This window comes from Nocardia arthritidis (genome assembly GCF_011801145.1).
In the GTDB taxonomy this organism is placed as follows: Bacteria; Actinomycetota; Actinomycetes; order Mycobacteriales; family Mycobacteriaceae; genus Nocardia; species Nocardia arthritidis_A.
On the sequence record NZ_CP046172.1, the window covers coordinates 2,124,222 to 2,181,274 of the forward strand.

The following is a 57,053-nucleotide window of genomic DNA, read 5'->3' on the forward strand; positions in this document are numbered from 1 at the left end:
CATCGGATTCCGGCCACGGGGGCTGACGTCGATTACCCGGCCGGGTCCGACCGTCGACGACGTTTGCCCAAATCCCTTGCGGGGTCGAGGTATTAGGCGTCACCCGCCGGGCGGCAATCCGGTCATCGCGTGCAGGGTTCGGCCGAGGTTGTCATCGTGGTGTTCTCGGCGGGGGCCGGTTTCGGGCTCGTGTTCCCTTGTCGAGGTGGGGTTCCCAGCCCGGCCGTTACAGGGCGAGCATGGCTGCGGCGACCTGGTCGGCCGCGGTGTGGCGCAGGGCGGTACCCATATCGTCGAGGACGAGCAGTCGCGCACCGGGGATTTCGGCGGCGAGGACCTCGGCGTTGCCGACCGGGAAGAACGGATCGGCGCGACCGTGCACCACGAGGGTTGGCATGTCGAGCTCGCTGAGCCGGTGCCGCCAGCGCGGGGCGCAGTCGATCCGGGAGAAGACCATCCCGAGTTGATTGGCCTGGTGCACCGCTGGATCGTTCGACGACGTCCGGTCCCAGATGCGGGCCGCCGTCGCCAGCGTCTCCTCCGGGTCGTTGCCCATCGGCTCGGCCCCCGAGGCGGCGAACACCGCGACAGCCTCCCGGTCGGTCCAGTCCGGCAGCGGCCGGGAGAACACGGCGCCGATGACCGCGGGGTCGTGGTCCGGCAGGTCCTCGTCGACCGGGCCCGGCGCCACCGGCCGAGTGCCGACGAGGGTCAGTGCGCGGAACACATCCGGGTGGTCCAGCGCGGCGACCTGAGCGACCATTCCGCCGACGCCGACACCACCGAGATGAGCGGTCCCGGCGCCGAGCACCTCGACGAGCGCGGCCGCGTCGGCGACGAGATCCCGCAGGTTGTAGGCCGGATTCTCCGGGTCGAGGGTCGTCGACGCGCCGGAGTCGCGCAGGTCGTAGCGAACCACGCGCCGCCCGCCCGACGCGAGCCGCTCGCACAGCGCGTCGGGCCAGGACAACATCGTCGTGCCGCCGACCAGCAGGATCAGCGGATCATCCGCGCGGCCGAAGCTCTCGATACCGAGATCCACACCATTCGCCCGCACCGAGGTCATCGGTCTCGTCATACCTGGACTCCTGTCTATCGGTATTCCCAGAGATACCGACGACAGATTCACCCGCAAATCATCGGTGCGGCCGAAACCAATTGGTGAATACCATGTGGTCGTCATGGGAGGCGGGCCGTGGACGAACGGTTCTGCGGCCGGGCCGAAATCCGTGCGGCCATGATGACGAGCGTGGCCACCGCGACGACGCCTGCGGCGATTTCGAACGCCAGGTCGGCTCCGGTTCGGTGAAAGAGCCAGTACCCTCCCAAGGTTTCGCCTCCCAGCGCTCCGGCGAAGACCGCGAGCCGGTGCCGATCCTGCCAGCCTTCGCGGGTCGACCATTCTCGAATGAGCAGATAACCGAGCACGCCAATAGCGCACTGCGAGAGCAGGATTGCGGGGATCGGCATGTGTCGCAGCCACGGGTCGGGAATCGAGTTCATCCCGAACCATAGAAGCGCTCCAGCCGCCGCGGCCGGCCCCACCGCCCACGCCGACGGGGCTCGGCCGGCCGCGTGCGCGATCCCATTCGCCCACTTGGTACTCCACCAGCCCAGCAGCGTCAGGACGGCCGCGAACAATGCGACGCCGAGATACCTCGACAGTCCAATTTCGGCATGGACTCCGTAGATTCGCGGCATTGCCACTGTGCGCCAGAACATCCAGGTGAACGCGGCGTCGAAAACGAAGGCGACAGCCGCAACGGAGATGCCGACGCCGCCGAGCCAGGACTCATGGCGGCGGCGGTGAAAAATGGTCTCGGTCAACAGAATCGGCAGTGTCATGCTCCAGATCGAATGCAGGCCGATATTGAATGCGGCGTAGGGCCAGAAGATGCCGAAAGCTACTCCATAGGGATGTCCATTCGGCGGAAATATCTGCGGGGTGAGCCAGGTCGGCTCCAGTAAACCTTCCTCGATGGCGGCGTACACGGCCCCGAGTATCAGCATCGACGGCCAGCCGCCGCCGCGCCGCCGCACGATCTCTCGGATCACCAGCGCCCCTGGGCCATACAGGCCCATCTCCACGGGTAGACCGCCGATGATCGACAACGTTGTCGATCCGGTCAGAATCTCTGGAATCGTCGTCGCGAGCACGGCGAGCACCACCACCGGCCATCCCCGCCATGATCGCAGTCGCTGGTGAAAAGCCTGATGAGACATGGTATTCCGCCCCCTTACCGAAAACCTCAGACCAAAATATCTTAGTCACTGAGATAATTAGAGCCTAAGGTAGATTCGAGGGATGGCGCAAGCGGATACACCCGAACCGGCACAGGCAGGCGAGCTGCTCGGACGCGAGTTCGCCTCGGCCATGGTCAATTTCCACGAACTCGCCGGCCGACTGATGGGGCTCAGCGCGACCGAGCGGAAGTGCATCGACACGCTCCAACGTCTGGGACCGGTGACGGCCGGGACCATTGCCGAGAGCACCGGCCTGACCACCGGAGCGGTCACGGGTCTGGTCGATCGGCTCGAACAGGCCGGTTACGCCCGGCGCGTTCGGGATCCGCTCGATCGCCGCAAAGTGATCGTGGAATTGGTCGCGAACGAGCAGATGGACAACCTGCTCGCCGAGATCTTCCGGCCGTTCATACGAGACATGAACGCGCTCAACGACGGATACAGCGAGGCCGAACTCCGCGTGATCGGCGATTGGGTGCGAAAGACGACAGATGTGCTGATAGCGAACACGCGACGGATCGCCAACCTGAACAACCTATAGCCGCAGAGGCAGGTTCTCGACATCGCGCCTACGGCTTTGGTGGGCGGCGCAAGGTGGACCAGAATCCGCATCGGTGTTCGGCATCGAGGTCCACTGGGTGAATCATGTTGGGGGCCAATGACAGAACGTCGGTCGCCGTGCGGTACTCCGGCCAGTTCGGTGTGCCTGAGCGGTTCGGGTCGCCGGTTCGGGCGAAGCGTGTCCAGTAGTCGATCATGGTGTCCGACAGGCGATTCTGCTCGGTGGATAATGGGGTCGGGAATTCGGGGCTGTCGAAGAGATACGGTATTTCGCCGACGTGCAGTGCGCCGGTCGGGAAGTGCGCCTTGGCCATATCCTTACCCCACGGTGGGTTGGGGTCGGCGAATTCGTATGCGTACGTGGTGGTTTGGGCGGCCAACGCATCGTCGGTCAGGAGTGCGGTGCACCCCCAGGTGTAGTCGGAGAACAACCGCGCGAGCGCCTGGCTGGGGGAGCCGTAATCGGTCAGTGGATATTCCGCCGCGATGCGATCGGCGTCCGCGCCGAAGGCGCTGTCGAGTTGGTTACGGTAGTCGGCGGGTGTGTACACGTGATCGGTGAACGACTCGATGGCCCAGATGAACGTGCTGTGCTCATCGCGGGTGGTGCCGTGAATCACCGGGACCCGATTGAACTTTCCGCTCGCGATCGCCTCGGCCGGTGCGAGCGGGAGCGGTGTGTGCTGTCCGCCGTAGGCCGGGCCGTATCCGGCGCCGTCCGCGGCGGCCAGTATCTTCGCGGCGGGGACGGTGCGCAGGCAGTCCGCCGCATCGGCAGCGGCGCCGCAGCCGAGTTTGTCGGCCAGCTCGCGGCCCTGCTGTTCGGCGGCGGCACGCGGCCGGGCGAACCAGTAGCCGTCGTCGTAGGGCCACTGATTAGTCTCCGAGCACGGACTGCTTTGCACGATGGCGCGCTGGAACAGGCCTGCCGCGGACGGTGAGGCGAGTAGGGAGCAGGTACTGGTCGCCCCGGCGGACTGGCCGAAAAGCGTTACGCTGTCCGGATTTCCGCCGAAGCGGTCGATATTGCGCCGCACCCAGCGCAGTGCGGCCTGCTGATCGAGCAGTCCGTAGTTGCCCGACGCGGCGTCGGCGGTGTCCAGCCCGGGATGCACCAGGTATCCCAGCGCGCCGAACCGGTAGTTCAGGGTCACCACGACCACGCGACCCTTGGTGGCCAGGCGGCGGGCCTGGTAGGGGTCGGCGGAGCCGAAATAGAAACCGCCGCCGTGGATCCAGACCATCACCGGCAGTTTTTCGCCGTCCGCGTGATCGGGTGCGGTGACGTTGAGATACAGGCAATCCTCGGAATCGCTGGCCGGATCGCCCATCGGGCTCGCGTTCTGCACGCAGGGGTGACCGGGCGCGGTGGCGTCGCGAACGTCCCGCCACGGCACGGGCGGAGCCGGTGGGGCCCAGCGCAATCGGCTCACCGGCGGGGCGGCATAGGGAATCCCCTGAAAGGTTCGGTAGCCGTCGGCGGCGGTGCCGCGAACGGGGCCATCCACGATCTGGACGACCGGATGCTCTTGCGCTGCTGGTGTTTTCGAATCTCGTGCAGTGCAGCTGACCAGGCAGGCCGCCGCGAACAACGAGGCAGCGCATAGGCGTGAGTGTTTGCGGATCATCGCTCCCCTTGCATAGTGTATTAGATACACTAACTCGAGCGATGGCACCGTGGTGCCGGAGGAATCAGGGGCAGATGTGGAACGGCAAGTGCCGGACGAACTCTCACGACTGTGGCGGCTGCCGGGCGCCGGGCGTACCGGAAGACCCGCGGAACTCGACGTGGAACGCGTGGTGCGCGCGGCGGTCGCGCTCGCCGACGAGGCGGGTCTGCAAGCCGCGACACTCCCGAAAGTCGCTGAATCCCTTGGTTATTCGACCATGTCGCTGTACCGCCACGTCGGTTCGAAGGATGAACTGCTGACGCTCATGCTGGACGCGGGTGTCGCGAGTCCACCCGATATCCGTACCGGCCCGGCGCATTGGCGCGACGGGTTGCGCGAATGGACCTATGCGTTGCGCGACGTATACGTCGAAAGGCATTGGCTGATAGACGTTCCGGTCTCCGGCCCGCCGTCGGGTCCGAACCAGATCGCCTGGTTCGATGCCGGTCTGAAGGTGCTGCGTGCCGCCCGGCTCGCCAGCAACGCGAAAATCGCGGTGCTGGCGCTGCTCAGCGGCTATGTGCGTCAGATGGTGACGCTCGCCGCCGAACACAATCCCGGACTCGGTCCGGATCCGGCGCGGACCTACCGTACATACGCCGCGAACCTGGCCCGGCTCGTAGACCGGGACCGATTTCCCTATGCCGCAATGCTGTTCGCCGGAAACGCCTTCGAGGCGCCCGAATACGGCACCGAGCCGATCACCGAATTCCACTTCGATTTCGGCCTGAACACGATTCTGCGCGGCATCGCCGAGGACTGATCTCGCTGGGTGGCCGCCCGGTCCGCGCGGCGAACAAATCTATCAACGGGTGATGAAGTCTGTGATCGCAATTGTTGTGGCGCTGGGGTTTCCATCGTTTTGGCGGGGTGCGGCGGTGAGGACGTCCAGATGGGTGTAGCCGATGCCGGTGGCGGCGTCGGGTGGGCGCAGCGGGTGGGAGCCCGGGTTGAGGATCTGGACGATGGGGGTGAGGAGTTGGAGGGTGTCGTTGACGGTGCCGTTGGTGCCGTAGATGTAGACGGCTCGTTTTTCGAAGGGGCCGTTGGGATATGGGACCGGGGTGGTGTCTTTTCTCGGCGTGCCGGGGAAGAAAGCGTCGAAGAAGACGGTGGGGCCCTCGAACAGCTGGCGGGCCAGCGAGTGGATGTCGGTGTGTTCGGTTTGGGGCGTTGAGTAGACGCGGCCGGTGTTGTCGGGTGCGGCGGGTTGGTCGTAGTTATTCCAGGTGTAGAGGGCTTTCGGGTCTGCGGGGGCGACCTTGTCGAAGCCGAGCAGAGATTTCTTCAGCGGCCAGCCGATGAGTGGCAGGGTGATGTCGGTGCCGGGAATGTCGGCCAGTTCCTCGGGCACCCACAGGTACTTCTCGCGTACGGGACCCCCGCCGAAGCTGCCGAAGCTGATGTCGGCCGGGGTGAGCGGCATGGAGTTGTTGTCGAGCAGCGCTCCGAGCATGGCGGTGTTGGTGTAGCGGAAGGACCGGACATCGGGGTCGTTGGTGATCAATTGCAGGTGATCGGCGGCGAGCAGGCCGCGCAGGATCAGCTCCATATTCGGGCTGTGTGGCAGCATTCGCAGCAGCTGTGATTCCTCGTCGGGCTCGAAGTAGGCGGCGATCCCGGCGATGGAGAACAGTGTCATGGCGTCGGGCACCACATTGTCGGGCAGGATGCCCTGGAAGAACGACCTGCCTGCGGTGGCCGGTTGCGTGCCCGGATTATCTTGCGGCCGTGATTGTTTCGAGTCGGCTTGGTCGATGGTGAGTGCGGTGTCGAGTACGACGAAGCCCGCGCATTGGGCGTAGCCGGGGGCGGGATGGTCAGCGCTGCCGAATTCGGTGGCTGCGAAGTAGCTCAGGTTCTCCCCGCCTTGCGAATGTCCGGCGCAGTAGACCTTTTTCGCTCGCTGTTGCGGATCGGGGATCGCCTCGGCGATGGCGGTGTACCAGTCGCGGTTCTGCTGGTCCATGTCATCGGATTTCAGCGCTTCGGTGTCATTGGATGACGGCCAGCCGGGGAAGGTTCGTCCGTCCACCGCTTTGTGGTTGAAGTAGTAGTCGACGGCGACTCGGTAGTCCTTGGCCGCGATGGCGGCATCGAGTCCGGTGCGGTCGTAGTAGCAGGGCGAACGGCGTTGCATGCCCCAGAATTCGACCGCGCGGCTTCGATCGTGGCCGCGCCGCAGTACTTCCGGCGCTAGTGAGTCGAATTGTTCTGGGCCGCTGAACATTCCGGGCATCGCGGTGACGACGGCATCGGCGTCCCCGGATTGCTGCGGGCCGTCGGCGAGCCGGTACCGCAGATAGTCGACGTAATCGCAGCCGGGTGGATGCGGGCCCGCCGCCGCGGGCAGCGGGGAGTACACCTGGACCCAGCTCTTGACCACGCCGGGCCCGGCCTCGCCCAGGGGCTTCTCGATCCGTTGGCCGACCGTCTGATCGGCGTGTGCCGGCGAGACGCCGATCAGCTGGGCCGACAACATGAGCTGACAGGCGGCCATACCGGCCACTACGGGTTTGTGTTTCATCGCCATCGCCTCGGCAAAAGTAGAAAACATGAATGTTTCTCACAAAAGCTAACAGCCGAGGCGTGCCGCGAGCGCTGATTGCTCTGGGGAATAGGGGATTTGGGGAATCAGTCGACACTCGGTGGTGGAATATCCACCAGCAGTAGAGCATTCACCACAGCCAGGATCGTCGGCAGCAGGTCGGGTAACCGCTCGGCGCCGTGCGCCCGGAGCTGGGTGGTCAGTAGGCGGGCGACCGCGCCGACGATCGCCTGGGCCACGGCCTCGGACAGTTCGGCAGGCAGATCGGGGCGCTTGCGCCGCGCCACGGTGACATGCTCGCGCAGTGCGGCGGCCGCCTGCGACAGGTACCGCTCGTACTGATCCTGAATCTCGCCGCCGGCCTGTGGAGCGGCCAGCAAGAACACTCGGGCGAAGGCCGGTCTGCGCGCCAGGGCTTCGCATACGCCCCGCCACCCCGCGGTGATCCTGTCGTCCCGCTCGACGCCGCCCATATCGGTCGCGTCGATGATTTCGACCATCAGATCCTCGAACCCGTGCCGTAGGGCGGCGGCGAAGCAGGCGTCCTTATCGGCGAAATGCTCGTAGAACGTCCGCCGCGACACACCCGCACGGGCGATCACGTCGGCGACCGTGGTGGTCCGGTATCCCTTCTTCGTAACGACTTCGACCACCGCATCGAACATCCGCAGCCGTTGCGACGCCAGCACGGTGTCGCGGTCGAGCTTGTGCGGCCCCTTCGGCAATGCTCGCCGCGCTCGCCCGTCCGGCAAGTTACCCACCAGCCAAACGTACTCGAGCGGCGCGGAGTGTGGCGGTGACCATAATGTTTGGCGGATGGGGGTGGGCTCGGTTAGGGTAGTCGTGCGAGGCGGGGAAGTTCCTGGATCTATAGCTGGGGGCCGAGTTGAGTTCCTCCGCGTCGTCCAAATATTTTCCGAGCCTCGATCATCTCGATCGAGGCTCTTTTCGGTTCCTGCGAGTGCCCGCGTGGAGTTCGAATTCGATACCGAGATAATCGGTCCTGGATCCGGCCGCATCGCGGCCTCCGCCGAGTCATCTGAAGATGTTGTGCAGCAGGGTGTTTCACCATCGAATCGGATTCGCTCAGTGCGGCAAGCGATTCAGGCGTCGACGAAGTCCGATTCGTAGGCGAGGATCACGGCCTGTGTGCGGTCTCGCACACCCAGTTTGGCCAGGATCGCGCTGACATGGGATTTGACGGTTTCGGAACCGAGGTGCAGCTGCGCGGCGATTTCGGCGTTGGACAGTCCTCGGGTCATATGTCGCAGCACGGTTTGCTCGCGCTCGGTGAGCGATGCCCGCTCGAACGTGGTTTGCGCCTGGGTATTGGCGCGTCCGGTCGCGAGGCGGCGCAGCGCCGCCGGGTAAAGCAGTGAATTCCCTTCCGCCACGGTCCGGATGGCGTTTGCTATCTCGGCGGGCCGTGCCCGTTTCAGCAGAAAGCCGTCGGCGCCCGCCCGCAGCGCACCGTAGACGTAGTCGTCGTTTTCGAAAGTCGTGATGATGAGGATCTTGGGCGGGGCGGATATCGCGCGCAGAATCGCCCGCGTGGTTTCGATGCCATCCATCAGCGGCATCCGGACGTCCATGGCGACGACGTCGGGTCGCAGCCGTTTGATCAGCGGCAGCACCGCGACCCCGTCGGCGGCCTCGGCCACCACCTCGATACCGGATTGAGCGTCGAGGATGGCGCGCAGGCCGGAGCGGGCAATGGGTTCGTCGTCGACGAGCAGGACGGTGATCGGCGTCGCGTTCATCGAAGCGGGAGTTCGACGTGCACCTGCCAGCTGTCTCCGAGCGGCCCGAGCCGGGCCAGCCCACCGAGGAGTCCGGCGCGTTCGCGAATGCCGCGCAGGCCGCTGCCGGTGCGTGGTGGGCTCGGTCGTTCGGGTAGCGGGTTGCGCACGCACAGTTCGAGCCGCGCGGCGTCGACCCGCACCGAAACATCAATGGGCCCGGGGCCATAGTGCCGCAACACGTTGGTCAGCGATTCCTGCAGGATGCGATAGCCTTCCCGCGATATCGGGCCGGGGATCGAGTCGACCGCACCCTCGACGGTCACCTCCACCGACGCGCCCGCGGAACGTGCCGAGTCGAAGAGGGCGGCCGAGGAGGCCAGCGTCGGACGCTCGACCACCGGCTGCCCGGCGTCGCGCAGCACCCGCAGCACCCGATCGAGGTCGTCGAGGGCGGCCCGGCCGGTGTCCTCGACGGCACTGAGAGCACGGTCGGTGAACTGGGTATCCGTGGTGGTCCGGGCGGCGCCGGCCTGCAGGACGATCGCGGTCAGGGCGTGACCGATCGAGTCGTGCAGTTCGCTGGCGATGCGATTGTGTTCCAGCAGTTGTTCGGTGCGCGCCTCCAGCATCCGCAACCGTTCGGTCGGTGACGGCCCGAGCAGTCTGCGGGCCGCGACGGTGACGAGTTCGCCGAGTCCCACCACGGTGATCGACAGAATTGCCAGCGGTACCGGGATCAATACCGCCCACCACCAGTGCGATGGCAAGTGGACCAGGGTGTCCCGGGTCGGCGCGGAGCCGACACTGGCACGGATCAGATCCGTGCACAGCCACACGGTGCCGACCCCGACCGCGAGCAACACCGCGCTGCAGGCGAGCCGAATCTCCAACCACCACACCGTGCGCCAGCGGTCCGGCCAGGTGGTCGCGGGCGCGGCCGTGAGGGAGGCGTCGGGTGTGCCGCGGGTGAGCAGCAGCTCGGCCTGGATCCCTTCGGCCAACCGGGTCATGGGCAAGAGGCCGACCGGAATCATCAGCAGCGCAACCACATACGGTCGGCTCGGGTCGATGAACAGCCAGAGCGCCGCGATCGTCAACGGCACACACAGATGTATGCCGCGGGTATAGGTCAGCGGACGGAACAGGGCGAACACCTTCCCATCGTCGCAGTTCGGGTTCGTTCCGGTCCTCCCCCGTCCGGGGGAAGGCAGCGGTGCTCGCGGGGGAGGACTGCCACGCCGTATCCGGCGAGGCTGATGACATGACCACGATCGACAGGTACGTGCGCCTGCTGCTCGCCGTGTTCGTACTCTTCGTTCCGTGCGCTGTGGGGTGCGCGCGGGACGAGGACATTCGCACTGTGCTGCAAGCGATTCCGGGATTGCGCGTCAAGGGTGAACAGACCGCGTCGGGTGGTCGGCTCTTCGAACTCACCTATCGCCAGCCGATCGACCACGACCATCCCGAGCGCGGCGAGTTCGACCAGCGCCTGACGCTGATGTACCGGGCCACCGATCGGCCCATGGTGCTCTACACGAGCGGCTACGACCTGACCTCGAACGTCGCCTTCCGAGCCGAGCCGACCGAACTGGTCGGCGGTAACCAGATCGTCACCGAGCAGCGGTATTTCGGTTCCTCCCGACCAGCCTCCCCGGACTGGACCACGCTCGACATCCGGCAGGCCGCCGCCGATCACCACCGCCTCATCGTGGCATTGCGGCCGATATTCCGGGGTGCGTGGATCTCCGCCGGAGCCAGCAAGGGCGGTATGGCGTCGATCTATCACCGGCGCTTCTATCCCGATGATGTGGTCGGCACCATCGCCTACAGCGCCCCGAACATCCTCGACGACGCGGACCCGACCGCCTACGACCGATTCGTCGCCGAGGTCGGCACGCCTGAATGCCGGGCCGCGATCATTGCGGTCCAGCGTGAAATCCTGTTGCGGCGCAAGGAAATCGATGACCGGCTCACCGACTGGGCCCAACGTTCCGGCTACGCCTTCCAGACAGTCGGCGGCGTAGACCGCGTCGTCGAGTTGGCCACGCTGCAGGTGCCGATGTACTTCTGGATGCACCGCGGCGTGGCCGACTGCGGTGCCATTCCACCCGCCGCGGCAACCACCGAAACGCTCTATACATGGTTGGACGACCTCGTACAGCCGGCGTCCTACACCGATCAGGGCCTCGCGGTCGCACTGCCGTCGTTCTATCAGCTGGGTACGCAGCTCGGCACGGCCCGATACTCCGCACCGGGACTCACCGATCTGCTGCGCTATCCGAACATCCAGGACATGCGCAACTATGTGCCACAAGAGATTCCCCTGCGTTTCGATCCCGACGCGATGCTCGATATCGACCGCTGGGTCCGAAGCGACAGCACCGGGCTGATCTTCGTCTACGGCGCGAACGACCCTACTCGGGCAAAACCTTTCCGCCTCGGTCCCACTCCCCGCGGTGACGCCATCTACCTGGCCCCCGCCGCAAACCATCTCGCTCGCATCGCGAATCTGACAGCTGCCGACCAAGCCGCCGTACTCGCGGCCCTCACCCGCTGGTCGCACGGATCCGGTTCGCATTGATATTCCGGTACGCGTGCGTGGCCCGCGTCAGCGACGCCCGCAGCGTCTCCGCGGCTGCGGCGGGTTCGTGGCGAGAGGTGAGTTGGGCCGTGCCGCAGGGCTTTCCGACCCGCGAGTGTGTCGGGGTGGTGCTCTACGCTCAGGTCCCGCGGGCCGGTTCGATTTCGGCCTGCGTCGACAATCGGGAGGATGGGCTATGAGCGACGTTCGCCGGCAGGTTACGGAATTGTTCTGTACCGCAGCCGAATTGCGCGGTCACACCGCGCAGGTGAGCGCCGATGGTGAGGTGACAGTGTCCGGCCCGACCGGGACCACGGTCTACTACCTGGAGAACTTGGTACGCAAAATCGCCGCCGCGCCGCAGCAGGACTGGGCGGCACTTGTCGCCGACCACCTCGGCACCGCGCTGAGTCACTACGAGGTCGCCGATACCGAACCCCTGGAGGCGATGGAGTTCGCCGAGGTGCGGGCACTGGTGCGCACCCGGCTGTACCCCGACAGGACCCATGACCAAGTCGCGTGCGTCTGCCGACCATTGGCCCCCGGATTGACCCAGCGCGTGGTGCTCGACGGTGTACATACCATCTCGCCGGTGACCTATCAGCTGTTGGCGAGCTGGGATATCGATGAACGCGATCTGTTCGCGCTCGGTGAGCAGAACACGCGTACCGACGGGCCACTGGAGGTCGAGCGAGCCGACTTCCCCGAGGATGCCCCGCCCTGGTTTCTGCTCAAAGGCAACGACTACACCAGCGCGCATGCGCTGTGGCTCGGCGACTATCCCGATGTCATCGGCCGTGCCGGTGCGCTGTTCACCGTTCCCGCCGAACTCAGCATTTACGCCGCCCCGATCGACGATATCGACGTGCTCGAGGCCGGGCAGATCCTCGCCTCGCTCGCGGCGCACCACTTCGCGAACGATCCGTGGCCGACCAGTCCACACCTCTACTGGTGGGATGGCGGCCATATCGAGCTGGCTATCCACGTCCAACCAGCCGGCGAATCTCTCGAGCTGCAACCCACCGACGAGTTCCTGACCCTGCTGAACCAGCTCGCCGTATAGGGGAAGCCGCGGCGATTGTCACCACAACACGTTTCGACAGGTAGAACGAATGAAGCCCCCGACCGTACGTCAGGGGCTTCATGCGGTGCGCCATCAGGGACTCGCGCACGTTTTCAGTACCGCTGGACACTGTGAAAGTGTCCATGTGAGGGAGGTTAGCCCTCGTAGTCTCGGCCGGTCAACTTCTCATGACTGGATACAGGTGACGGCCGGGGGCCTCGGAAGCGCCCGTGTCAAAATCAGCCTAACGACCGCGGTCACGGCCGCCGGTTGGGGCGACTGGGAGTGGGTAGGACTTGTTCATCTGGCGTGGCGACTGGGTGCAGTGAAGGGGTCAGAGGTAGGTGGATTGGTTTGGTAGTCGAACCATCGGTGGCCAGTGAAATTGCTCTACTGACGGCTCCACTTGGTAGGAGCTATCTGGCCGCAGTGCAACTTCCGGAGAACTGATCAGCTGTTGCGTCGGCGATGGGTTCGGGTGGCAGGATCAGCCTCATGAGTCGGACGTGGCTGTCTATTCGGGTCGATCTCATCGGTGGTGGCGGCGAGGAGCTGTGGCCGCGACCGGGCCGGATATTCGCCGCAGCGCGTCGTCACACGTTCGAGCAACTGGCCACGGCGATCGACGACGCATTCGCCCGCTGGGACCGTCACCACCTGCACGAGTTCCAGCTGGACAACGATCTTCGCGTCGCCGAGCCGGACCTGGATTTCGACGAACCCGGCACCGTCCTCGACACACGCAAAACCAAACTGAGCCAGCTCATTCCGGGACAGCAGTTCGTGTATATCTTTGACCTCGGTGATTGCTGGACATATCTGTGTACGGTGGGCGACGAACGCATCGATCCGCTCGAAGCGGTCGGCATCGAGCCCTCGCTGCCCTGCCCATATTGGGGCTGGGGCACGATCCCGGACCAGTACGGCCGATGTTGGGACGAAGACGATTCCGAGACGCCACTGCCACCCGACCCTCAGTTGGCGGACCTACCGGCGCTCTACCCGGGATGGGGAGTCCTCGAACGGTGATCGCCGCGATCACGGTGCGAATGGTTGTAGGTACGCGTGTGATTGAGAGTGGGGGTGGCTGTCGCTGGTGAGGATGAGCCCTGTGATCGGCATCGGCGTGATTTGCAGTAGCGCTGCCGATTGCGGGATGCGGATACGGGCTACCGGGTCGCCGGTGTCGATTGTGCGCAGGTCAGCGGTCAACGCTGTGGCGCTAGGATCGTCGAGCCAATATGCGTGGTAGCTGGCGGTCGACAGGATCGTGCTCCAGCGCCCTGGGACCTGTACACCAAGCCAGGGTCCTGGCGTCGAATCAGCATCGAGGCTTGAGTATTGGATGTGGCTGAATGCGGCGTCGAACCAGCGCACGGGTCGGCCGCAGTCGGCGCATTCCAGCCAGTAGCTGAGCCATGACTGCAGATGATCGAGTTCGCTGGTGCTGGTGACTGTGTCGGGTGTGTTCGTCGGCCGGAGGGTGGTCGCGATGGTCAGTATCGATCGGACGCTGACGGCGGAATTTTGGGTGCTGGCGTAGTAGGCGCTGAATAGAGCGTGGCACCAGCGGTCGTATTGGCTGACGAGCAGGTCTGCAGCGAGTCTGAGGATGCGGTCCAGTTGTTCATGCAGTGTCGAGTCGACCCCATCGTCCACAAGTGGGGTACACAGGGCGAAACATGCGTTCAGCAGCGAGCTGGCGATCCCTGCGCGGATCTGGGGGTGCGCGATGAGGTCTGTGTCAAGGCTGTCGAGTTGAGCGGTGAGATCGACGGTGCGATGGAGATGGGCAAGGACTTCGACACGGTAGGTGGAAAGATTGATTCGCTGCAGATGGTCGCGTCTGTCGAGGTCGGCGAGGGTCGTGTCGATCACCTCGAGTGCTCGCTCGTCTTGGCGTTCCGCGACGAGGGTATTGATCTCGGAGTTGGTGTCGATCGACAGCGCACGAGCGTCGGCGGGGAATTCCGTCGACAAGGCCCGCACGCGCCGTTGTAGATCTCGCAACGGTTCGATGTTCTGGAAAGTGACATGCGACTTGTTCAAGGAGGTGTCGACCCATGCCTGCAGTCCATGGCGGACTAGTTCAGCGTCCCAGTCGCGATCGTCGTTAGCTGCCGCCTGTTCGAGGGCCTCGATCGCGGTTGTGGCGTGGGGAAGAATCTCTTGCTGTGCACGATCGAGGAGGCGCAGTGTTTGGATCAGTTGGGCTGAGGTCTTCGCGATCAGACGGTATTCTCGATTTGGTTGCGCGAGTAGCAGATTCATCTCGAAATTCAGCCAGCGCGCCGCTTCGGTGCTGCGCCCTTGTATATCGAGCAGGTTCGCCTGATTGCCCGCGAGGGTGGCCGCGTATCTGATCGCTTGCTTGTTCCGTCCGGCCCATTCGCCGGCATGGGCGAGCACCGCCAGCGAATGAGGCTGCAGGGTGACCGCCTCAGCGTATCGGTGCGTAATCAGGTAGTAGTCGAGCCAAGAACCGAGGTGGAGCGCCGCACGGTTGATCATTACTCCGATATCGAAGTACGTACGCACGATCCGCTGCACGATCTCGTTAATCTCCACCCGAGACCGCAGTTCGGATGCGATATCCGGGTCCGAGTTCTCTTCGCTGTCCGCCCGCTCGATGAGTGACTCGCTACGGATTCGGCGAATCGCCCGATCGACCGCGGGGAACATCGACTCGTCAGGTACCAGCATCCGATATCCAGATTCCCGTAGCTCTGTTTCGGTCACCACGGCGGCGGTGAACAACAGTGTGGCGGGGATCGAGCGAGACGCCAGTACCGAGCCGACCCCGAGCATGTTGTAGGCGTCAGCGTCCGCGCCGTCACGGGACCGAATCGCCTTGGCCTTCATGCGATCCAGACACATTCCTATCGCTGCCTGCACAGTTCTGGGATATCCGTCATGGTCGAGAGTTTCGTCATTGAGAACGTACGCGTCGATCTTCATCAAGTACTGGTCGACGCCTTCCATAAGAACCGACAACGAACCGAAGTGGGCGGCGACGATCTGGATCACCAGCGGCCAGCCTTCGAATCGCTGAGCGACCGTGTTCAACGCTCGTGTCACGGCGGGGCTGTCGGCCACATTCATATCCAGTCGGGACGACAGCAGCGCCACAGACTCGTCATTCGGCATCGGGGGGACATCTACCGGACGGTAAGCCGTCCAGGCGACCGAGTTGTTCGATGTGATCAGAACATTCACACGACCGACGTGGGGTAGCCAGCCGGCGATGTCATCGGGGTGGTGCGCATTGTCGAAGACGATCAACCACCGGCCCGGGAAGGCCGCGATCGAGGCTCGGAACTGTTCGGCCACGTCTTCCGGCGCTAACTGCGGTTCGAGATCGTGTAAACCGAGCGTTCGCCGCTGCGCCACCACGGACGCAAGCACCGCGGCATCGGATTCGGCATCGATCCAGCACACACGGTCGTACGTATCGGACTCGGTGTGGGCATACATGGCGGCCAGCCGGGTCTTGCCCAACCCGGATCGCCCCAGGAGCGCACATCGGCGCGAGCGCCGTGAACGTACGTTGTCGAACCGCATACGGATCGCGGTCAGTTGCGCTTCCCGGACGATACCGTCTCCGGAGGGCACGTGATGTAGTCCGATCGCAGTTTCATAGGCGCCGACCGCCTCGGCAAGCACATGCGGTGATGTCGCCAGTAACGCGGTGAAAGCCGCCAAGGACACCGATCGAGCAGGGCTACCCTCATTCGTCGGCATTACCGTTTCGATGCCGGCCGCTCGTTCGAAAACCTCTGCAAGAGTGGACTTTTCAATCAGCAGAGCAGCCTTCTCGCCGAGAGCTAACCCGTGTTCCGATCGCCAATCCCGGACGCGCTGTCGAATCCGTCGGCGGATCGTCTGCGCCGTCTCCCCGGTGGCTTGGACATGCCCACGGCGAAGGCGAGCCACCGCCGCCGGATCTCGCGCTAACGCCGCCAAGTCCGCGGATGCGGTTGTCGACGCAGCCACGAGCACACCCAGCTGCGACACGAACTCGTCGTCGGCGAAGTGCTCTGTATCGCGGGCCGCCAGGAGGATGTTGTTCAGCTCGTTGATCTCACGGCCTGGACGTTCGTTCGTGGTGACTACGTACTCGGGGCAGTCGATCGATCCCACGAGCCGGATAAGGATTCGCAGCGCTTTCGCTGCGCTCATCGTGTTGGAGGCAGGGGCAGTCGTGGATTTGACCTGATGCACCGCAACAACACCGCGGTCGGGGTGGCGAATCGCGAAGTCGACCACATCCGGGTCTTCGGCATTGGCGTCCCCACTGTCCTCGATCACGACCTCCGCCCCCGAGGGCCAGTCGTCGGCGATACAGATCAGAAACGCTTCGATGGTGAACAGATACTGATAGAACAATCCCGAAGCGGCGCGGGCTCCCCCGTCCATGCGCAACATGACATCGAAGGTAGTCGATCAGAAGGCCGAGCTCGCGAAATCCGACTGTCAGGCCCGTTCGAATCAGGTGGATAGGAGGAGAATTGGGTGGCAATGAGACGAACGGACAAGTGGGACAGAATGATTGACGCACAAATACTCGCACCGCGACCAGCGGCTCGCCAATGCTATGAGTATGCGGGCGCACTTGCGGGAAGTGATCGCCGGTCTGACCACGACACGGTTACCGGCGAGGACGAGCGCGCACAGTAGCGTCGAGTACATCTGACGAGACGAGCCAGGTGGTCGCCGGGACCCTTCCTCATCCTGCGGACTGGCCTGGCCTACCCCGTGCGGACGGCGGCGAGCATATTGTTATCTCGTGACAGATTCTGTCCCGTGTAGGGTTGCTCCGATTAGGCGGCGAGCGGATGCGGGAGTCCGGTCATAGCGGACAGGGCCTCGGCGACCTCTTGGACACTGGCGCGGATGTAGGTGGCTGTTTGTCCGGTGCGGCTGTCTGGTTCGGTGTGTCCGGCGTAGGCGCGGGCGACGGCGTAGCCGAAGTTGCGCTCCACCCAGGTCAGAGTGGTGTGCCTTGTTTCCGCGGTGATCGTGTGCGTTTGTGTGGTGTTGTGTTTGGCGGGTGGGCCGATCGTTGTGCGGTTTGTGATGCCGTTGGCTGTTGGTGTTGTGATTGGCTTGAAGGGTTTGTGATTGAGATCACTTGGGGTTCTGGGAATTTCGTGTGTTCCTGGTTCGGGGTGAGGGGGCCGAGGTGTGTGTGATGGTGGGGGTGGATTGGTTTGTGTTGTTGAGGTGGCGGTAGATCGTGGCGCGGGTGACGCCGAATTCGGCGGCGATTTGGGCGACGGTGTAGCGGTGTTTGCCGTCTTCATCGGTTTCGTCATACATGTGTTGGGACAGTTCGATTTGGCGTGGGCCGAGTTTGGGTTTCTGGCCGCCGGTGCGGCCGCGGGCTCGGGCGGCGGCGAGTCCGTCGCGGGTGCGTTCGGACATCAGGGCGTGCTCGAATTCGGCGATGGCGCCGAGGATTTGGAAGAACATGCGGCCGATGGTGGTGGAGGTGTCGATGCCTTGGTCGAGCACCAGTAGGTCGACGCCGCGGGCCTGGAGTGTCGCGGCCAGGTGGATGAGGTGTTCCAGTGAGCGTCCGAGCCGGTCGAGTTTGGTGACTACCAGCTGATCGCCGTCGCGGGTGGCCACCAGCAGCGCCTTGTCGAGCTCGGGTCGGCTGGCCAGTGTGCCGGATGCCTTGTCGATGAAGATCTGTTCGCAGCCTGCGGCGGTGAGCGCGTCGTGCTGCGCTTCGGGGCGTTGGTCCGGGGTGGAGACTCGTCCGTAGCCGATCCTCACGCCGGGAGCGTATCGCAAACCCCTATGGTGCGACATTGGCGCGAACACGGTATGTGAGACACCTCGGACCTGCGGAGATGATCGGTGCGTCAGTGTGTCTTGCGAACGTTCATTATCGAGACGGTGTTGTCTCGTCGATTGCTCGATGTGGTGTGTTTCGAGAGGGCGGACGGCCGCTGGTGGGTGCGGTCGTGTTCGGCGTCCTGGGCGAGGGGCGCGGTTGGTTTGGTGGCGGCGCGCAGGTGGAGGATTTCGTCGTGTTGGGCGGCGAGGCGGGCGAGGGCGTGGGTTCGGAAGTCGGTGAGTTCCTCGATGGTCGAATTGGCTTGGGCCAGGTGTGTTTTGAGCTTGTCTATGTCTGCTTTCAACCGTTGGATCTGTGCGGTTTTCGGGTTGGGTGTTTGGCCGGTGTGCTTCAGTTGCTGGAGTCGGTGTTCGAACTCGGTGCGTAGGTGTGTGTAGGGGCGGGTGCCGTAGAAGGCGGTGCGGTCGATGCCGGATTCGAGCGCGAGGGTTTTGATGTCGCAGTTGCCGCCGGGCGGGATCTCGCCGCGCAGCAGCCGGTCCATGGTGGCGCGGATGCGGTTCTCGTTCTGGGTGCGTTGGGCAGCATTGATTCTCACGGCTTTTCCTCGCTGGGTGTTGGTGTTGTTGCGGCGTCGATGTCGGCGATGACGCGCAGGGCGCGGTGGTGGTCGGCTTGCAGGCGGGCGTGTTCGGTGGTGCGGGTTCTGCCGAGCTGGCCGAGGAAGGTTTTGGTGCGTTCGGCGTGTTCGATCCAGACGGGTCGGTGAACCTGGTGGTGGGTGGCCTGCGGGCAGCGGGCGGAGTCACACATGCCGATCAAGGGCCGGTCCGCGGTGGGGGTGTCGGCGAGTTTGAGGCAGAGCGCGCGGGAGGGGTCGGTGAACCAGCAGTAGTTCGCGGCGCCGAGGTGCAGCGTGTTGGCGCGTTTGGATAGCAGGTTGAGGATGTCGCGGTCGTTGCGTTGGATCTTCGGTGCTGCAGCAGGTTCGGTATTGAGTTCGGTGTCGACGGATGTGAAGAACTCGGTAAGGCTGCGGGCTCCGGGCCCGGCGGGCAGGATTCCTTGCTGGTAGTTGTGGAATTCGGCCAGCACGAGTTGCAGGTTGCGGTCGGCTTCGTGCTTGTTGACTTCGGCCAGCAGTTCGGCCTGGGCGCCGCCCGGGCGGGATGCGTAGCCTTCCGTGGTGGCCGTCGCGATGTGCTTGAGGTGTAGTTTCGTGGCGAGAACACCGCCGGGCCGGTAGGCCATTTCCAGTGCGAGAGTTCTTCTGAGCATGCGAAGGGTGACTGGCCCTTCGGGGATCGGGGCGAGCCCGAGACGGACGCCGGCCGGGGAGTTGACCCAGTTCCGGAACCAGGTGTATCTGACCTGGAATGCGAAGCGGGAGAACAGCAATGCCCCTTCGCGGGGATTGTCGTGGAGTTTTTCGGCGAGTTCGACAGCGCGGTAGGCTGGCTCGATGACGACCCATTCGTCGTCGGTGCCGCCGAGAGGCTGGCCTTTGACGATCTTGCTGGCAATGCGGTAGCGCTCGAGGCCGGGGACCGGTGCGGCGATCGGGCGGCGGCAGCCGACACGCAATTCCATCAGCTCGCTGGCCCGCATCCCGGACGTCGCGGCAACAACGATGAGTGCGGCGGTGCGGATGATTCCTACCAGGGCCACGGCCTGTGATCGGTGCAGCGGCAGGGTCCAGGCTGAACTGTTGCCGTTGGCGGTAGGAGCTTCGGCTGCGTCGCGCGCGAATGCTTTCTCGACTCCGACAGCGGCCACCGCGTCGCGCAGCGGTCCGCGCAGCGGGCGCTGCCACCGGCTCCAGAGCTGGGTGTATCCGGCTTGGCGGGCCAAGATCCCGGTGGCGACCGGAAGCACGGGGTCGTCGGTCGACCAGCGGGCAGTGAGTCGGCGGTTGATGTCGTGGTCCTCGAGCATCGGCAGGGGTGTGTTCGTTGCGATGTAATCGGCGAGGACTGTGCGGATGTCGTCGATTGCAGTCGGGCTGCTGTGACAGAGCCCGGGGGCCTTGAGAGACGATAGACGATCGGTTTCTCGGATCTGCTCGTTGAGCTCGATCGCGTGCGGTCCGAGGACCTCCACCAGATGCAGGGCAGCGGCCAGCATCGGCTGCAGCATCTCGCCTGCGATCGGTGGGGTCTTGTTTCCCATTCTGCCGGAAGGCATTTCGGCGACAGCGCTTGCTGTCGCCCCGCCCCAGGGGCGCAGGCTTTCCGAGACCCGGTCGGCGGTGAACAGGTCCCGGTAGTCGATCAAGTCCAGGATGATCTGCGCTGCGGAGCGTCGGATCGCGGGGCTTTGCTCACCGACGACGGTGCCGTCGGCGACGGTGAGGTAGCGGCGGAAGGCCAGATAGGCCTCGCAGGTCGAGGTATCGACCGTCGACAGCATCGTGATTCCCCGACTGGCGAGCCAGTCGAAAAACCTGCTGATTTCGCTCAGTCGCAGGCGGCAACTACGCAGATGCAATGGTGTGCGATAGGCCCGCGGCAAACGGACAACGGCGGGATGTCGTGGGGCGAGCAGCGCCATGATCAGCTCCTTGGCGACCAGGCGCCATCTCAGGTCGATGATCCCCACGAAGGTGAACCGCCTGCTCACCAGTGTCATGTCGACGGGCAGCCCGACAACGTCGGTGAAGTCCCACAAATCGTCCTCGAACACCGGTCTGTGTGCGCCCGCGGGCAGGGCCAGCCCTGCCTGATCACAGACGTCGGTGAGTGCGAAGGGAGAGCGTCCGCTGTCGTCGCGGGGACGCGGTGCGGTCATGGTCATGCGGTGAGTTCCTCCGGGCGCAGCGGGATCTCACTGTCGGTGTCGTGGACGTGAGCGGCTGCCGCGGCGAGTTCGGTGGGGTCGAAACGAGCGAGGATGTCGTCGATGCGGGCGGCGTAAGGACCGAACACCGTCATGAAGTGGGCTGCGGGCATGCAGCGCCACTGGCGAGTGAAAAATGCCTTGAGCCGCAACAGATTCACCGCATGCCGGGGTGCGAACACCGCCAGTGGGCAGAGCAGACAAACCCAAGGCCGAGCCGGACACGGTTTGCCAGCCGGACCGTGCAGCCCGGCCAGCTGGTCCGCGCAAGCGGCGGTGAACACGTCACGGGCGCCGCCAACTAGTTCGGCGATGACAGTATCGTCGAGCTCTATCGACGCCAGTAACTGCGGATAGCCTTCGGCCAGCGCAGCGGTGTCGGCCTCGGTGATCACTGTCGGTGGCTGGGCGCGCCGCAGCAGATCGTGCTGGGCATCTTCGATAATGGTCTCGACGGCTTGCCGCTGCGCCGGGGTAGCTGCGCTCAGATAATGATCGCCTTCGACTGCCGGGGTGTGATTCGGGTCGATTGTGGCCCGTCCGTTGCCGGTCCATGCGCGTTTGTCGCGCATCGCGTGGAAGGTGGTGCGGATTCTGGCCCGATGGATCTTCAACAGTGTGCCGTCGGCACCGACGATTCCGTGCGTCCTGGCCCACCGCTGGCGGGAAACACTTGTCATCCGCGGTGCAGCCAATGCCGCATTGCCGGAGCGAGCCAGGCTCAGCCAGAGCCGCTCTCGCTCTGGCGGCGGGGTAAAGCCGCGCAGTAACGCCGAGTGTGCCAACCACTGTTCGAGCAGCCGCACTGCCCGGCGAGGCAGCGTGAGGCTCTCGGCCGCCGTGCGGCGCTTGAGATACGACAGCAAGACCGACGCATCGCCGGCCCATTCCACGTCGTCGATCCCCAGCCCTTCGATCCCGTCCGGCACGATGCCCGAGTAGATGCCGAACAGTAGCCGGTAGGCGATCGACACATCCAGGTGCGGAAACACCGCCTGAGCCGCCTGGTAGAAAGCAGCTGGCCGATGGTGGTGGAAGAAGTCGTAGGACACCCCGAGCGCGGCGGCGAGGTCCGGTGCGCTGATCGGACCCAACCGTGACAGCAACCAGCAGAAGTTCTCCCATGTCCATCCACCTTCACCGGGATGACGCCCCTGCGAGATCACCGCCAGGGCTCGCCGATGCTCGGCAAAGGAGTCCTCGACCAGCCTCTGACACGCCTCGGTCAGCCGCAGCCAGTCGGCTTCCGGATAGGGCGGAAGCGGGCGCCGATTGGGCTGGATGTTGAAATGCCGACCGGCAGCCAACTCCAGCACACCGTCGCCGAGCCTGCCACCGGCGCGGGCGAAACCCTCCACCAGCGCCCGGGTCAACGCCTCGAGTCGGGCCGGACCGGCCATCCAGAACTGCGCCAGCTGACCACGACGCAGATCGGCGATACCGCCGGTGAACTCCTGCTCGTCCAACGCGCGAACCATCGCCCGCAAAGCGCCCACGTAGCTGTCGACGGTGCTGCCGGTATCGGCGCTGCCGTGCGGATGGATCAACGCCACCAAACCAACGGCCAGATCCCGCACCAACCTCGGGCTCGGCAACCCCGACAGATCGAATTCCGCTGTGCTGCCGTCACTGAACACGCAGTGCAGGCCGAGCGGGTCGTCGATCACCATTGTCCCCATCACAGCTGTTCCTCGTCGAACTCCGCATCGGCTTCCCGTGTGGCAGTGTCCTCGTTGATGAGACCGGTTGCGGTGCCGACAGTTTCGTAGATTTGGCGATAGATCCTGGTGGTGTCCAAGCGTTTTGCGTATTTCTCCGTCGTCAACACGGTCGAATGGCCAAGAAGATCCCGCAGCACCAGCAACGGGTCGGCCTTGGTCAGATAGAACACCAACGCCGCGTCGGTGTCGGTGTCGCGCACCAGCTTCGCCGCCCGCCGGTAGTAGCCGGTCACCAGATACTCCAGGGTTTGCATCGAAAACGTGTGCCGAAGCCGATGTGGGTGAACATGCGGGAACCGTGGTTCGAATCGGGCCCGGATCCGGTCGGCGGTGCGCTCGAACACCGTCGCCCACGCCGTGAACGGGCCGCCATCACCACGCACCGCCAGCAGGCACGACCCGCCCTCCGGCGCCACCAGACGCCGCCGCTCCGCCGCAGTCAGCGACTCCCACGACCGGCGGACACCATTGATCCGGCCACCCCGCGGGCCGGGGTCGGTCACCAACAGTGGTTCACCCCACCGCCGCGGCGGCCGCCAGGCCGACCCCTCCGTGGCCGCGGCGCGGTCGAGCTGCAGATAGTCGTGCAACCCCGCCAGCGCCTCGTAGGAGATCCAGGTGGTACGGAACTTGCGGCCCTTGGTGATTGCGCCCGGCACCGGGAACGGAATCGGGATCGCCGTCGGCGCCGGCGGCAGCGCCGGGATCTCCCACGGCAACAAGTGCGTGAACTCACCCAGCCGCAACCCGGTCGCCAACGCCAGATCCCCGACCGCAGCGTTTCGAGTCATTTCCCGCCCCGAGAATCCGGTGTCCGGGCTGCCGTCGGGCGCCAGGCCCCGCAGGCCCTTGCGGAACAGATCGACGAAGTCCGGTTCCAGATACTTGATCGTCACGTGCGGTTTCGGGGTGCGACGCACCGCCAGGTTCACCCGCACGTCCCGGCCGGTCCCGGCGAAGACTGCCCGCGCGGTCCGATAGGTGAACGGCTCCGCAGTCGCAAAACCTTCCTCGATCGCCCACCGATAAAACAGCGACAAGATACTCATGTGCTGGCCCCACGTGCTCGCCGCGAACCGCGCCCGCACCGGCCCCGCCGCCCGATACTCGGCATACCGGCTCAACCCGGCCTTCAACCGGTCCCGCGAATCGAACAGCCCCACACCATGTTCGACGAGGAACTCCACCCATTCCTTGACCACCCGCGCGTAGTTCTCCCACGAACTCGGCGCCGGCGCCCCACTGGCCGGAAGCAGCCGCAGCCACCGGTTCACCACCGCCGCCGGTCGCGCGGCGGCCGGGCCGTCCTCGAACAGCAGGTCGTCATCGACGATGAACGGCATGCCCTCCGGGATCACCGGCCGGTGCTCGACATCCCAGGACTGCCAGCCCGTAGAAGAGAAGTAACTCATGATCACGAGCGGCCACGGTAGAAACACCACACGACCTAACGCAACGCCCAAACACACTGGCCCCCTGCCCCTTCCGAGGCCAATGCAACACAGGAACTAAGCGGGGACAATGTGGCGGAGCCAGTGGGTGCTGATCTGCTGGCGCCGGACCCATTCCAGGTGCGTACCGATCCGATTCCATAGGGAATCGTAACGGCGGCGCGTGACCACTCGGCCGTCGCGTTGACGGAACAAGGGTTCGGATTCGACGGGGTTGTCACCGTGCCGTTCCGCAATGTGGTGGAGCATGGCGTTCATGAGCGGGCACGACACTGGTTGCCAACGGACCGTTTCGCCCTTCTCACGTAGATAGACGAGGCATTGCTGCGGATCGAGGTCCATCGGCCGTAAGGCCAGAGCTCCAGCTCGCCGGCAGGCGGTTTCGATATGAAGGCGAAGCAACATGGCATCCAGGCATGGGTCGTTTCCGGTTGTCGCCGCGACGTGCACGATTTCTTCGAGTTGGTGGTCGGATATCGCCCGCCTGGTGCTGGCCAGCCTGCGGGGTTTGGGTACTTTTCGCGCGGGGTTGTCATCGCGGCGGATGAGACCGTCTTCTTCGGCGCGCCGGTAGAGATACCGGGCGGCGGCGATGAGGCTCTCGACTGCGCTACGTCCACCGCGCGAGTTGCGACGAACGATTGCCTGCTGTTTGGTCCGTTCGGCGAGTTGCCGGAGTTCGGTAGGGGTTGGCTCAATGATGAGACGCTTGCCCCATGCCGCTTCGATGCGTCGCAGGTACGGGCCGTAGACGCGGAGCGTGGTCGGCGGCATCGTGGCGATGATCGTCGGTATGTAGGTGCTGAAGGTGGGGACGTCGACTGGCGGGGTGGTTTCGACGAGTTGCTGCGGTGTGAGTCCGAGTTTCGCGAGCAACAGCCTGGCGGCCTCGATCTCGGTGGCGGTTGTCATCGGGCACCACCCGTCGATTGCTCGTGCAATGGTGATAATGCCTGCTCTATGAGCCGCATCGGATAAACAAGAAGAAGGTTGCCGCGCACTGACGCTGCGATAAGAACGCGGTTCCCCGGTTCGATCAGGCAGCGATGGCGGCAACATGCGGGTAGAAGCAGATGTCCTCGACCTGTTAGCCGATGGTCACCGTGCTGGTCCTGCCTGATGATGATGGTTCGTCCGACGACTTCGATTGCCAATCTGGACTTGGGTCCCCAGTTCAAGCGGCCGACGGGTCTGCGGTCACTGAGCCGGCCGTTGACGCTGACCGACGCGACGCTGTAGTGGAATTGATCAGCCTGGGCGACGATGTCATCAATTAGGTCCGGCATCGGAAGTCGTGTCGGTAGATCGGAATCTACCGGAGTCGTGGATTGGCTGGCGGACCAGGTCAGTGGTATGGCGGTGCCTTTCGGGTCGCTACTCATTCGCTGTCCTGTTCGAGTGGTGTCTTCTTGCCGGCGACCCACTCGTCGACGTCGGCTTCGTCGAAGAGCAGAGGAGAATTCTGGGCACCGCCCGCTTTCCAGGCCAGGTCGTAGAGTTCGTGGCCTCTGACGCGAAGATGTCGGATGCGGTCGGGGCTGTGTCCGGTTCGGGCCGAGACCTGGTGGATTCGCAGAATTCGTCCGCGAACACGACCAGGGCGGCCTTTGATGGATTCCATATCGCGGCCGAGTCAGGTGAGGTCGGCCTGCGCGGCGAGGGATTGGGCCTCGTGGGAGAACCAGAGTGCCAGCTCCTCTGCGTCGTGCTGGTCTATGCCCTTCTTGAATTCGGCCAGCAAGGTGACGATGACAAAGGCGGGCCGGACCCCTTCGTCGGGGTCCTGAATCATTTCGACCAGAGCGGTCACGGCTTTGAAATCCCCGCGCACCGTGTGAGCGAGCGCGGACATGGCAATCTGTTGTTCGCGGATCGAAGCCGGGTCTTGCTGGACGTGCGCCATGGGAAACACCTCGCAGAGGGCATCCGGCGGGCGTAGCAAGGCTGACCATCAGCCGGTGGGCCGCCGGAGGAAGTGGGTAGACCCGATCCGTGACGGCGAATGTGCCGTAGTCGGCAAGATCGGGAACCGTCGCAAGAACCTGCACAAGTCGACGGCGCTACATCCGGACACGCTGCCAGCGATCGCCGGGAAACCCCGAACGGGGGCGCGGTAGCAATTGTAGACCAGGCGGAATTGCCACTGCAACTATGTGGCTATCGAAATGCCTTGACCGCCTCAGCGTCGTCGCAATCGCGGATCGTCTGGTGACGAGGAGCGGGTACTGCGGTGATGGGCGCGGATCTCGGGGATCTTTCGGCCATTGCGTTCCACCTTTGCGGATGTCGAATTGCTTCGTGGCGTCCCTGGAAGTGCCGATATTTGCTGTACTGCACTATTCCTGTCGTGCGTCTGGTGGAGTTGAGTCGTTTTCTAGACGCGGGGCGATAGTCTGAGGGCGGAGCGGCAGGACGCGCACGCGCTCCATCTCTTCCCGCTGTAGTCGCCTCGCCCACGCCGGTACGGTGACGTTGACAGCAAAGGTCCTTCCCGGGGCCCGCGTTTCGCTCGTATCCCCTGTTCACATGTGCTTCTTTCGTCGTAGGCAGGGTGGCGTGGGCACCCGTGCCGGGAATGGACGAAGCATGCCGAAGAACAGCAGCGCGCGTCGGCGACGCCGCGCTCGCCGCATCGCGGGCGAGGACGGCGTGAAATACGCCGAAGCCCTCCGCCGCGGCGACGAACGTGCCACGCGGGCACGCGAGCTGGCCGAAAAGAACGCACGGTTGCGGCCTGGGAAGATCGAGATCGACGGGGTCGAAAAGTACTGGCGGCGTGACGATGCCGAACAACTGGGCCAGGACGGGATGGCGGATCCGACCCACAAGGATGTCGTGGTCGCGGCGGATGCGCTGTTGCCGAAGGTCCATGCGCTCCAATCGGCCAAGCTGACACCGACGACAGTGGTCGTGCCCTACTGGCAAGGGGTGACCCAGAACGAGTTGAACGAGGAATTCCGCAAGAACATCCAGCAGGTACTCGACGATCTGAAGCGTGTGCGTGAGGACGCGGATCTCGACTGCGTCGAGTGGACAACCGTCGCTGCCGCCTACTACGGGGTAGAAGTGAAGCTGAGCGGGTTACGCCGGATCACCGGTGGGGCGCTGCACGAGTGGCTCGAGTCGGCCGTGGAGTCGGCGGAGTTGCTGTCGATGACGGCCGAAGCCGTCCATAGTCGAGGGTGCCTGCTCGGCGCGGACCGTTCACGTCGCTGGGGCTGGGGGTACTCGGCGTGCAGTGGCGGTGAGGTACGGGTCCGCGTGCGGATCTTCGACGACGACACCACCATCACCGTTCCTGGGTGTCCGCGGCACGCCGCCGAGGAGATCGTCTACTTTGACTACGACGTCGAAGGTGGTTACACCGTTGTCGAGGTCATGGGCGGCACCGACGGCGACCTTGATGTGATCTATGAGCTCGTCGAGGTCGTTCGCGGGGAACGCGCTGTACTACAACGAGAACAGGCGAAGAACAAGTCGGGAGTCAGGATCGCGCCCGAGCCGCCATGGCGGCGCCGCGAGGACCACTGGTGATCATCTGCGGTCAGGTGCTTCAGCGACGTATCGTAGGGCCCTCGAGCAGCGCGGTGACGGGCGTCCTGCACGATGGCCGATTCAGCAACAGGGCTGATGATGCGTCGCTGAGTGGGCGGCGGTGCCGCCACCGTGCTGCGATCCAGAGTTGCAGCGGGGGCGGCATCGCGCGGCGTGCGGCGGTCGAGGTCACCTCCGGCTCGCATGCGCTGCGCGCCGGGATCGACCTTCGCATCGAGGATGGGGTCGGTGTCGTTTTCACCGAACCCGGCCCTCCGATGATTTGGGGTCCCGGTTTTGGTCAGTCGGTTCCAGGTTCGAGTGCGCGGCACTCGGCCGAGGGAAGTTCTGCCTGCAGGGGTGCGGGGAGTTTGGTTCCGGCCTCGCCCAGTTCGCCGATCATCGTGAACACGCCATCAATCATGTCTTGCTGTGACTTCTCCCAGTTGGCCCAGAATTTCAGGCTGTACTCGCGCAGCTTGGCCATCTCCGCCATACCGGTGCGCGCGGCCTTGAGGATGTGTTCCATGCAGGGGCCGAATCCGCCGACGGTGACGAAGTCGTACACCCAGCCGGCCTGGTCCTCGCGGGCCGCGTTCGCCAACGCGAAGCGCTTGCGGCTGATTACATACTGGCGCAACGGAACCGCGACATGGACCGCGACGGTGGTCTCGCACACGAGGACTCCGTCGATCTGCCCGGAGCCTTCGATACCGCGGGGCAGGACTGAACTGACCAGGACACCGATGTCGGCGGAATGGAATTCAACGTCTTCGCCGAGTTTGGTGATCCACTTCGGTTCGAAGCGCTGGGCCTGCTTACACTCCCATACGATGGTCCCGTATTCGCGACCTTTCTCCCGCACCTGCTGCACGACATCGGAGCCACGTTTGCCGCGCGGAATGACGGTCACCTCGTCCTCGGGGAACCTGGAACGTAGTTCGGCAGCGAGAACTTCCTGATAGGCGACGCCTTCCTGCTGCGGACGCGGCCCCATCGAGGACTTACGGTGCGCGTCCTGCAGCTGCTGGGCCAGGCTCTTGTTGTGCTCCTCGAGCTCGCGCAACCGCGTCTGCAGTTTCTGCTCGTTGCTGGCGGTCAATTGAGCGACCCGCTCTTTGATGTACTGCTCGGCGAGTTTGCGTTCGTCACTGCGGACCTCGTCACGCATCCGGTCCTGTTCGATCACCCAGGCATCGCGCTCGAGTTCGAGCTTGCGCCGGTCTTGGCGGACCTTCTTCTCCGCGGCGCGCGCCTGGTCCACCTCGGCCTGCAACACGGTCCGCTCCTCTGCTGCGTGCTCCCGCTCCGACAGCAACTGCACTTGGGCCTGATCGGCGGCGGCCTGCAGCGCCGCGATCTCGGCGGCCGCCTCGGCGCGTGCCTGGGTGATGAGCTCCTGTTCCCGGCCTTCCATCGCGCGAGCCACGTGCGGTGCCGAAAGTTGCTGGATGAACGCTGTTCCCAGATCGTCACCGCAGGACGGACAGGTCGCCGAGGCGATCGCAGTCGATCCGGTGTTGCGCTTGGCCATGAGTTCTCCTTCGTGAAGCCAGTAGGACGGTCGAGGAGTCTCACAGAGATCTCCGACAAACCCACGCAGCCCCAGCTGTTTTCAGCAATCTGAGGGCAATCAGCCTCTTCCGCACCGCAGTCGCCGATGACGGGCGACACAACGACGCAGCGCAACGAATAGCTAGCACTCATGCTCGAATGTCTCTGCGCGGCAGGCAATTCCGGTCAACGAGAGACTCTTAAACATGAATGTTCGGCCGTGAATCATCTGTTCGTCTCAGTTTGGCTGTGTTCTCGATGTCACCTCGGACACATTCAGCGGATTTTGTTTTTGGTTTCGCTTCGCTACATAGCCGCGGTGAGAATCGCTCAATCCGCCTCCCTGGCAACCGATCCGGAAACCGCTCAAACCTCATCGATTGTGCTTCGCCCGTCCGTAGTGTGGCCGTGCAAGCACCACGATTCCGAACTGCGGCAGAGCATGGGGACATTGATCGCGCAGGCCGACGACGACGCGCTGCTGGCGTCGTTTCTTCAGGTTGCTGAGGCGCGATTCGCGCGTCAGAGCGTGGAGGAGTGTGCGGCGCAGCTTGAAATCGATTCGAGTCGGCATCGACGATGCGAACAAGCGGCTGGCGTCGCCGCGGCCGCTCGGGTATGTGCCCGTATACACCGGCCACGAGGTGACCGATCTGCTGACCCGGTTTCTTGCCCAGGCCGACGGTGCCGTCGAGGCCGTGCGTACCGTGGAGGAAGTCACGACCGCCCAGATCGCCGTGCTGCACAGTGGTTTCGGTCGGCATCGCCTTCGAGCGCACCATATTCAGACCAGACGCAACCTTGACGGACAATTCCCGCACGATCGACCTGAGTATCGGATTGCGCAGCCGAGGATCGGATGATTTGTCGGCCAGGCCGAGGGCGAAGAGCACGTCGGGGTGAATATGCAGCCCCGCGACGGCTTGGGTGGACTGCCGGGCAACTGGACGTCACAAGATCCCCGGCCTCCGATCTGTCCAGCCTTATCCTTTGAATTGCGATCCGGCCGACGGAACACCACTGGCGCGAAGTCGAAAGCACTTTCGCGACGACAACGAAGGTGGTCACAATGCACTTGCATATCTCCGCAGGTCCACCGCTTCCGACCGAGGCTGAAGCATTCCTCGACGCTCGACTCGAGGCCGACTCCAAGGCTGCGCACGAGGCAATCAGCGAATCCGCCGATGACGGGATGCGCCAGTTCACCGAAAGGCAAGCCAAGTACATCCTGCTGGACCTTTACAAGCAGGCCCGCGACGACTTCGCCGAGGTTCGGGCCATCTTCGGCGATGTCAATAACAACTCGCCCCAATGGATTGAAGCCCACGAACGCGAGAAAGCTCTGCGTACCGCGCTGTACCTCATCCTCAGCGTCTACCGGCACGAAGCGGACTACAACGGTGATTGGACCAATCACCTGCACCTGCTCCCATGAAGACAGGGGCTATACGAAGGTGACGGTCACGGTGATGGTTCATGTGGTGTAAGAACGACGATGGCCTGGGGGCGTCGTGCGCCGACGAGGGCCGTCCACTCGGTGTCGACTGAAATCCATGGGCGTGAAGGGCTGAACCTGACTCTCAATTCGGCAGTGGAGCCGGTAGCACTGCGGTGCAGCTGCGCGCAGCATCGAGCGATGGCGGCGGCGCTGTCGTCGTCGATCTGGGGATTCTGGTGACTCCATGGCTCGAGTGGGCCTGGACCGAGGCAGATCCAGCGATTGATGAGGCAGGTTCCGAGATCGATGCGCGCGATCGCCTGCGTCGTCGGGCCGGGGTAGCCCGCGAGCGTGACCGAGTCCACATGTGGCGGTGGTGGTGGCTGCAGGGCTGTGATGTCGTGGACGATTCCGCGCACATATCGTTTGCCAGACTCGATGTGGACTTGTGCCACGATGCGCAAGTGCCGGCGGATGAGGCTGAACCGGCCGGGGGTGGTGATGGTACCGACCCAGCGGTCGACCGTCGATGCTCGATCGAACAGGTCGAGGAAGCCGAAGAAGTCGTCGAATCCATCGATGTAGCCGAGGAGTTCGGGCAGGATGTACTGCGACCGGGATAACGGTGCGGGGATCCCCAGTTGCCGTTCCAATACCGAGTTGAGCCGAGCGACTCCGGTCACGGCGTCCCACTCGACGGTGCCGACAGGCCCCCGTAGGGGTGGCTTCTGTGCCGGTGTGCCGGTCCACAGTTGTACGGCGAGAACCGCGCCGGCCGGACCGACAGCGGGAACGATGTGGACGCTCAGCGGGTGGATGCCGGGGATGTCGCGGTATTGCCGTTTCCGGGTGACGAGGCACTGCTGAACGAGGGCGGGGATTGCGGAAGATGCGCGCCTGCTTTGAGCGATACGAGTGCGGTCGAGTTTCCCGAAGGGCTTGAGCTTGTCACCTTCGGCAACAACAACGATTTCGCCGGTGCCGGACAGTGTTTCGGCGAGCACCCAACCAAGGAGGGCGCGCTGGGAAGTCGGCTCGATCGCGCGTGCGGCGGGGTCCTGGTTCGGGGCGGCGGCGAGGCGTCGACGCGGGAGCCGCGCTGGCGACGGGCACTCGGCTGAGGCGCCGGTATGCTGTTCGTCGTTTTCCTGTGGTATCGGTGCGTTGTGGACGACCCGGTTCGGAAGATGCTTGGCCGGAATGGATTCAGCGTGGGTGTGCGGGTTGGTAGTCATCGCGGCTCCTTGGTCCTCTGGGCTTGTCGGAGCCGCTGGTGAGCGGGGGATAGGGCTATGGCGGCTCCGTCGGATGCGACCGAGGTCCACAACGAGTGTGGTCGGGTGGATCGGTCGGCCGGGCCGTAGATGACTGCGGAAGCCATCGGCGGTTCGGCGGCTACATCCGGCGTCGCCTCCAGCTGATGCCGGGAAACCCTCACGGGGAGGGCGCAATTCACTTGTCGATCGGCTGGGCCCTGTGGGTCCGGCCTATCACCCGGCCTGGTGCCGGGTCACGTCGAGCAAGGCTTGTGGTGCGCCGTCGCACGGAACGGCCACGCATAGGACGTCCAGGCGAATCCACGGCTCGTCGTCGCCGAATCGCACTCGGAACGAACACTTTTCGGCGGCAGCTCCACCGAGAAGAGCGGCGCGGCACCGTTCGAGCTCATGACAGTCGTCGGGATGAGTCTGCGGGAGCTCGCATTGCCAACGATCCAATGGCGGCGGACCAAGCGCGATCCACTCATGCACGAGGCCGGTCCGAAGGTCCATCAGTCCTGCGGCGTGGTCGGGCGGAACCGGCATGCTTCGGAGGGCTCCGATATCGAGGGAAGCGGGTGTCGGTGCCTGCATTCCGGTGATGTCGCACACGACGATTCGAACCACCGGGTCGGTTGGCGTCGAGCAGCAACGTGCTGCGATGCACAGGTGTCGACGGATCGGACCCACGCTGGTCGCGGTGCCGATCCAGCGTTGCCCAACCGGCGCGGACATCAACCCCAGCAGGCCGGCGCGATCGTCGCACCCGTCGAGTTGGGTCAATAGTCGCGGCAGGGCACTCGTGCCGGTGATCTCGGGATTCTCAGTCTTCGTGCTGATCTCGCATGCGTGCGCGATGCCGGTACGCGGATCGAGGGACAGTACACCGATCGGCAGCCTGGGCGGGACCGCGGCATCGGCGCGGCCCACCCACAGTTGAACGGCATAGACCTCAGCGAAGGGTCCGATGACAGGCACCCCGACGATCTGCAGCGGAAGCCCAGACGCCAGGCGGACCTGTCTGCGAACGGGGTGTACTGCCGTAAGGACTTGACCGAGGACCTCGTCGAGCTGGGCGGCGACATTCGAGCTGCCCGCGATCTTGGTCCTGTTGGTCCGGCGGAACTGCCGCACGCGGCCGTCTTCGAGGATCACCGAAGGCTTGCCGGACATGGTCTCGATGAGCACCCAGCCCTCGTTCGACGGTGTTTGGTGTGCACCTGAACGGTGTGCTCCGGAGCGCAGTGTTCCAGAAGAGCGAGTCGAGTCGGTGTCTTTGTACGAGGCGGTCATTGGATCTCACCGCCGCCGTGGCCGCGCGAGATCCGTGCCCACCACACGTGATCGGTGTCGTGCACGGGAATGGTGAGCGGGTGGTTGATCAGCCAGTCGCGAGGGTCACCGGGGTAGGCCACGGTCGCCAGGTGCAGGCCCGCCAGGCCGCGCCGCGCCGGAAGGTAGTCGCGGTGGACCACACAGCCCAGGCCGAAGACGCGGCTGTGGGCGCGGGCCAGGGCGTCGTGCTCGGCCGGGGTGGGCAGCAGCCGATAGCCGCCCTTATGGTCGGCCCCGGACAGGAACACCAGCTTGCACGGGTGATCGAGCGCGATACCGTCGACGCCGAGCACGACCGGGCGGCACACGATCGGGCACCAGTAGTGGGCGTTGGCGGTCCCGCCGGTGGTGCAGCCGTCGCACCGGTGCCGGGTGGTGGCCGGATGGGCCGGGTGGATGATGCCCTCGGCGCGGCAGATCGGGCAGATACCTGTTTCACCGCTGTTGCTGTTTCCCTTGGACGGTACGAACATCGCGCGTCACCTCCTTTGTGTCGAGCTATCTTTCGAGACCGGCGGTCCGGGCCGGAAAGGGCGCGGTCCGGACCGCCGGAGCCATTTCAGTTGTCAAGTGGGCGGTCTTGTGCGCCACCAACATCCCGTGACAGCGCGCGAGGCGGGCAGGTGGGTCTCCCGATCGACCGACATCCTTCTCACCTCCTGCTCGAACCGGCTTTGGGTCATTGGACTAGGTGCGCGGACGGCACGGAACGGAGGAATACCCGGACGAAGACCCGGAGAAATGCACGGAGGAAGGGTGTGTCCGCCGCGTTGACCCGGGTGGCGGGTGCGGGCCGTGCCACACTGACCGCCGTGTGGCTCAGGACTCTGTTCACGCGGCGGATCACCGCCCAGCTCGCCCATCCCTCGGGAGTCGCCGGCTTGCTCATCGGCCGAGTGCTCAACCGAGCCAACAGCGGCCCGATCATCGGCACGCTGGCCGCACTCGACGCCGCACCCGGCGCCACGGTCGCGGATGTCGGATTCGGCGGCGGCCTGGGCCTGCGGGTGCTGCTCGATCAGGTCGGCCCGACCGGCGTGGTGTACGGAATCGACCCGGCCCGCGTCGCCGTCACCAACGCTAGGTACCGGTTCCGCCGCGAGATCGCCCAAGGCCGTCTGCGCCTGGAACAGGCCCCGATGTCGCGAATCCCGTTGTCCGACAACAGCCTGGACGGCGTCACCACGGTGAACACCGTCTACTACATCCCCGACGCCGAGCTGACCGAATCGCTGCGCGACCTGGCCCGCGTGCTCCGGCCGGGCGGCCGCCTGGTCGTCGGCCTGGGCGACACCGACCACCTGAACACCCAGCCCTGGCGGGACGGGATGCTGCTGCGCCCGCTGGAGGAGATCACCGCCATGATCACCGCCGCGGGCTTCACGATCACCGACCACCGCCGCGTCGGGCATAGCCATCGCGCGTTCCACGTCTACATCGCCACCCGATAGCGCCCACTCGGCGACGGGCGCTGAGCCGGACCGGACCACGCCGCCACCGAGGCGGCGATTGACCAGTCCGAGGTCCCGGACCGGCACGCCGAGTACGGCTTCGAGGGCCTGGCGGGTCGCTTTGGCCGGCCAGGTGATGACACCGCGCTCGAGCCGCGACACGTAGTCGGCGTCGAGGCCGGTGCGTCGATGCGCGGCCTGCCAGAGGTGTGCGGTCAGCGCCTCGGCCAGTTCGGCCTGGGTCAGCCCCACGGCCAGGCGCGCGGCGACCAGACGCTCATTGGGCGCATAGCCGCGCCGGTGCGGCACCGGATCCGCCTGGACCGGCGGGCAGAGCTGCAAAACACGGGTGGTCAGCGGTGCGGATGCTGGACGGAATTCGTCGAACGTGGCGGTCGTCATTGGAACCTCCCCTGGGTCGTCCCACGGAAGGCGCACGAGTGCACGTCAGCAATTGCTGGGCACATCGCAGCGCCTTTGCGCGGGAAGCACGTCCAGAGGGGCGTACTCCAAAACCTCGGAAGAGGTACGCAGGCGAATCCGCTGCCGGGCCGAGTCACCAAGAGGGCGCTCAACCAAATTGCGTGGCCGCATGGACTCGCGTGAACCCATTATTAGCCGCCAACAATGTGATGTCCAGCACATTTAGAGCAAATGGCTATCCACCTGGGGTGCATGGGCTCGGCCGCGTCGCAGATCGCCGAAAACCCAAGAAACGCGCTGGTCGGGTCTTACTGTCGAACCATGGCAGCGGGGAGGCAAGTGCGATGGTGGCTCGGACTCGGCCTGATCGGGATCGGAGCGGCGGCGCTGGTGGTGGCGGCGCTGTTGCCGACCTATCTGATGCCGCGCCTGACACGGATCCCGAGCGACATCCACACCGAGGCGATCTCGCTGGCCGACAACGCCTCGGTCATCGATGTCGGTGCGGGGCTGGCCGGGCACATGCGCACCGAGACCGGTGTGCCGATCAAGGTCCAGACCCTGGTCGTGTCCGCGCAACCCACCGACGCCGACCGAGTGACGCTGGTAGCCACGACGCGGCTGTTACGCTCCGACCGCGACGGCCCGAACGCAATGGTCACCGCGCGTGCCGAAGCCGTCACCCTCTCGCGCACGACCTCCGAGCCAGTCGACCCGGTCGGGCAGATCAAGCTGGAAGTCGACAAACCGGCAGATCGTGTGTCGCGCAGCGGGTTTCAGTATCACTTCCCGTTCGACACACAGAAGCAGAGCTACCTGTATTTCGATACCACTGCACGGCGAGACATTCCGATCGACTACGTCGACGACGACCGGCACGAGGGTGGTCTGCGGCTGTTACATTTCCGTCAGAGCATCGGCCCGATCAACCTCTATCCCGAGCAGCCGGATATGCAGATGACCCTGCCCGCGTCCTGGTGGGGCCTGCCAGGTGAGCAACAGACCCGATTTGACTTGCACTACAGCAACACTCGCGATATCTGGGTGGAGCCGACGTCCGGGGCGATCGTCGAACAACGTGAGCATGTCCGGCGCTTCTTGGCGCGCACCGTCGATGACCCGCTGGCCGTCACCACCTTGGAAATCCGGACCCGTTTCGACGAGCAATCGCTCGCCGAGGCCGTGCACACCGCCCGCCAGGCCCGCATGCTGATCCGGTGGGGCAACCTGTATGCACCGATTCTGCTGGCAGCCGCGGGGATCGCCATGGTGGCCGCAGGGCTACTGATCCGCTGGCGCGCCACCGAGGTCGACGACCGAGACATCACCGGGGTAGACGATCATCACCCCGATGGTCGGAAACATGTTCCGGTCCAAGACATCTCCGTGGAACACCGCTTGTAGCCAACCGCCACCGCCGCGGCGAACCATCCCCTCACCGGTGACCGGACCCCGCTTCGACTGCTCCAGCCAGCCCGGAATCTTCATCAAAGTAGCCGGATGGATTCCAGGTGTCTGCCCCGTCGAGACACCGTGCCCGAGGGTGGGGACGTAGGAAGTCAACCATTTGATAATCGTTGGCGCGTAAGGGTATGTGTAGTCGCCGACTGCCGCAAAGACACCCGGTGAACCCTCCTCCCCGCGGTCGCGCAAATGCAGCAGTTTGTCGACCAACGCCATTTCGATCAGATCGACATGCATATCGATCGGATCGGCGTCGCCGGTCACATCACGAGCGATGCCACGCACCCGTGGACCCGCGTCGGTTTGCACGCATCGCTGCGACCAGTGCAGCTGGCGATACTCGCCGGTGCTGGTGCGCACGACGACCCGCCCGGAGCCGGTGTCGCCCACTTTGACAGTTTTCAACCCCTGCCACAGATGGAGGACATCTCGCAGCCGCACAACCGGGCGGAAAAAATCGACAGGCCCGTAAGGCCCGTGCACCGACCGATCCCGGGCTTGTGCATCGGTGCCGGTGAGGTCCAGGAACCTTTCGTCCAACCACAGGCGCGGCGGCAAATCTTCCAGACCGATCTCCCATTCCCACACCGCCAACTCGGCGGCGCGACGCTCGGCTTGATCGGCGGTCGGGGCCAGCTGCACCGCGAACACGCTGCCGCCGATGCCCTTGACCGGCGCTGCGGCGATGGTCGCGCCCAGCACCGTCGATGCGGGCGCACTCACCTGCCGCTGCTCGGTCTGGCCGCTGCGTCTGACTTCGGCTATCAACTCTTCGACGAGCAGCTGCGCCGCGCCGCGCAGCGAATTCGCCACCCGCCGGAAATCACGAGCACGGCCGCCCTCGGCCAGGATCGCGACCTCGTCGCCGACGCTGGTCGTATCGACTAGTAGATCAATCGCAGGCTCAGCCATAGCTAGCTCTCCGCTTGATTGCTCAGGTTTATGCAGCTAGCCCCGTGTATACCCGGCTACTGATCGTGCAGTACACGTTTGAGAGAGTGCGTCGGAAATTGGTTCCAATCAGAGACATCAGCCGGGGCTGATCTCCCACAATCGCGCCTGAACGACAGCTATCGTCGCCAATTGTGCGGCGCCGTGACCGCTCGGCAGTTAAATCCCCAATACGCGCCCGGTCACGCCTGGACCGGGCGTCGAGGCTAGCGCGTATGGGCGGGCGGCTCGGTGTCTCGATGGCGCTGCACCGCGCCCGGCGCGTGTTCGCCTCTGCCGAGCGCCAGATCGAGCTGGACACCGCGTTCGAGGTGAAGACCGCCGACCAGGTGGCCGGGGTGCTCGGGAACATGCGCGGCGCGGTCATGAAGATCGGCCAAATGGCCTCTTACCTCGACACCGGGGTTCCCGAGGCCGTCCGGGAGGTGTTCGCTGAACTCCGGCAGGATGCTCCTGTGATGTCGGCGGATCTAGCTGCCGAGGTCATCGAGCGCGAGCTGGGTGCGGCACCCGGAGCGTTGTTCCTGGAATGGGATCCGGTGCCGATCGCTGCGGCCTCGATCGGGCAGGTTCATCGCGCCATCACCCGCGACGGCCAGGCCGTCGCGGTCAAAGTCCAATATCCCGGCGTCGACAAGGCCATCGAGGCCGATCTGGCGAACGCCGGGATGCTGTTCGGGATGCTCGCCCGGAGCCTCTTTCCAGGGCTCGCCCCCCGCCCGCTCGTCGAAGAAGTCCAGGCCCGCGTCATGGAGGAACTCGACTACCACGCCGAAGCACGCAATCAACAAGCCTTCGCTGACTACTACCGCGGGCACCCCGCCATTCACATACCGGAGGTAATGAGCGAACTGTCCAGCGCGCGAGTCCTGACCACCGAACTGGCCGAGGGAGCGCGGTTCGAGGAGTTGGTGACATGGGACCAGGAGGAGAAGAATCTCGCCGCCGAAACCATTTATCGGTTCGTTTACCGCAGCCTGTGGAGGATGCGCCACTTCAATGGAGATCCACACCCCGGCAACTACTTGTTTCAGCGCGGCGGGCAGGTCACCTTCCTCGACTTCGGGCTGACAAAGATCTTCACGGCCGCCGAGGTCGACCGGTTTGCCGAGATGGTCGATGCCATGGCGGTAAAGAAGGATCTACCGCGGTATCGGCGCGCCATCGAGGAAGCGGGCATGCTCCGGCCCAACATGCCCTTCTCCAACGAACAGATCTGGCGGTACTTCGGCCACTTCTACGAGTTCATCGCCGACGACAAGACCGTGACCATCACCCCGGAATGGTCGACGCGGACAGTGAAGCAGTTCTTCTCCCCCGCCGGCGACCTCGCCGAGATCGCGAACGTGTCGAACCTACCGCCGGCATTTGTGATCATTCAACGGATCAACCTAGGGCTGATGTCGATTCTCGGTGCGCTCAACGCCCGCGGGAATTACCGCAGGATCGCGGAGGAGTTGTGGCCGTGGGTCGACGGGCCGCCGTCCACCGATCTCGGCCGAGCCGAAGCGGCCTGGCTGGCCTCGCGCCACCCCTCCTAGCCGGGACTGATCTCCCAGAATCGGGCCTGAGCTGGGCTTATCGTCGTCAGTTGTGGACCTCACCATCCGCCCCGTTCGGCGCGATGAGATCGCCGGGGCCGCTGATGTCCTGGCGGTCGCGTTCGCGGCCGACCCGGTGATGCGCCATCTGTGGCCGGGCGCGCGCCACCGACGATGGGCGCTGCCGCGCTATTTCCGCACCACGTTGACCATCCATCATGTGCCCTGGGGCGCAGTGGAGGTCGCCGTCACGCAGTCCGGAGACCTCGTCGGCGTCGCGGTGTGGGATCCGCCCGGCCGGTGGAACAGCACCGTGGTCGAATTCGCCCGCGCGGGCCTGCCACTGGCGCTGGCATTCGGCCAGCGGATCCCGGCGGCTCTGCGCACCCGTAGGCGTCTCGACCGGATCCACCCGCCCGCACCGCACTGGTATCTGTGTCACCTGGCCGTGCTCCCGGAGCGGCAGCGCCAGGGGATCGGCACCGCGCTGCTGCGCTCGCGGTGCGCCCGCTGCGACGACGGCAGTCAGGCCGCGTATCTGGTGTGCACGCGCGAATCGAACATGGCGTTGTACACGACCGCAGGATTCGCCACGACTACCCCGTTCGAGCTGGACGGCATGCCGTTGTGGCCGATGTGGCGCCACCCGCACCCTCGCACGGCAAAGCGATAGTTACCGACCGTGTGGGCGTCACACCGCGATCGGGAACCACAGTGCCGCATCATGGGACCGGTGAGCGCATCGAAGGGTTCGTCGCGGTCCCTGCCGCATCCACGCGGACGGGTGCCGCTGCTCGGGGACGTACTGACCCTCGACCTGGCCCGGCCGACCCAGCAGGCGGCCCGCGACGCGCGCCGGCTCGGCGGCATCTTCGAGCGCCTGATCTTCACCGAGCCGGTCGTCATCGTCTCGGCCACCGATCTGATCGAGCAGGTCGGTGGCGAGGACCACTGGGCCAAACACGTTGGCGCCATCCTGAAACCGCTGCGGGAGATCGCCGGGCCCGGCCTGTTCACCGCGTTCAACAACGAACCCGCCTGGGGAGCCGCGCATCGAATCCTGGTGCAGGGCTTCACGAAAGAAGCGATGCGCGGCTATCACCCCACCATGGTCGCCGTCGTCGACGATCTCCTGGAATACTGGCGCAGCCGCGGCGATGAGTGGATCGATGTCGTCGACGACGCGAACCAGCTGGCGCTCGAGATCATCGGCCGTGCCGGGTTCGGGTGGTCGGCCGGCGGGTTCGCCGAGCGGGGGCCGTTCGGCGCGCGGCTGCGGCGCGGGCTGACCTATCTCAACAGGGCCGTCAACCTGCCGACTTTCGTGAGATCCACGGTGCTGCGGCGGCAGACGGCTCAGCACCACCGCGATATCGCGTACCTGCACACCGTCGTCGACGAGATGATCGCCGCGCGCCGCGCTGCGGCCGAACCACGGCCCGACCTGCTCGAGCTGATGCTGACCACACCGGATCCGGCCACCGGGAACCGGCTCGACGCCGCCGCGATCCACTCCCAATGCGTCACCATGCTGGTCGCCGGACACGAAACAAGCGCGGCCGCACTGTCTTTCGCGCTCTACGAACTGGCGCGCCACCCCGAGATCGCCAGCAAGGCCCGCGCGGAAATCGATACCGTCCTCCCGGCGGCGGGCACGCCGATCGGCTACAACGACATCGCGCGCCTGCGATATCTGCGCCGGATCATCGACGAGACCCTGCGGCTGTGGCCGGTCGCGCCTGGGTTTTTCCGGGAGGCCACTGGCCCGGTGACCCTCAACGGGCACGAATTCGCGCGCGGAGACTGGGTTTTCGTGTTGACCCTGGCCGCGCACCGCGACCACGACGCGTGGGGCGCCGACGCCGATCAGTTCGACCCCGACCGCTGGCTACCGGAACGACTGCGCCAACTCGGACCCCACATCTACAAGCCTTGGGGCACCGGGCCCCGCGCCTGCATCGGCCGCATCTTCGCGCTACACGAGGTGACCTTGGCGCTCGCGCATATCCTGCGCGCGTTCGACCTGCACCCCGAACCCGGCTACGACCTGATCGTCAACGAGCAGATCACGCTCAAACCACACCGGTTCCGACTGCGGCTCACATCCCGGGCCTTATAGCCCCGGGACGCCGACTCCAACAGGCGGCTCCCTCGGTGCGCGCGGGCGGCTTCAGCGAGACAGTCTCACGACGGCTTCGCAAACGAAGTCGACACGAAATCAGCCGTGAGATTACGAAGCGCGGCGCGAGACCCTACAACCAGCTTGTAGGATCTCCGCGCCAACTTCGTCTTGCCGAGGCTGTGACCTGGGGCGTTCCTGTTGTCTCACAACACCTTCGCGACGTTGTGGTCTCATAAGGCGCTTCGTATCCTCAGGCTGGCCCTGATTGATCTCGGCAGAGCAGATGATCTGACCTGCCGAGTCTCAGCTCCGTGGCCGAATGCGAAGTCGATACGAAGTCGGCTGTCCTGTGCCAGTGAATCGTCCTCGGGGTGGGCCCGTTGACCTGCGGTGAGGAATTTTGATTGGCGAACTGGGCGTCGGTCACGGCCGCTGAGGATCGTCGGGATCGGGGGATTGTGCCATTGGATCTTGCTCGTTTTCGCGTGCGTGGACCATCTGTGGGACGAGGGGGATGGCGTCGGGGAATTTCGCTGCGCGGGTGTAGGCGTCGTGGTCGGTGCCGAGGCCGCGGTGGTGGTTGAGGGTCTGGAGGGTGAGCAGCCGGTGCCGCCAGTGCAGCGGGATCGTGTTCGGTGTTGCTGGCCAGGGCTCGATGGCCGCGAGGGCGGATTCGTGGGCGTAGATCAGCTGCTGGGGTGTGTGTCGGCGCAGGAGCCGGTTGAGGCGATGCTGGGCGGCGATGATGTCGGGGCAGGCGGTCACCACGCATGTCGTTTGCCGCCGTTGTGGGACCGCCACGTTGCCAGTCGTGGGACCACCTACAGCAGATGATCCGCTGAGCGAACATGTTCCAGATCCGCAATGCGGACCGATCATGGCGACGGCGATCGAACACACCAAAATGCCGAATTGAGTGTGTTTAGCCGACGTGCCGGGTAGGCGTTCGGCTGCATGTGACACGGCACCATATCTGTCACTTCGGCGGCGCATCTGTCACCGGACGGTACCAGTTGGGGGTGTAGCGGGCGGGGACTCGCGTTCGCGACTCTGTATGGCGCTGTGCAGGATTGGTGACGGCGCTGGCTCGCGAACCTGTGTGGGTGCCGGGCGTGTCGGGGAACCTGATGTTTCTGAATCGGGACGTCGCAATCGGTTCGCGATGTGACGATAAAGGGCGCTGTCGTGGGGCATGCCGTTGACGTTGAGGTCAGGGCACGATGTCCGATTTATGCCCCGTTCGCCGATGGCAACCGGATCGAGGTTGGGAGACAGACATGGCCTTGAAGAGCGTTACCAACCAAAGCTTTGATTTCGATGTGCTCGCGAGCGATATGCCGGTGGCAGTCCATTTCTACGCAGACTGGTCTGAGCCATGCACGCGGATCGGTCCCATCCTGGAGGCGATTGCTAGGGACTACGGCGACCAGCTCGGCGTCGTCCGGCTCAACATCGACCAGAACCCCGCGACCGCCAAGAAATATGGGGTCGTAGACGTCCCGACGATTAACGTCTACCGGGGCGGAGAGGTCGTCAAGACCATCGTCGGGGCGAAGCCGAAGGCAGCGATCGAGCGGGAGCTCAGTCCGTTCATCGATCTGCCGTAGCAGCCAACCGGCGGCCGACGCACGCTCATGCCGCTGATGGCGCTGACCAAACCGGCACTGAGGGGGCAGCCGAGGGTCAGCGGGCCGAGGTCGTTCGGAGCACCGAACGCGCCATCATGCCGATTACGTGTCGTTCGTCTGAATCTGCAATTTTGCGTCGGCCGGCTTGGGTACGACGGCTCTGTGGTGGCACAGCATCGGTTCACCCCGCGCGGTCGGGCGGGCGTCCGGCCCGGCCAAAACGGCCACCGGAGTGCGAATCGGGCTCATACTGGTTCGGCCGGGGCTTCACAACCAAAGTTGGCGTGGCTCAACGTTATCCGGCCAACGTTCGCGCCGTTGCCGTAGTGCTCGAGGGCACGCATCCCAGGAGGCGCACGTGACTGAGATCGACCCCGCAGACCAGGAACCGTTTGTGCCGCCTTCGAAGGTGGATGAGGAGGAGACCAATCAGCGAGACCCATCTACTTTGGCACACGGCAGGATTTACAACGATTTCCCCGAAAGCATCACTGTCGTACGGGCCTCCGGCGGAAAGACTCGGCACCTGGTTACCGTGGCTCCCCGCAGCAGCACCGAAGCGGATTGGTGGGAAACCGACGAACTATGGCTAACGATCAACACAGGCCTCAAATACCACGTCGACTTCCAGCCCCTGCCCTGGAATGGCCCCAAGCTGACGTATCAGTACTATCGGCGCCTGCCAGCCGGTACGACCAACGCCACCGACTTGGTTCGCGGCTCGCTATCGGAGACCGCCGTGCGCGATGAAGCCGTACAGTCCCCGAGAACATCGAGACCCTCGAAGCCCCGAGGCGCAACAGATTCCGATCACTATTACCGCCCCCGACCTACCCGCCCCCGCCGTCGACGCCCGCGACGCGCTACTGGCAGCCATCGCCGCCGAAGCCCAAACGATCACCGCCAAGCAATCGGGCAAGGGCGCCGAGGCATTGGAGACACTTGCTCGCGCCTACCTGCTGGTGAGCGGGGGAGCCGCTACGGTTCCGCCTTCATCCAGGATGCGTAACCTCACCGTCGGGCATGGGATCAGCGCCTCGTCCGGAGAGTATGTCGACATGGTGATACCGGAGTGATTCGCAAGATCAACGGGCAGTGCCTCACGGGGCACGCAATACACGCACATGCCGATTATGGGCCTTTGCCCTTATCTGCGATTCGAGTTGCCGAGCCTGGTTCCGGCAACTTCGCGTGGGCGCTACGTCTATTCCGGGGTGCGCCGTGCCTGATCGAAACGGCCCCTGGGGTGTGAACTGCGCTCATACTGGCCAGGACGGCGAGAGGAGCACGAAATGGCAACCGCCACAGATTTTTCCAGCTTGGCCAAGGGAACCAAGATCATAATCACTCGGTACGGTGGGGCAAAGTCGCGGGGAACTATCAAGGGATCGATGGCAACGATGTCCTGCTGGATGTCCCGCACACCGGCGTAGGAAATCCAACCAAGGTCGGGATCGACGGAACTGTCGGTTACTCCGCGCCGGGGGAAGTTGCTTACAAACGCGAGCGGGAGCCCTGGACCAGATCGCCTCCTGGAAAACCGACGCCGAACAGTCGGCATGGCTGGCGGAACGGGCTCAAGTTGGGCTCATCTTCGAGCAGGAACCCTGAGCCAACACGGACCCGCGCAGGGATCTCGGATCTACCACGGCTCGAGAACTCGGGCGCGGCACTCGAGGCGGAGCCGAGACCGGCTGCACCGAAGGGCATCCTGAGATGCCGCTGGGCGAGCGTTCTGTATCCCGAGACCGAACTGACGCAGAACGTTCGCTAGTGCCGCTAACGTGACGCAGCGTGGCTCGTTGCGTCACCGGCCCGCCGCGCCAGAACGGCGACTACCGTTCGGACCGGTGGAATGAAAAACGTTGACACAGAAGCATTCCCCGGCAGAGGACGGGCCGCCCTGGGATGATGGGCCGATGAGTACCCCACTGCCGCCGGATTACTGCGCTGACCTTCCTAACGGTAACCACGAATACCCCGGCGATCCCAGCCAGTTCGTCAAATGCGCCAACGGTTATGCGTATACGTACGACTGCCCCGAAGGTACCCACTACGACCCAGACTCCCGGGAGTGTGTGCCCAACTAGGAGCAACGCAGGCCAATTACCCTGCTGACCTAAGTTGTGGGGCATGTCGGCGGCCAACGCGCGGTAATGCCGCATATCGGTCGTTCGATAACGCGGCATCCGCCAATCAGCAGCGCGATAACCCGTTCCACTTCTGCGGAGCTGCCAGTGGTCCTACGACTGGCAACGTGGTGGTCCCTCGGCGGTGGTACACGACACCACGCAGGGCTGTTGCCTGCGGAATCTCACGCCGGTGGCCAACTGGCCAAGTCGTGGCCAATCATTCTGAGATTTGGCCACGACTTCTGGGACCCTACAACACAGTGTAGGGTCCGGAAAGTCATGGCATCTCACGACGCTGTGACCTGCGGCTTTTATCTAGTCTCAAAACGCCGTCATCGGCCTCCAGTCTCAAAACGGTGGCATTTCTTCATCGTTCGACTGTCACCGCCAGAGCTTGGAATGCTGTGACCTGCGAAGTCTCAGCGATCCGACAAGCTGCCGTCACTCATTTTGAGATTCCGCCACGAGTTTCCGGACCCTACACACAGCTGGCTTTGTCTCAGCGGCGAAATCAAACTCGCCGTCCGCGGCTCCCGCCAGAAACGCCCGCCACTCGACGGGGTTGAATCGTAGCTGCACGGTTCCTGCCGACACAACCGTGTCATCTCGGTCGGTCGTGATCAGAGCAACACCGTTGCGACTGCCGTCGTTCCTGAGGGCCTCTTCGACAAAGCTCGACCACTGCGCTGCTTCGAAGACGATGGTGCCGTGATCGTGGTACTTGGCGTGACGCACATATACGGTGTCATGCGCAGGAGCGACATCGACGCAGCCTTCCCCGTTCCCGCTGTAGCTGGACGTCCGCCATGCAAGGCGGTCTGCGGTGCTCATCGCTTGCTCCCTATTTCCCAAGTTTCGCCAGCCGACTCTTGATTGCATCGACGGAGTCGGGCTCGGACAGTGCGGCTGCGCACATCCGATCGATTGCCATCTTATACAACTCGACCTGGTCCTCTTCCTGTACGTAAAGGGCTCCAGCCGGATACTCGATGTAACCGATGCTGCGGGCGGATTCGAAATTCAACACGATGAAGTCGCCGTCCAGGCCATCGTGTACCGCAACGGTTATCGGCATGACGTGCAGCTCGACATTGGGCAGTTTGGTCAGCTTGAGCAGGTGTTTCAGCTGAGGACCCATAACCTCCGGCCCGCCTGCAGCTCGGTCGAGCACGTACTCTTCGATAATTACGCGCAGGTGCAACGGATGTTCGCCAGTGAGACGCTGACGCGCCATGCGTGCGCGAACCACCTGTGATGCGTCGGCGGGGGCGACCCGCAAATGACCTTCCAGAAGGGCTGCGGCGTACTCGGGTGTTTGCAGCTGTCCGGGCAGATGCAGTGACGTGTAGCAGAACTGGCTCTCGGCCAAGCCTTCCAGACCAACGAACGTCTTGAACCAGTTGGGAAAGGCCGGACTGAAGGGCGCCCACCACGTAGTCTGATCTGCTTGCGCCGCGAGGGCCGAGATCCGTTCGACGTGAATGCGATCGGCTCCGTACGCCTCCAGCAGCACTGCGACCTCGCTCGGCTGCTGCATAGTCTTGCCCGTCTCGAGGTAGTTGATCTTGGTGGCTGTGCAGTCGATTCGCTCGCCAGCCTGCTTTTGCGACATACGTGCGCGTTCACGTGCATCTTTGAGTTCCCGGCCGATCAGGAACCGGAGAGCGTTGGGATCGGCACGCCTGCCCGCCTCAGTCAATTCGACCTCCATGTCTACGTCAGCTGTTAGCACGATAACGCGACGCAGCGAGCATTCGATCGTGCGTATTGCCACATGTAAATTTACATAGTAACCTACAGCGCACTATGTGATTCAGATTACACAAAGGTGTACCAAGCCCTGGTCGTTGGGGGTGCGTGCATCGAACAACGGACCCCGCCCACGGGTTGCGGTGCCGAGCTTTGGAGGGATCGATGAGCATGTCGGTACGTCTGATCGGATCGTTGATCGTTGGCCACGGCATGCAGCAGTTGGCCTACACGGTTGCCGCTGTGCAACTCGGGACCGAATTCGGCTCCGCCGGGGGTGTGTTGTGGTGACCGAACGGGTCCTCGGCGTGGTGTGTGCGGATCGGTGCGGGACGCTGCAGCCCAGGATGTTTGCCGATCAGATCGCAGAGTGGGCCGACGATCCTGAACGCGACGTCGAGTTGATTGATGTGGTTGTCGTCGAGTCGGAGGCCGAGTTCCCGCGGTTGTTCGCCTCGCTTGCGCCAGCCGGAGTTTCGGTAGTAGTGGTCCCCGCGCTGTGGCATGTGTACGGCTGGATGGGGACCATCCGGGTCGACGCTGATCTGTGGACCCTGCAACCGCAGGAGTGTTGCTGGCCACGGAAGCCTCTGCCACCCCCAACTCCACCGGCCCGGAATTGGGACCTGTCGTCAGGGCGGCGGTGGCCGCGGTGACCACCGGGGTCGCCGTGGGCGACGGGCCTACTAGGGGGTGATGACGGCATCTGAGCATCTACGGGCGACTGCCCCGATCCGGCGTGGTCGCCGCACAGGGTCTCGGCATCCATGTGTACGTGCCGGGCATTCAGGCAAGGGAGTTGTTCGTGTCATGTTTGAGCATCATCGAAATCGTGATCCGAACGCGGTGAACGATTGCGGCACTGGGCCACTCATCGGGGGCTCGGTGACGTTGCCGCCGTTGTGTTATGGCTATCTGCGTCTCGATCTTGTTGACGAGGACACGGTGGAGGCGTACGACGCCGCGCTGGCTCGTATCGCTTTCGCCGAGTACCAGCATCAGCTCGCCGGCGTGTTCCACGAGTCCTCGCCGCAGAGCTGCCAGCTGCCTCCGGAGTTGGTGCGGTTGGTCGCCGAGTGCGTTCGCGCGGAAGCGCACATGGTGTTGACCATCGCCGGGCACCTGTCCGGGATGGGAGTGGCCCGCATCTGCGTACTGGACTACATCGCCCGCCAAGGCCGCGCACACGTGGTGGAGGTCGCCGATGCCCGCTGACCCGAACCCGACACCCGACTTCACCGGCGACGTCGAGGATTTGTGCCGCTGGTATCGCCAGTGCGGGCTGACGACCGCCGCGTGGGTTGACGGTTACCCGAAACTGGAGACCGACGCCTCGATCGGGGCGATCCTGATGCCGGGCGCGGTGAGCCGCGCGACCCGCGCCCTGCTCACCGCGGACATCCCGGTGTTCCAGGACCGGCTGTGGGGCCACCATGTGGCGCTGGTCGCCCCCGATCCCCGCCGCCGAATCAGCCCGGGAACCAGGAAACTGCTGCGCGCTCACGCCGTGATCGTCCTCCCACCGAGAACTCGCCTGCTGCTACCGAGGAAACTGTCGCAGCAAGGCGCGGAGGAGTTCTGGGTTACCGCCCCCGCCCCCGCCCCCGCCAACTCGATTCCGTCGATGCAGCTGATGCTGGCCCTGATCCGCGAATGCGTCGATCCCCACCTGAAAGCGCGCACACTACCGACCTCCTGATTCCAGTCACTGCGCATCGGTCACGAAAATCCTTTTCCGGTTATCCCGAACTCGAATTAATCAATTATCCCGAAAGGAGAAATTCGATGCCTACCACAGCCATGCTCGAAACAAGTCATCACATATCGCCTCGAATAGTTGCCGAGCGGTGCGGGGTTTATCAGCGTGAATTCGGTTTGAACGCCTTCTATACCTATGACGGCATTTACGTGAGCGCCGGTTCGGTGATGGGGTTAACACTGCCGCGTCCACTGGCGGCGCGGGTGGTCGCCACCGAGGGTGTGGCACCGGTGCCGGTGGTCTCGATTCATCCGACGGTGTGGATGCTGCTGGCCGACGGCCCGGCCTCGATGGGGCAGTCCCAACGGATCGCGATGCGGCTGTTGCGATTCGGGGTGATGGTCGTGGTACCACGCGGGCTGATCGGGTTACCGACCCCCGGCGACGCGACCCGGGTGTGGATACGCCCGCCGCAGGGCCGGACCCGGCCCAGCATCACCGCCCTGGCGGATGCTGTCGCTGACACTGCCGCCGAGTTCGGGGACCGTCGTCGTGTCCGGTGACCGGTGGCCTCCGCATCTGTTCGTGACCGCCGAGAGCCGGTTCGCGGAAGTGCTGTGCCGGGTCGAGTTCTGCGAACCACTCACCCGGGCCCGCGCACACCAGCTCCACGACCTGCACCCCCATCATCCGCCCGACGACTGCCTGGTCCGGCTGGCCAGCCTCATCCGCCTGGCCGAAGGCGACACAGACGAGCTGTTGTTCGACATGGACACAGCCACGGCCACAACCGATTTCGCCGAACCCGCGCAGCAGGACACCGAAATCCGGTGCACCCGAATCGAATCCCACCGAATGTCTCGGACGGCTACCCGGAAACCACTGAAGGAGATACCTCGTCGTGAATGCTGAACCCGTTTCCCCCGTCACCCCGGCCGAGTTCGTCGGGCCCCTGGCGGCTATCGCGCCGACCCCGGTCGGTGACGATGCGCAGGTCTATGTGCTCGACAGCCAAATCGGTTACGACATCGACGAGTTGATCGCGTTGTGGGTGGCCGCGCGCACCATGAACCGGTTGATCGTGATCACCTCCGACGAGACCCGCGGGCGGCGCGCCGCGCTGGCGAGGCTGGTGCTGGATCTCCTCGGCCGCCCCGAAGTGCCCGTCGTCGCGGGCAGCGAACTGCCCGACAGCGACACCCGCTTCCTCTTCGCCGACTACCCCCTGCCCGTGGTCCCGGCAACCTATACCGATGCCGCCGAGGTCGTGGCCGTGCACGCCGAACACGCCCCGACCACGGTGATCGGGTTGGGCGCGCTGACCAATATCGCCGCAGTGTTGTGCCTGCACCCGCATCTGAGCGAGCAGATTCAGATCGTGCTGCAAGGCGGATGGCTCGACCACTACCGCAAACCCGATCGCGCCAGCCACAACCTGCACATCGACCAAACCGCCGCCGGAATCACCCTGCGCATGGCACACCGGCCCCGCCTGGTGCTGTCGACCCACACCAACCACGACCGGCTCCGCCTCACCCCGGACTCACCCCTGGTGACCTGGTTCCACACCACCGACACCCCCTTCGCCCAGCTGGCTGCGACCTACTGCGACCGCTGGTTCGCCCGCCGCCCACACGGCAGCTGGCAAGCCGACTCGGTCGCAGTCGCCGTCGCCCTCGGCGCCCGAGTCGCCCAGTTCCTCACCGAACCGATCCTCACCGGCCCCGACGCCCGCCTCTACCGGCACCCGACCGGGAAACTCCTCACCGTCACAACCTCGATCGACCACACCTCCTTCGACCACTGGCTGGCACGAGTCATCCCGCAAACCCGCCCCGACAACCCCGCCGCCGAAGCGATCAACGGCGGCGACGCCGACCGGTGACCAACCCTTCTCCAGCTCACCCGTATCTCCTGCCCCCATCCGACGAAATGACTGACAAGGAGCCTGTTCCCATGCCGACCGGTGTCATCAAGTTCTACCTCCCACAACGGGGCTACGGATTCATCGCCGGAACCGACGACGCTCCCGATATGTATGTGCCCGCCGCCGGACTGGCCGACCCCGACGCTGCCCCACCACAGGAAGGGGACACCGTCACCTACACCATCGCCCACGACGATCGCGGACGCCCCCGCGCCGACCACGTCCTGATCGTCCACCGCGCCTCGACCCCGACCACCTCGGCCCGGAAGCGAACCGGCCAGCAAGGACAACCATGACGCAAGCCCAGATCTTGACCCATCACGATCGTCGCCAAGACCCGTCGAGCCTGTCCCGTCACGCCCGGCGGGCCCAGATCATCGTCCAACAGCGGTGGGCGCTGAAAAGCGCAGCACATCAATGCATTTGAGGAATGAGAGGAGTTCTGAGTTGTGCAAGGTGATCGGTGAGGTGTGGTGGTCATGACAACGCCTCTGCCTTCGAAAGACATGATTCTGCAGGCGTGCGCCGGGACGGTAACCATCGACCATCCAGTGCTCCTGGCCGCATACGAGCTGATCAGCCTGCATGAAGCACGCCGTGACGCAGCCCCGGACGCGGTGGGCGTGATTGATCGCGAGCGTTCCCGATGGGTGCGCGCAATCGATAGCTGGGTTGATGGAGAGAAGCCTCCAACATTCAGCGCCGCATGTGTACATACCGAAACCGTGGGCATGGTTGTAGACCGCCTCGCCGAGTTCGCGGTCGCCGCGCGCGACACCCCGGCCTCGGATCCATCGGGTGAGCGAGTCCGCTCCGCACAACATCGACTCGATGAGCTGGCGCTTGCCTACAGTGACCTCGCTTTCGAGATCGCTTCCGGAGTGCGGCGTCTTCCGGACTTCGGATTCCCTGCAGAAGACCAAGATTCGAACCGCGCATAGGTATGGATCCACTGGCTTGTGGTCGGCGCGGCGCCATAGCTCCGGGCGCTCGGTGAGGAGAAGCAGGTTCGAATGCCGAGTGGGCGGAATCGCCGCTGCACCAAAGCAATTCAAGCATGAGCAAGTCGTGCGCGCTGAGTCAACTCGCGGGCGATGGTCGCTGCGGAGGCCGGGATGACGACACATTCGTCGTTATCGACGGTGATCAGGTAGCGGCCCGCCGCGGGTAGTCCGTCACGGATGTCGATCCAGCTCGAATAGGACGGAGGATGTTGGTGTCGAGCGTGTGGTGACTGTTCGATGCGGAGATGGCCTTCGGCGTTGCGTGGTAGGCGCAGTAGGGCGCGAATTCGCTCCTCCGGCGGATATTCGCCGCTGCGCGCTGGTGTCCATGACGTGGGGGGTTCGTCGCCTCGGACACGTGGGGTGTAGCCGATCATCTTTTCCACGGTGCCAGCGGGTGCGGGCGGCATGGTGGCGGCGATGTGTTTGCCGAGGTTGTGGCGTTGGGTGACTACCAGTTTGATGTCGCCGCCGAAATCGGCTGTGGTGCCGGACTTTTGGAACAGGATGACCCCGAGGTCGGCGACTGCGAGGCCGAGGGCGCGGACTCGCTTGTGGGAGTTGTGGGATAGGCCTTTGCAGACAATGCGTACGTCGGGGTTGGCGAGCGCTCGGAGCGGCCCGGTCAGATCCGGGTCGGCGTGGCGAGGATAGCGTGTGCTGATTTCCGCGGTTAAGCGCGCGTATTCGTCTGTGGTGGTTGGTGTTTCGATGATCCTGATTGGATCCGGGTACTCGTCGAGCCCGGTTTCGGCCCAGACCCAGGCGAATTCGTCCGGAGTGAAGTTCCAGACCGTCTGTGTCTTCACCGATCGGTGCTCGCAGGTGGAGGGGTCTGCTCGGTGCCCGGTTCGGTTGCCGCAGACGAGGTTGTTTCCATGCTCCAGCCGTATTCGGCCAGTAGATCATCGATCGCCGGTCCGGTCCCGGAGAACCCTCCGGTGTCGGAATTGCTTGCAGCGCTGTCGGTTTCACCGCCACCAGGCGTCGCGGTGCTTGGTGCAGGAGGTATAGGGGCGGGCGGGATCGGCGGGTTGGCCGGTGGAGGTGTGGTCGGGTAGTCGACGCTCGCCACGCTCGGTGTCGACGCAACGGATAGCACCGGCGGCGGTGGTAGCGGATCTGTCCTGAACAAGGGGTCGTCTTCATGGATCAGGTCGGCGCCGATGACGCCCACCGGTGTCTCCAACCCGGCGGTCCAGTCGTCGGCGACTCCGCGCAGGTAATCGGGTGCGCGGTGTTCGCCTTCGTCGTCCTCTTTGCGTCGGCCAGCCGCACCTGGTGCCATCGGTCCTGTCGATGTGCGGGTCGCTGCTGATCGTGCGGCTTTCGATGTTCCCGGCAGCGGTGCGCCCGTTCCCGGCACGCCTGGGATGGGTGCGCCAGGGCGTGGGGTGCCGGGGCTTCCCGTTCGGGCGTCGGTTCGCGGTGTGTTGGATACCGGCTGGCCAGGGCTGGTGCGCGTAGGGCTGGGCGTTCCCGGTGAGGTGGGGGAGGGGCTGAGCCCAGCAGGTGTTGTCGTCGTGGCCGGGCTGGTCGGTGTTGCAGAGGGTTGTCCGGTCCTGGTGGGGTTGACGGTCGACGGGTTGGTGCTGGACGGGTTCGTCGAGGTCGGTTGAGTACCGGTGGGATCCTTGGGATTTTGACTGGACGGGTCTTGCGGCGCGGCAGGGTCTTTGCCGGGAGTCTTGCTCGGATCGTTCGAGTCCGTCGGGTGCGGGCCGGTGCTCGGATCAGGGCTCGTTGTCGGGCTGCCGACGTTCGCGTCGGGGTTGGCCGCTACCTGCGCCACATCGGCATAAGTGGGCACCCCGGATCCAGACGGAGGGAAGCTTCCCTTGTAGATCGTGTTCAGGGCGCGGATAGCGGCTTGGCGTGCTTGCTCTTTGGCGGAGTCCTGCTGATCGGAGAAGCTGGGGTTGATCAGCCCCGGCAGTATCGACTCCACCTGGTTGTTCGGGTCGGGGGTCACGGTCGTGGTGGCGGGTGGTGCCTGGACCGCGAGCTTGACCGCCTCGGCTGCCCAGGCGAGGCCATCGAGGCGGGAGCTCATGGATTCGAAAACGCGTCCGACCTGATTGGCGACATGCCCGTACAGCTGCGACGCGGACTGTGCCGCGCTGCCGCTGGCACCTTGCCAGAGGCCGTTGCCGAAGACTCGGTTCATACCCATGAGGTTGAAGGACGCGGCATTGACCACATCGGAATAGCAGTCGTACCAGGTCTGTCGCATCGAATGCAGACCGGCCGCGTCCATCCCGCCGCTGCCGTCGGCACCGCCATGCACCGCGGCGTACAGGGCCTCGAGCGTCATGCCCTCGAAGTGTTCATCGGTCTGGACGTAATCCGGGTCGGTTCCGGCACCGAGCTCGGCATCGTGGCGCTGGGTGGTGGCCTTCGCGTCCGCGGCTTTCTGCACTGCTGCCTGAGCGCTGCCCTGGTCGATGACATCCTGCAGACCTACTGCCGAAAGCCCGGTCGGCTTGTCGTGATCGCCCATGTGGTTCTCCCCCTTGATGAGCTGCAAGGCCAGTACCCCTGAGCGGTCAGACTAACACGGCTGCCGGACAACGGATCTCGATGAGACGGGCTTCGAGCACGCCAGTACATGTTGACGGGCATGTCGCGCCAAAAGCTAAGCCCGCCATGGCATTCGGCCTGGTCGCGGGTAGACCCGCGATGCTAGGGTGGCCTCGTTCATGCCGGTTGGAGTCACCGCTGACGAGGGGGGCTTTGTGGATACGTTCAAGGCGGATCTGGAGATCCTGGGCAAGCTCGGGTCGACACTGCGGGAGTTGGCGCGCGACGCCGACGCGGTCAAGCCCAAGCGAGACCACGACGCATCGAAGCATTCACCGCTGTTGTCGGCCACCGCGGCCGACCTGATCGAGCGGGAGCTGTTCCTGGAAACGCTTATGCCGACCATCACCGAACGGCTGACCGAAACCGGGGACGTCATGGCCAGCGTGGCTCGGCAGTACAAGGACAGCGACGGGAGCAACGCGGACATGATCCTGGACCTGTATCGCAAATCGACCGGCGACTGGACCGCATAAAGGACACCGCACGTGACCCCGAAATCCTGGATCGAGCAGTGTGATCCGTCCGTCCTGACCGCAACCGGCGACTCGTGGATCGCCTTCGGGACCGACCTCGAGCACCTCTTCGACCGCTATGTCGACGCGGTCACCAAGGTCAACGGCACCTACTGGGAAGGCCAGTGTGCCCAAGCCGCCCACGACCGCGCTACCGCGGACCGGAAGACGATCCAGACGATCGCCGAGAAGATCAACGCGGTCGCTCAGCGCGCCAAGCAAGGCTACGACGAGATCGACGCTCCGTTGCGTCGCGCCCGCGGTGCCCTCATCGAGGCCAACCGCCGCGGCTACACCATCGCCGACAACCTCGCCCTGAGCATTCCACCAGGCAAATCCGTCTCTGAGGATGACAAACGCGCGCTGCTCGAGCTACAGAACGAACTGAACGGGGCATTCCGCTCCACTGTCGACGCTGATAACAAGGTTCGCGAAGACCTCAACAACGCCCGCGCCGGGTTGCGTGCCGCGTTCGTCTCTACAGCCGCGCTGGGCGCCGACAAGGGCAAATCCGACGGCACAGACCTGACCACCCAACCAGTCAACCTCTCGGCAGAGGGGATCCAGCGCCTCATCGACGCCGGCCAACTCACACCGGATCAGATCACTGCCTTGCAGCGCGGAGATACCGCGACCATCCCCGCCTCGCAAATGGAATACCTCAACGGGCTCAGCCGAGCACTCGACGGCAAGAGTCCACAGGAAATCCAGCAGATCATGAGCAAGCTGCCGCCGGACGCACAAAAGGCGCTCGCGAATTCATTCCAGATCATCTCAAACCCGTCGATCAACGCCGGAGCCGTCGACGACACGAAGCTACCCAACAACGGCAAAGGCTCCTTGGGATTGCTGCCCAAGCAGATCCGGGAGTCACTGACCCGCGAGGACCTGGTCACCAACAAGTCGAAATACCTCGTCGACCACGAGATCAACCTCAACGGCGTCGCCGACAACCAAGCCATCGCCAAAATGATCGGCACCGGTGATCCGCAGTACCGACTCGGCAGCGATGTCGACCGCAAACTGCTCGAGGTCGGCTCGAAGTACCTCGACGGATACGAGCAGTACAAAAACTCCTCCCACGGCCTGATCGACGGGACCTCACTCAAGGTCGATGGCGGCGACGGCAACCAATTCCTCACCCAACGCGGGATGCGCATCTCCGAGGACATGTTCGACGCTGCGGGCAAGGACAAGGCCGCCGTCCAAGAACTGGTCACCGGCAAAGACCACGACAAGCTATTCAAGAACATCTTCACCCACGAGTGGACCGATCAGGGGACCGCTGTGTCGTCGATGTTCAAATTCAGCGATAATGACGCGGTTGTCCATGATCCGAACAATTCGGTCGAGGTGAAGACTTCGGAGCGGCAGGGCAAAATCATGAGCTCTGTTGCCGAGTACATCGCCGGGGAGGGCGACCCCGATAAGCGATGGAAGGAACTGACCGGCATTGATTACCAAGGAAAACATAATGCTGGCGCGCTCAACCCAGAACTCATCAAAGGGCTCTCCGATGGGATGTCCCCATATGTTGATGCGCTAGCGGGTCATCAGCGTCCCGAATTACCGGGTTTCGACATCCCGCGCCATGTCAATGGTGACAAAGTGACAAGCTGGCTCGACCCCGAAGGTAACCGGACCTACAGGGGCACAGCCAATATCTTCGCGTTGATGGACACGAACGACAAGGCCGGCAACCAATTCAACAGCGCCGCTCTCGCGAGCGTCGTACGCAACGAGGCGGCCTACGCGCTGAACCCGAATCTGCCAGGAGCCACCGACGGATTGATGACGGCCGGCAGACTCAGCGGTTTGGTGGACAAAGGTTTGTTCATGGATTCCAAGGCCCAGCATGATGGAGACTATGCCGACGCAAAGGACATGTGGGAACGTCGACGCAACGCCTACGATGGGATCAAATCGGTACTGGGTCGCGGATTCACGGAGTCACTGCCGTTCGGGAAGAGTGTCGGTGACATCATCACAGCTGGTGGCGACGATATGAAAGCTGGCTATACCGGCGAAAAACCCGAGGTAGCCGAGACACGCACGGTAGCGCCGCCGAACTTCACCCAACGTAACTACGAGGTGCTATCTTTCGCCCAAATCCCTCCAGAACTCCAAAACAACTATCAGGATCTCTTCGAGAATGGAAAACTCAAGTCCTGGGAGTCGATTCAACTGGACCCGAAACAGGAACGCCTGACCTCCGAGGTTGCCGAACTGTTCAACATGCTCGGACGGCATGACGGCCACGGCGAAACGTTCCGAAACTCCTACAGCGATATCGTTCGGGGCATCCAGGGGGCCAAGTGAAGTGGGAGCGCCTACTCAAGCGGTGGCCATGGGCGGTGGCATTTTTTTCCGTCGCTCTTGTTGGCTCTCAGGTGTACGCGTGTGCCACTAAGCCAGCACCGCCGGAGTCGGATATCCCATATGCCAATATATGGTCGGCTGATGCTGGAGTCGATCTCTTCGCGCGTGGAGCGGAACTCATTCGTGCTTCCCATGAGTCCGCGTGG

Annotated in this window: 54 protein-coding genes and 1 pseudogene (1 of these 55 only partly in view); 26 read left to right on the plus strand and 29 right to left on the minus strand. The window is 64.3% G+C overall.

What is annotated here, in order from left to right:
* Positions 1 to 26, plus strand: the 3' end of a protein-coding gene (locus F5544_RS09450; RefSeq protein ID WP_167472838.1) for a TetR/AcrR family transcriptional regulator. 592 nt of this gene lie to the left of the window's left edge; only the last 26 of its 618 coding nucleotides appear in the window; the start codon falls outside the window, past its left edge; its stop codon occupies positions 24 to 26.
* Positions 27 to 226: 200 nt separating this feature from the next.
* On the opposite strand, the gene F5544_RS09455 is transcribed toward F5544_RS09450, so the two are convergent.
* Both F5544_RS09455 and F5544_RS09460 read right to left on the minus strand, forming a co-directional pair.
* Entirely contained in the window at positions 227 to 1,066 is an 840-nt protein-coding gene (locus F5544_RS09455; protein WP_174867578.1) for an alpha/beta fold hydrolase, read from the minus strand.
* Between the two features lie 113 nt (positions 1,067 to 1,179).
* The gene (locus F5544_RS09460) at positions 1,180 to 2,172 is read right to left on the minus strand and encodes a hypothetical protein (RefSeq protein WP_167472840.1); all 993 of its coding nucleotides are present in this window, start codon (positions 2,170 to 2,172) and stop codon (positions 1,180 to 1,182) included.
* 133 nt (positions 2,173 to 2,305) lie between these two features.
* Between F5544_RS09460 and F5544_RS09465 the strand changes: the two genes are divergently transcribed.
* Positions 2,306 to 2,785: a MarR family winged helix-turn-helix transcriptional regulator gene (locus F5544_RS09465; RefSeq protein ID WP_167472841.1), complete on the plus strand. Its 480-nt coding sequence runs from the start codon at positions 2,306 to 2,308 to the stop codon at positions 2,783 to 2,785.
* Between the two features lie 28 nt (positions 2,786 to 2,813).
* Here F5544_RS09465 and F5544_RS09470 read toward each other — a convergent pair whose 3' ends face one another.
* Positions 2,814 to 4,313 (minus strand): carboxylesterase family protein, encoded by a 1,500-nt coding sequence (locus tag F5544_RS09470; protein WP_203217510.1) that lies wholly within the window; start codon positions 4,311 to 4,313, stop codon positions 2,814 to 2,816.
* A gap of 196 nt (positions 4,314 to 4,509) precedes the next feature.
* On the opposite strand from F5544_RS09470, the gene F5544_RS09475 reads away from it, so the two are divergent.
* On the plus strand, positions 4,510 to 5,238 hold the full coding sequence (locus F5544_RS09475; RefSeq protein WP_203217511.1) for a TetR/AcrR family transcriptional regulator: 729 nt from the start codon (positions 4,510 to 4,512) through the stop codon (positions 5,236 to 5,238).
* Positions 5,239 to 5,280: 42 nt separating this feature from the next.
* Here the strand turns inward: F5544_RS09475 and F5544_RS09480 are convergent, their stop codons facing one another.
* From F5544_RS09480 to F5544_RS09495, 4 genes are all read right to left on the minus strand, one after another.
* Positions 5,281 to 7,002, minus strand: a complete 1,722-nt coding sequence (locus tag F5544_RS09480; RefSeq protein ID WP_167472843.1) for a hypothetical protein — start codon at positions 7,000 to 7,002, stop codon at positions 5,281 to 5,283.
* Between the two features lie 107 nt (positions 7,003 to 7,109).
* On the minus strand, positions 7,110 to 7,784 hold the full coding sequence (locus F5544_RS09485; RefSeq protein ID WP_167472844.1) for a TetR/AcrR family transcriptional regulator: 675 nt from the start codon (positions 7,782 to 7,784) through the stop codon (positions 7,110 to 7,112).
* Positions 7,785 to 8,126: 342 nt separating this feature from the next.
* Positions 8,127 to 8,783, minus strand: a complete 657-nt coding sequence (locus tag F5544_RS09490; protein WP_167472845.1) for a response regulator — start codon at positions 8,781 to 8,783, stop codon at positions 8,127 to 8,129.
* Complete coding sequence (locus F5544_RS09495; RefSeq protein WP_167472846.1) at positions 8,780 to 9,919, minus strand: sensor histidine kinase; 1,140 nt, start codon at positions 9,917 to 9,919, stop codon at positions 8,780 to 8,782. The genes F5544_RS09490 and F5544_RS09495 overlap by 4 nt, the downstream gene beginning before the upstream one ends.
* 107 nt (positions 9,920 to 10,026) lie before the next feature.
* Here F5544_RS09495 and F5544_RS09500 point away from each other — a divergent pair, with 107 nt between their 5' ends.
* From F5544_RS09500 to F5544_RS09510, 3 genes are all read left to right on the plus strand, one after another.
* The gene (locus F5544_RS09500) at positions 10,027 to 11,346 is read left to right on the plus strand and encodes a S28 family serine protease (protein WP_167472847.1); all 1,320 of its coding nucleotides are present in this window, start codon (positions 10,027 to 10,029) and stop codon (positions 11,344 to 11,346) included.
* Positions 11,347 to 11,542: 196 nt separating this feature from the next.
* Positions 11,543 to 12,409, plus strand: a complete 867-nt coding sequence (locus tag F5544_RS09505; protein ID WP_167472848.1) for a hypothetical protein — start codon at positions 11,543 to 11,545, stop codon at positions 12,407 to 12,409.
* A gap of 468 nt (positions 12,410 to 12,877) precedes the next feature.
* Positions 12,878 to 13,438, plus strand: a complete 561-nt coding sequence (locus F5544_RS09510) for a plasmid pRiA4b ORF-3 family protein (protein WP_238847172.1) — start codon at positions 12,878 to 12,880, stop codon at positions 13,436 to 13,438.
* Positions 13,439 to 13,447: 9 nt separating this feature from the next.
* On the opposite strand, the gene F5544_RS09515 is transcribed toward F5544_RS09510, so the two are convergent.
* The 11 genes from F5544_RS09515 to F5544_RS09565 form a co-directional block, all read right to left on the minus strand.
* Positions 13,448 to 16,834, minus strand: coding sequence for an NB-ARC domain-containing protein (locus tag F5544_RS09515; protein ID WP_167472849.1), 3,387 nt, complete (start codon positions 16,832 to 16,834; stop codon positions 13,448 to 13,450).
* A gap of 395 nt (positions 16,835 to 17,229) precedes the next feature.
* A complete protein-coding gene (locus tag F5544_RS09520; RefSeq protein ID WP_203217512.1) occupies positions 17,230 to 17,391 on the minus strand; it encodes a hypothetical protein in 162 nt (53 codons plus the stop codon).
* Between the two features lie 145 nt (positions 17,392 to 17,536).
* Positions 17,537 to 18,190, minus strand: coding sequence for a recombinase family protein (locus tag F5544_RS09525; RefSeq protein WP_174867304.1), 654 nt, complete (start codon positions 18,188 to 18,190; stop codon positions 17,537 to 17,539).
* 89 nt (positions 18,191 to 18,279) lie between these two features.
* On the minus strand, positions 18,280 to 18,813 hold the full coding sequence (locus F5544_RS09530; RefSeq protein ID WP_238847173.1) for a hypothetical protein: 534 nt from the start codon (positions 18,811 to 18,813) through the stop codon (positions 18,280 to 18,282).
* A complete protein-coding gene (locus F5544_RS09535; RefSeq protein WP_203217513.1) occupies positions 18,810 to 21,008 on the minus strand; it encodes a site-specific integrase in 2,199 nt (732 codons plus the stop codon). Before F5544_RS09535 ends, F5544_RS09530 begins: the two co-directional genes overlap by 4 nt.
* Positions 21,005 to 22,729 carry a hypothetical protein gene (locus F5544_RS09540; protein ID WP_167472851.1) on the minus strand — a complete coding sequence of 575 codons (1,725 nt, stop codon included), beginning with the start codon at positions 22,727 to 22,729 and terminating at the stop codon, positions 21,005 to 21,007. Before F5544_RS09540 ends, F5544_RS09535 begins: the two co-directional genes overlap by 4 nt.
* The gene (locus F5544_RS09545) at positions 22,729 to 24,183 is read right to left on the minus strand and encodes a tyrosine-type recombinase/integrase (RefSeq protein WP_167479088.1); all 1,455 of its coding nucleotides are present in this window, start codon (positions 24,181 to 24,183) and stop codon (positions 22,729 to 22,731) included. The genes F5544_RS09540 and F5544_RS09545 overlap by 1 nt, the downstream gene beginning before the upstream one ends.
* A 96-nt stretch (positions 24,184 to 24,279) precedes the next feature.
* Positions 24,280 to 25,134: a tyrosine-type recombinase/integrase gene (locus F5544_RS09550; RefSeq protein ID WP_167472852.1), complete on the minus strand. Its 855-nt coding sequence runs from the start codon at positions 25,132 to 25,134 to the stop codon at positions 24,280 to 24,282.
* A complete protein-coding gene (locus F5544_RS09555; RefSeq protein WP_167472853.1) occupies positions 25,131 to 25,604 on the minus strand; it encodes a hypothetical protein in 474 nt (157 codons plus the stop codon). The genes F5544_RS09550 and F5544_RS09555 overlap by 4 nt, the downstream gene beginning before the upstream one ends.
* Positions 25,601 to 25,843 carry a hypothetical protein gene (locus tag F5544_RS09560; protein WP_167472854.1) on the minus strand — a complete coding sequence of 81 codons (243 nt, stop codon included), beginning with the start codon at positions 25,841 to 25,843 and terminating at the stop codon, positions 25,601 to 25,603. The genes F5544_RS09555 and F5544_RS09560 overlap by 4 nt, the downstream gene beginning before the upstream one ends.
* 12 nt (positions 25,844 to 25,855) lie before the next feature.
* Entirely contained in the window at positions 25,856 to 26,125 is a 270-nt protein-coding gene (locus F5544_RS09565) for a hypothetical protein (RefSeq protein ID WP_167472855.1), read from the minus strand.
* Positions 26,126 to 26,778: 653 nt separating this feature from the next.
* On the opposite strand from F5544_RS09565, the gene F5544_RS09570 reads away from it, so the two are divergent.
* Complete coding sequence (locus tag F5544_RS09570) at positions 26,779 to 27,756, plus strand: hypothetical protein (protein WP_167472856.1); 978 nt, start codon at positions 26,779 to 26,781, stop codon at positions 27,754 to 27,756.
* Positions 27,757 to 28,057: 301 nt separating this feature from the next.
* Here F5544_RS09570 and F5544_RS09575 read toward each other — a convergent pair whose 3' ends face one another.
* A complete protein-coding gene (locus F5544_RS09575) occupies positions 28,058 to 29,290 on the minus strand; it encodes a DUF2130 domain-containing protein (RefSeq protein ID WP_238847174.1) in 1,233 nt (410 codons plus the stop codon).
* Between the two features lie 664 nt (positions 29,291 to 29,954).
* Here F5544_RS09575 and F5544_RS09580 point away from each other — a divergent pair.
* Positions 29,955 to 30,173, plus strand: a complete 219-nt coding sequence (locus F5544_RS09580; protein ID WP_167472857.1) for a hypothetical protein — start codon at positions 29,955 to 29,957, stop codon at positions 30,171 to 30,173.
* 206 nt (positions 30,174 to 30,379) lie between these two features.
* On the plus strand, positions 30,380 to 30,745 hold the full coding sequence (locus tag F5544_RS09585) for a hypothetical protein (RefSeq protein WP_167472858.1): 366 nt from the start codon (positions 30,380 to 30,382) through the stop codon (positions 30,743 to 30,745).
* Positions 30,746 to 30,771: 26 nt separating this feature from the next.
* Here the strand turns inward: F5544_RS09585 and F5544_RS09590 are convergent, their stop codons facing one another.
* The 3 genes from F5544_RS09590 to F5544_RS09600 form a co-directional block, all read right to left on the minus strand.
* Positions 30,772 to 31,983, minus strand: coding sequence for a GAF domain-containing protein (locus tag F5544_RS09590; RefSeq protein WP_167472859.1), 1,212 nt, complete (start codon positions 31,981 to 31,983; stop codon positions 30,772 to 30,774).
* Positions 31,984 to 32,238: 255 nt separating this feature from the next.
* The gene (locus F5544_RS09595; protein WP_167472860.1) at positions 32,239 to 33,195 is read right to left on the minus strand and encodes a GAF domain-containing protein; all 957 of its coding nucleotides are present in this window, start codon (positions 33,193 to 33,195) and stop codon (positions 32,239 to 32,241) included.
* A 101-nt stretch (positions 33,196 to 33,296) separates the two neighbouring features.
* Positions 33,297 to 33,815 carry a hypothetical protein gene (locus F5544_RS09600; protein ID WP_167471222.1) on the minus strand — a complete coding sequence of 173 codons (519 nt, stop codon included), beginning with the start codon at positions 33,813 to 33,815 and terminating at the stop codon, positions 33,297 to 33,299.
* 285 nt (positions 33,816 to 34,100) lie between these two features.
* On the opposite strand from F5544_RS09600, the gene F5544_RS46245 reads away from it, so the two are divergent.
* On the plus strand, positions 34,101 to 34,793 hold the full coding sequence (locus F5544_RS46245) for a class I SAM-dependent methyltransferase (RefSeq protein WP_238847175.1): 693 nt from the start codon (positions 34,101 to 34,103) through the stop codon (positions 34,791 to 34,793).
* A 654-nt stretch (positions 34,794 to 35,447) separates the two neighbouring features.
* On the plus strand, positions 35,448 to 36,620 hold the full coding sequence (locus F5544_RS09610; protein WP_167472862.1) for a DUF3068 domain-containing protein: 1,173 nt from the start codon (positions 35,448 to 35,450) through the stop codon (positions 36,618 to 36,620).
* Positions 36,621 to 37,325: 705 nt separating this feature from the next.
* On the opposite strand, the pseudogene F5544_RS46250 reads toward F5544_RS09610, so the two are convergent.
* Positions 37,326 to 37,592: pseudogene (locus tag F5544_RS46250) on the minus strand (GAF domain-containing protein); the annotation flags it as partial.
* A 254-nt stretch (positions 37,593 to 37,846) separates the two neighbouring features.
* On the opposite strand from F5544_RS46250, the gene F5544_RS09615 reads away from it, so the two are divergent.
* The 3 genes from F5544_RS09615 to F5544_RS09625 are packed head-to-tail and all read left to right on the plus strand — an operon-like array spanning position 37,847 to position 41,291.
* Complete coding sequence (locus tag F5544_RS09615) at positions 37,847 to 39,172, plus strand: ABC1 kinase family protein (RefSeq protein WP_167472863.1); 1,326 nt, start codon at positions 37,847 to 37,849, stop codon at positions 39,170 to 39,172.
* A 52-nt stretch (positions 39,173 to 39,224) separates the two neighbouring features.
* Positions 39,225 to 39,845: a GNAT family N-acetyltransferase gene (locus tag F5544_RS09620; RefSeq protein ID WP_167472864.1), complete on the plus strand. Its 621-nt coding sequence runs from the start codon at positions 39,225 to 39,227 to the stop codon at positions 39,843 to 39,845.
* Positions 39,846 to 39,896: 51 nt separating this feature from the next.
* On the plus strand, positions 39,897 to 41,291 hold the full coding sequence (locus F5544_RS09625) for a cytochrome P450 (protein WP_167472865.1): 1,395 nt from the start codon (positions 39,897 to 39,899) through the stop codon (positions 41,289 to 41,291).
* 426 nt (positions 41,292 to 41,717) lie between these two features.
* On the opposite strand, the gene F5544_RS09630 is transcribed toward F5544_RS09625, so the two are convergent.
* Entirely contained in the window at positions 41,718 to 42,059 is a 342-nt protein-coding gene (locus tag F5544_RS09630) for a hypothetical protein (protein ID WP_167472866.1), read from the minus strand.
* A 512-nt stretch (positions 42,060 to 42,571) separates the two neighbouring features.
* On the opposite strand from F5544_RS09630, the gene F5544_RS09635 reads away from it, so the two are divergent.
* The 3 genes from F5544_RS09635 (at position 42,572) to F5544_RS47470 (ending at position 45,012) form a co-directional block, all read left to right on the plus strand.
* Positions 42,572 to 42,901, plus strand: coding sequence for a thioredoxin family protein (locus tag F5544_RS09635; RefSeq protein ID WP_167472867.1), 330 nt, complete (start codon positions 42,572 to 42,574; stop codon positions 42,899 to 42,901).
* 767 nt (positions 42,902 to 43,668) lie between these two features.
* Positions 43,669 to 43,998: a hypothetical protein gene (locus F5544_RS09640; RefSeq protein ID WP_167472868.1), complete on the plus strand. Its 330-nt coding sequence runs from the start codon at positions 43,669 to 43,671 to the stop codon at positions 43,996 to 43,998.
* 843 nt (positions 43,999 to 44,841) lie between these two features.
* Positions 44,842 to 45,012, plus strand: a complete 171-nt coding sequence (locus F5544_RS47470) for a chitin binding peritrophin-A domain-containing protein (protein ID WP_167472869.1) — start codon at positions 44,842 to 44,844, stop codon at positions 45,010 to 45,012.
* A 483-nt stretch (positions 45,013 to 45,495) separates the two neighbouring features.
* Here F5544_RS47470 and F5544_RS09650 read toward each other — a convergent pair whose 3' ends face one another.
* The 3 genes from F5544_RS09650 to F5544_RS09660 all read right to left on the minus strand — a co-directional run bounded on the left by F5544_RS09650 (position 45,496) and on the right by F5544_RS09660 (position 47,309).
* Complete coding sequence (locus tag F5544_RS09650; protein ID WP_167472870.1) at positions 45,496 to 45,885, minus strand: DUF397 domain-containing protein; 390 nt, start codon at positions 45,883 to 45,885, stop codon at positions 45,496 to 45,498.
* A gap of 10 nt (positions 45,886 to 45,895) precedes the next feature.
* The gene (locus F5544_RS09655; RefSeq protein ID WP_167472871.1) at positions 45,896 to 46,765 is read right to left on the minus strand and encodes a helix-turn-helix domain-containing protein; all 870 of its coding nucleotides are present in this window, start codon (positions 46,763 to 46,765) and stop codon (positions 45,896 to 45,898) included.
* 265 nt (positions 46,766 to 47,030) lie between these two features.
* Complete coding sequence (locus F5544_RS09660) at positions 47,031 to 47,309, minus strand: hypothetical protein (protein ID WP_167472872.1); 279 nt, start codon at positions 47,307 to 47,309, stop codon at positions 47,031 to 47,033.
* Between the two features lie 379 nt (positions 47,310 to 47,688).
* On the opposite strand from F5544_RS09660, the gene F5544_RS09665 reads away from it, so the two are divergent.
* From F5544_RS09665 to F5544_RS09695, 7 genes are all read left to right on the plus strand, one after another.
* On the plus strand, positions 47,689 to 48,018 hold the full coding sequence (locus F5544_RS09665) for a hypothetical protein (RefSeq protein WP_167472873.1): 330 nt from the start codon (positions 47,689 to 47,691) through the stop codon (positions 48,016 to 48,018).
* Positions 48,008 to 48,502 (plus strand): hypothetical protein, encoded by a 495-nt coding sequence (locus tag F5544_RS09670; RefSeq protein WP_167472874.1) that lies wholly within the window; start codon positions 48,008 to 48,010, stop codon positions 48,500 to 48,502. Before F5544_RS09665 ends, F5544_RS09670 begins: the two co-directional genes overlap by 11 nt.
* Positions 48,503 to 48,588: 86 nt before the next feature.
* Entirely contained in the window at positions 48,589 to 49,065 is a 477-nt protein-coding gene (locus F5544_RS09675; protein WP_167472875.1) for a hypothetical protein, read from the plus strand.
* 22 nt (positions 49,066 to 49,087) lie between these two features.
* Complete coding sequence (locus tag F5544_RS09680; protein WP_167472876.1) at positions 49,088 to 49,414, plus strand: hypothetical protein; 327 nt, start codon at positions 49,088 to 49,090, stop codon at positions 49,412 to 49,414.
* On the plus strand, positions 49,404 to 50,387 hold the full coding sequence (locus tag F5544_RS09685; RefSeq protein ID WP_167472877.1) for a nucleoside hydrolase: 984 nt from the start codon (positions 49,404 to 49,406) through the stop codon (positions 50,385 to 50,387). Before F5544_RS09680 ends, F5544_RS09685 begins: the two co-directional genes overlap by 11 nt.
* Before the next feature lie 71 nt (positions 50,388 to 50,458).
* The gene (locus tag F5544_RS09690; protein WP_167472878.1) at positions 50,459 to 50,725 is read left to right on the plus strand and encodes a cold-shock protein; all 267 of its coding nucleotides are present in this window, start codon (positions 50,459 to 50,461) and stop codon (positions 50,723 to 50,725) included.
* A 183-nt stretch (positions 50,726 to 50,908) separates the two neighbouring features.
* A complete protein-coding gene (locus F5544_RS09695) occupies positions 50,909 to 51,370 on the plus strand; it encodes a DUF4254 domain-containing protein (RefSeq protein WP_167472879.1) in 462 nt (153 codons plus the stop codon).
* A gap of 110 nt (positions 51,371 to 51,480) precedes the next feature.
* On the opposite strand, the gene F5544_RS09700 is transcribed toward F5544_RS09695, so the two are convergent.
* Both F5544_RS09700 and F5544_RS09705 read right to left on the minus strand, forming a co-directional pair.
* Positions 51,481 to 52,242 (minus strand): ESX secretion-associated protein EspG, encoded by a 762-nt coding sequence (locus F5544_RS09700; protein WP_167472880.1) that lies wholly within the window; start codon positions 52,240 to 52,242, stop codon positions 51,481 to 51,483.
* Complete coding sequence (locus F5544_RS09705; RefSeq protein ID WP_167472881.1) at positions 52,239 to 53,960, minus strand: hypothetical protein; 1,722 nt, start codon at positions 53,958 to 53,960, stop codon at positions 52,239 to 52,241. Before F5544_RS09705 ends, F5544_RS09700 begins: the two co-directional genes overlap by 4 nt.
* Positions 53,961 to 54,168: 208 nt before the next feature.
* Here F5544_RS09705 and F5544_RS09710 point away from each other — a divergent pair, with 208 nt between their 5' ends.
* Positions 54,169 to 54,489 (plus strand): hypothetical protein, encoded by a 321-nt coding sequence (locus tag F5544_RS09710; RefSeq protein WP_167472882.1) that lies wholly within the window; start codon positions 54,169 to 54,171, stop codon positions 54,487 to 54,489.
* 12 nt (positions 54,490 to 54,501) lie between these two features.
* Positions 54,502 to 56,847 carry a hypothetical protein gene (locus F5544_RS09715; protein WP_167472883.1) on the plus strand — a complete coding sequence of 782 codons (2,346 nt, stop codon included), beginning with the start codon at positions 54,502 to 54,504 and terminating at the stop codon, positions 56,845 to 56,847.
* Positions 56,848 to 57,053: the final 206 nt, after the last annotated feature.

What these genes read in the sequence shown, in the direction of transcription:
- F5544_RS09455 (WP_174867578.1), bottom strand. Translation starts at nt 1,066, where the DNA reads ATGACCTCGGTGCGGGCGAATGGTGTGGATCTCGGTATCGAGAGCTTC.
- F5544_RS09465 (WP_167472841.1), top strand. Translation starts at nt 2,306, where the DNA reads ATGGCGCAAGCGGATACACCCGAACCGGCACAGGCAGGCGAGCTGCTC.
- F5544_RS09480 (WP_167472843.1), bottom strand. Translation starts at nt 7,002, where the DNA reads ATGAAACACAAACCCGTAGTGGCCGGTATGGCCGCCTGTCAGCTCATG.
- F5544_RS09490 (WP_167472845.1), bottom strand. Translation starts at nt 8,783, where the DNA reads ATGAACGCGACGCCGATCACCGTCCTGCTCGTCGACGACGAACCCATT.
- F5544_RS09500 (WP_167472847.1), top strand. Translation starts at nt 10,027, where the DNA reads ATGACCACGATCGACAGGTACGTGCGCCTGCTGCTCGCCGTGTTCGTA.
- F5544_RS09505 (WP_167472848.1), top strand. Translation starts at nt 11,543, where the DNA reads ATGAGCGACGTTCGCCGGCAGGTTACGGAATTGTTCTGTACCGCAGCC.
- F5544_RS09510 (WP_238847172.1), top strand. Translation starts at nt 12,878, where the DNA reads ATGGGTTCGGGTGGCAGGATCAGCCTCATGAGTCGGACGTGGCTGTCT.
- F5544_RS09515 (WP_167472849.1), bottom strand. Translation starts at nt 16,834, where the DNA reads ATGTTGCGCATGGACGGGGGAGCCCGCGCCGCTTCGGGATTGTTCTAT.
- F5544_RS09535 (WP_203217513.1), bottom strand. Translation starts at nt 21,008, where the DNA reads ATGACCATGACCGCACCGCGTCCCCGCGACGACAGCGGACGCTCTCCC.
- F5544_RS09540 (WP_167472851.1), bottom strand. Translation starts at nt 22,729, where the DNA reads ATGGGGACAATGGTGATCGACGACCCGCTCGGCCTGCACTGCGTGTTC.
- F5544_RS09545 (WP_167479088.1), bottom strand. Translation starts at nt 24,183, where the DNA reads ATGAGTTACTTCTCTTCTACGGGCTGGCAGTCCTGGGATGTCGAGCAC.
- F5544_RS09550 (WP_167472852.1), bottom strand. Translation starts at nt 25,134, where the DNA reads ATGACAACCGCCACCGAGATCGAGGCCGCCAGGCTGTTGCTCGCGAAA.
- F5544_RS09555 (WP_167472853.1), bottom strand. Translation starts at nt 25,604, where the DNA reads ATGAGTAGCGACCCGAAAGGCACCGCCATACCACTGACCTGGTCCGCC.
- F5544_RS09560 (WP_167472854.1), bottom strand. Translation starts at nt 25,843, where the DNA reads ATGGAATCCATCAAAGGCCGCCCTGGTCGTGTTCGCGGACGAATTCTG.
- F5544_RS09565 (WP_167472855.1), bottom strand. Translation starts at nt 26,125, where the DNA reads ATGGCGCACGTCCAGCAAGACCCGGCTTCGATCCGCGAACAACAGATT.
- F5544_RS09575 (WP_238847174.1), bottom strand. Translation starts at nt 29,290, where the DNA reads ATGGCCAAGCGCAACACCGGATCGACTGCGATCGCCTCGGCGACCTGT.
- F5544_RS09585 (WP_167472858.1), top strand. Translation starts at nt 30,380, where the DNA reads ATGCACTTGCATATCTCCGCAGGTCCACCGCTTCCGACCGAGGCTGAA.
- F5544_RS09590 (WP_167472859.1), bottom strand. Translation starts at nt 31,983, where the DNA reads ATGACTACCAACCCGCACACCCACGCTGAATCCATTCCGGCCAAGCAT.
- F5544_RS09600 (WP_167471222.1), bottom strand. Translation starts at nt 33,815, where the DNA reads ATGTTCGTACCGTCCAAGGGAAACAGCAACAGCGGTGAAACAGGTATC.
- F5544_RS09610 (WP_167472862.1), top strand. Translation starts at nt 35,448, where the DNA reads ATGGCTATCCACCTGGGGTGCATGGGCTCGGCCGCGTCGCAGATCGCC.
- F5544_RS09615 (WP_167472863.1), top strand. Translation starts at nt 37,847, where the DNA reads ATGGGCGGGCGGCTCGGTGTCTCGATGGCGCTGCACCGCGCCCGGCGC.
- F5544_RS09625 (WP_167472865.1), top strand. Translation starts at nt 39,897, where the DNA reads ATGGGACCGGTGAGCGCATCGAAGGGTTCGTCGCGGTCCCTGCCGCAT.
- F5544_RS09635 (WP_167472867.1), top strand. Translation starts at nt 42,572, where the DNA reads ATGGCCTTGAAGAGCGTTACCAACCAAAGCTTTGATTTCGATGTGCTC.
- F5544_RS09640 (WP_167472868.1), top strand. Translation starts at nt 43,669, where the DNA reads ATGAAGCCGTACAGTCCCCGAGAACATCGAGACCCTCGAAGCCCCGAG.
- F5544_RS47470 (WP_167472869.1), top strand. Translation starts at nt 44,842, where the DNA reads ATGAGTACCCCACTGCCGCCGGATTACTGCGCTGACCTTCCTAACGGT.
- F5544_RS09650 (WP_167472870.1), bottom strand. Translation starts at nt 45,885, where the DNA reads ATGAGCACCGCAGACCGCCTTGCATGGCGGACGTCCAGCTACAGCGGG.
- F5544_RS09655 (WP_167472871.1), bottom strand. Translation starts at nt 46,765, where the DNA reads ATGGAGGTCGAATTGACTGAGGCGGGCAGGCGTGCCGATCCCAACGCT.
- F5544_RS09660 (WP_167472872.1), bottom strand. Translation starts at nt 47,309, where the DNA reads ATGCCACAGCGCGGGGACCACTACTACCGAAACTCCGGCTGGCGCAAG.
- F5544_RS09670 (WP_167472874.1), top strand. Translation starts at nt 48,008, where the DNA reads ATGCCCGCTGACCCGAACCCGACACCCGACTTCACCGGCGACGTCGAG.
- F5544_RS09675 (WP_167472875.1), top strand. Translation starts at nt 48,589, where the DNA reads ATGCCTACCACAGCCATGCTCGAAACAAGTCATCACATATCGCCTCGA.
- F5544_RS09690 (WP_167472878.1), top strand. Translation starts at nt 50,459, where the DNA reads ATGCCGACCGGTGTCATCAAGTTCTACCTCCCACAACGGGGCTACGGA.
- F5544_RS09695 (WP_167472879.1), top strand. Translation starts at nt 50,909, where the DNA reads ATGACAACGCCTCTGCCTTCGAAAGACATGATTCTGCAGGCGTGCGCC.